General features: G+C 67.6%; 46 protein-coding genes, 1 other RNA gene, 1 pseudogene and 1 riboswitch. Of the genes and pseudogenes, 29 read left to right on the top strand and 19 right to left on the bottom strand.

The window, feature by feature from the left end:
• Nucleotides 1–260, top strand: a pseudogene (locus tag Q3A80_RS29410) (DUF4136 domain-containing protein); the annotation flags it as partial.
• A gap of 52 nt (nt 261–312) precedes the next feature.
• On the opposite strand, the gene Q3A80_RS29405 reads toward Q3A80_RS29410, so the two are convergent.
• The 7 genes from Q3A80_RS29405 to Q3A80_RS29375 all read right to left on the bottom strand — a co-directional run bounded on the left by Q3A80_RS29405 (nt 313) and on the right by Q3A80_RS29375 (nt 8517).
• A complete protein-coding gene (locus Q3A80_RS29405) occupies nt 313–885 on the bottom strand; it encodes a TMEM165/GDT1 family protein (protein WP_446332310.1) in 573 nt (190 codons plus the stop codon).
• Nucleotides 886–963: 78 nt separating this feature from the next.
• A riboswitch (yybP-ykoY riboswitch) is annotated at nt 964–1101 on the bottom strand.
• Nucleotides 1102–1191: 90 nt separating this feature from the next.
• Nucleotides 1192–2514: a guanine deaminase gene (guaD, locus tag Q3A80_RS29400; RefSeq protein ID WP_446332309.1), complete on the bottom strand. Its 1323-nt coding sequence runs from the start codon at nt 2512–2514 to the stop codon at nt 1192–1194.
• A gap of 611 nt (nt 2515–3125) precedes the next feature.
• Nucleotides 3126–4151, bottom strand: coding sequence for an adenosine deaminase (locus tag Q3A80_RS29395; protein WP_446332308.1), 1026 nt, complete (start codon nt 4149–4151; stop codon nt 3126–3128).
• 18 nt (nt 4152–4169) lie between these two features.
• On the bottom strand, nt 4170–5174 hold the full coding sequence (gene xdhC / locus Q3A80_RS29390) for a xanthine dehydrogenase accessory protein XdhC (protein ID WP_446332307.1): 1005 nt from the start codon (nt 5172–5174) through the stop codon (nt 4170–4172).
• A gap of 620 nt (nt 5175–5794) precedes the next feature.
• Nucleotides 5795–6307: a disulfide bond formation protein B gene (locus Q3A80_RS29385; RefSeq protein WP_446332306.1), complete on the bottom strand. Its 513-nt coding sequence runs from the start codon at nt 6305–6307 to the stop codon at nt 5795–5797.
• 145 nt (nt 6308–6452) lie between these two features.
• Nucleotides 6453–7829: an amidase gene (locus Q3A80_RS29380; protein ID WP_446332305.1), complete on the bottom strand. Its 1377-nt coding sequence runs from the start codon at nt 7827–7829 to the stop codon at nt 6453–6455.
• Between the two features lie 7 nt (nt 7830–7836).
• Nucleotides 7837–8517, bottom strand: coding sequence for a GntR family transcriptional regulator (locus Q3A80_RS29375; protein WP_446332304.1), 681 nt, complete (start codon nt 8515–8517; stop codon nt 7837–7839).
• A gap of 280 nt (nt 8518–8797) precedes the next feature.
• Here Q3A80_RS29375 and Q3A80_RS29370 point away from each other — a divergent pair, with 280 nt between their 5' ends.
• Both Q3A80_RS29370 and Q3A80_RS29365 read left to right on the top strand, forming a co-directional pair.
• The gene (locus Q3A80_RS29370; RefSeq protein WP_446332303.1) at nt 8798–10000 is read left to right on the top strand and encodes a gamma-glutamyl-gamma-aminobutyrate hydrolase family protein; all 1203 of its coding nucleotides are present in this window, start codon (nt 8798–8800) and stop codon (nt 9998–10000) included.
• A 164-nt stretch (nt 10001–10164) separates the two neighbouring features.
• The gene (locus Q3A80_RS29365) at nt 10165–10818 is read left to right on the top strand and encodes a DUF2968 domain-containing protein (RefSeq protein ID WP_446332302.1); all 654 of its coding nucleotides are present in this window, start codon (nt 10165–10167) and stop codon (nt 10816–10818) included.
• Nucleotides 10819–10896: 78 nt separating this feature from the next.
• On the opposite strand, the gene Q3A80_RS29360 is transcribed toward Q3A80_RS29365, so the two are convergent.
• On the bottom strand, nt 10897–11859 hold the full coding sequence (locus tag Q3A80_RS29360; protein WP_446332301.1) for a hypothetical protein: 963 nt from the start codon (nt 11857–11859) through the stop codon (nt 10897–10899).
• A gap of 367 nt (nt 11860–12226) precedes the next feature.
• Between Q3A80_RS29360 and tcuC the strand changes: the two genes are divergently transcribed.
• A complete protein-coding gene (gene tcuC / locus Q3A80_RS29355; RefSeq protein WP_446332300.1) occupies nt 12227–13522 on the top strand; it encodes a tricarballylate/proton symporter TcuC in 1296 nt (431 codons plus the stop codon).
• Between the two features lie 84 nt (nt 13523–13606).
• Here tcuC and Q3A80_RS29350 read toward each other — a convergent pair whose 3' ends face one another.
• The gene (locus tag Q3A80_RS29350; RefSeq protein WP_446332299.1) at nt 13607–15445 is read right to left on the bottom strand and encodes a tetratricopeptide repeat protein; all 1839 of its coding nucleotides are present in this window, start codon (nt 15443–15445) and stop codon (nt 13607–13609) included.
• A gap of 130 nt (nt 15446–15575) precedes the next feature.
• On the opposite strand from Q3A80_RS29350, the gene Q3A80_RS29345 reads away from it, so the two are divergent.
• Nucleotides 15576–17246 carry an FAD-dependent monooxygenase gene (locus tag Q3A80_RS29345; protein WP_446332298.1) on the top strand — a complete coding sequence of 557 codons (1671 nt, stop codon included), beginning with the start codon at nt 15576–15578 and terminating at the stop codon, nt 17244–17246.
• Nucleotides 17247–17252: 6 nt separating this feature from the next.
• Here the strand turns inward: Q3A80_RS29345 and Q3A80_RS29340 are convergent, their stop codons facing one another.
• From Q3A80_RS29340 to Q3A80_RS29325, 4 genes are read right to left on the bottom strand one after another with little or no spacing between them, the layout of a single operon-like run.
• The gene (locus tag Q3A80_RS29340; RefSeq protein WP_446332297.1) at nt 17253–17504 is read right to left on the bottom strand and encodes a formate dehydrogenase subunit delta; all 252 of its coding nucleotides are present in this window, start codon (nt 17502–17504) and stop codon (nt 17253–17255) included.
• Between the two features lie 7 nt (nt 17505–17511).
• Nucleotides 17512–20463 (bottom strand): formate dehydrogenase subunit alpha, encoded by a 2952-nt coding sequence (gene fdhF / locus Q3A80_RS29335; RefSeq protein ID WP_446332296.1) that lies wholly within the window; start codon nt 20461–20463, stop codon nt 17512–17514.
• Nucleotides 20464–20479: 16 nt separating this feature from the next.
• Complete coding sequence (locus Q3A80_RS29330) at nt 20480–22057, bottom strand: formate dehydrogenase beta subunit (RefSeq protein WP_446332295.1); 1578 nt, start codon at nt 22055–22057, stop codon at nt 20480–20482.
• Nucleotides 22054–22554: an NAD(P)H-dependent oxidoreductase subunit E gene (locus Q3A80_RS29325; RefSeq protein WP_446332294.1), complete on the bottom strand. Its 501-nt coding sequence runs from the start codon at nt 22552–22554 to the stop codon at nt 22054–22056. The genes Q3A80_RS29330 and Q3A80_RS29325 overlap by 4 nt, the downstream gene beginning before the upstream one ends.
• 131 nt (nt 22555–22685) lie before the next feature.
• Between Q3A80_RS29325 and Q3A80_RS29320 the strand changes: the two genes are divergently transcribed.
• The 3 genes from Q3A80_RS29320 (at nt 22686) to Q3A80_RS29310 (ending at nt 24817) form a co-directional block, all read left to right on the top strand.
• A complete protein-coding gene (locus Q3A80_RS29320; protein ID WP_446332293.1) occupies nt 22686–23792 on the top strand; it encodes a substrate-binding domain-containing protein in 1107 nt (368 codons plus the stop codon).
• Between the two features lie 101 nt (nt 23793–23893).
• Nucleotides 23894–24163: a hypothetical protein gene (locus Q3A80_RS29315; RefSeq protein WP_446332292.1), complete on the top strand. Its 270-nt coding sequence runs from the start codon at nt 23894–23896 to the stop codon at nt 24161–24163.
• 300 nt (nt 24164–24463) lie between these two features.
• Nucleotides 24464–24817, top strand: coding sequence for a DUF4148 domain-containing protein (locus Q3A80_RS29310; protein ID WP_446332291.1), 354 nt, complete (start codon nt 24464–24466; stop codon nt 24815–24817).
• A gap of 269 nt (nt 24818–25086) precedes the next feature.
• Here the strand turns inward: Q3A80_RS29310 and ssrA are convergent.
• From ssrA to ompA, 4 genes are all read right to left on the bottom strand, one after another.
• Nucleotides 25087–25456: a transfer-messenger RNA gene (gene ssrA / locus Q3A80_RS29305) on the bottom strand.
• Between the two features lie 17 nt (nt 25457–25473).
• Nucleotides 25474–26190 (bottom strand): phosphoglycolate phosphatase, encoded by a 717-nt coding sequence (gene gph / locus Q3A80_RS29300; RefSeq protein ID WP_446332290.1) that lies wholly within the window; start codon nt 26188–26190, stop codon nt 25474–25476.
• A gap of 13 nt (nt 26191–26203) precedes the next feature.
• A complete protein-coding gene (ubiG, locus tag Q3A80_RS29295; RefSeq protein WP_446332289.1) occupies nt 26204–26902 on the bottom strand; it encodes a bifunctional 2-polyprenyl-6-hydroxyphenol methylase/3-demethylubiquinol 3-O-methyltransferase UbiG in 699 nt (232 codons plus the stop codon).
• A 151-nt stretch (nt 26903–27053) separates the two neighbouring features.
• Nucleotides 27054–27722 (bottom strand): outer membrane protein OmpA, encoded by a 669-nt coding sequence (ompA, locus tag Q3A80_RS29290; RefSeq protein WP_446332288.1) that lies wholly within the window; start codon nt 27720–27722, stop codon nt 27054–27056.
• A 537-nt stretch (nt 27723–28259) separates the two neighbouring features.
• On the opposite strand from ompA, the gene gyrA reads away from it, so the two are divergent.
• From gyrA to cysM, 16 genes are all read left to right on the top strand, one after another.
• Entirely contained in the window at nt 28260–30863 is a 2604-nt protein-coding gene (gene gyrA, locus Q3A80_RS29285; RefSeq protein WP_151063690.1) for a DNA gyrase subunit A, read from the top strand.
• 82 nt (nt 30864–30945) lie between these two features.
• Nucleotides 30946–31542: a DUF2059 domain-containing protein gene (locus tag Q3A80_RS29280; RefSeq protein WP_446332311.1), complete on the top strand. Its 597-nt coding sequence runs from the start codon at nt 30946–30948 to the stop codon at nt 31540–31542.
• A 162-nt stretch (nt 31543–31704) separates the two neighbouring features.
• On the top strand, nt 31705–32787 hold the full coding sequence (gene serC, locus Q3A80_RS29275; RefSeq protein WP_446332287.1) for a 3-phosphoserine/phosphohydroxythreonine transaminase: 1083 nt from the start codon (nt 31705–31707) through the stop codon (nt 32785–32787).
• 33 nt (nt 32788–32820) lie between these two features.
• Nucleotides 32821–33903: a prephenate dehydratase gene (gene pheA, locus Q3A80_RS29270; protein WP_446332286.1), complete on the top strand. Its 1083-nt coding sequence runs from the start codon at nt 32821–32823 to the stop codon at nt 33901–33903.
• Nucleotides 33904–34090: 187 nt separating this feature from the next.
• On the top strand, nt 34091–35017 hold the full coding sequence (locus Q3A80_RS29265; protein WP_446332285.1) for a prephenate dehydrogenase/arogenate dehydrogenase family protein: 927 nt from the start codon (nt 34091–34093) through the stop codon (nt 35015–35017).
• 13 nt (nt 35018–35030) lie between these two features.
• Nucleotides 35031–36335: a 3-phosphoshikimate 1-carboxyvinyltransferase gene (gene aroA / locus Q3A80_RS29260; protein ID WP_446332284.1), complete on the top strand. Its 1305-nt coding sequence runs from the start codon at nt 35031–35033 to the stop codon at nt 36333–36335.
• Between the two features lie 14 nt (nt 36336–36349).
• Nucleotides 36350–37036 (top strand): (d)CMP kinase, encoded by a 687-nt coding sequence (gene cmk, locus Q3A80_RS29255; protein WP_040143695.1) that lies wholly within the window; start codon nt 36350–36352, stop codon nt 37034–37036.
• Nucleotides 37037–37176: 140 nt separating this feature from the next.
• Entirely contained in the window at nt 37177–38889 is a 1713-nt protein-coding gene (rpsA, locus tag Q3A80_RS29250) for a 30S ribosomal protein S1 (RefSeq protein WP_151063696.1), read from the top strand.
• A gap of 22 nt (nt 38890–38911) precedes the next feature.
• Nucleotides 38912–39235 (top strand): integration host factor subunit beta, encoded by a 324-nt coding sequence (locus Q3A80_RS29245; protein ID WP_006750752.1) that lies wholly within the window; start codon nt 38912–38914, stop codon nt 39233–39235.
• Nucleotides 39236–39443: 208 nt separating this feature from the next.
• On the top strand, nt 39444–39737 hold the full coding sequence (locus Q3A80_RS29240; RefSeq protein WP_446332283.1) for a lipopolysaccharide assembly protein LapA domain-containing protein: 294 nt from the start codon (nt 39444–39446) through the stop codon (nt 39735–39737).
• A gap of 53 nt (nt 39738–39790) precedes the next feature.
• Nucleotides 39791–40963, top strand: coding sequence for a lipopolysaccharide assembly protein LapB (lapB, locus tag Q3A80_RS29235; RefSeq protein WP_446332282.1), 1173 nt, complete (start codon nt 39791–39793; stop codon nt 40961–40963).
• Between the two features lie 90 nt (nt 40964–41053).
• Nucleotides 41054–42454 carry a UDP-glucose dehydrogenase family protein gene (locus Q3A80_RS29230; RefSeq protein WP_446332281.1) on the top strand — a complete coding sequence of 467 codons (1401 nt, stop codon included), beginning with the start codon at nt 41054–41056 and terminating at the stop codon, nt 42452–42454.
• 7 nt (nt 42455–42461) lie between these two features.
• Complete coding sequence (rfaE1, locus tag Q3A80_RS29225; protein ID WP_446332280.1) at nt 42462–43412, top strand: D-glycero-beta-D-manno-heptose-7-phosphate kinase; 951 nt, start codon at nt 42462–42464, stop codon at nt 43410–43412.
• Between the two features lie 53 nt (nt 43413–43465).
• Nucleotides 43466–44458: an ADP-glyceromanno-heptose 6-epimerase gene (rfaD, locus tag Q3A80_RS29220; protein ID WP_446332279.1), complete on the top strand. Its 993-nt coding sequence runs from the start codon at nt 43466–43468 to the stop codon at nt 44456–44458.
• 74 nt (nt 44459–44532) lie between these two features.
• Entirely contained in the window at nt 44533–44889 is a 357-nt protein-coding gene (locus tag Q3A80_RS29215; RefSeq protein WP_446332278.1) for a ComEA family DNA-binding protein, read from the top strand.
• A gap of 219 nt (nt 44890–45108) precedes the next feature.
• Nucleotides 45109–46011, top strand: a complete 903-nt coding sequence (gene cysM / locus Q3A80_RS29210; protein WP_446332277.1) for a cysteine synthase CysM — start codon at nt 45109–45111, stop codon at nt 46009–46011.
• A 90-nt stretch (nt 46012–46101) separates the two neighbouring features.
• On the opposite strand, the gene mltB is transcribed toward cysM, so the two are convergent.
• Nucleotides 46102–47451, bottom strand: coding sequence for a lytic murein transglycosylase B (gene mltB / locus Q3A80_RS29205; RefSeq protein ID WP_446332276.1), 1350 nt, complete (start codon nt 47449–47451; stop codon nt 46102–46104).
• A gap of 43 nt (nt 47452–47494) precedes the next feature.
• Between mltB and Q3A80_RS29200 the strand changes: the two genes are divergently transcribed.
• Nucleotides 47495–48418 (top strand): histone deacetylase family protein, encoded by a 924-nt coding sequence (locus tag Q3A80_RS29200; RefSeq protein WP_446332275.1) that lies wholly within the window; start codon nt 47495–47497, stop codon nt 48416–48418.
• A gap of 22 nt (nt 48419–48440) precedes the next feature.
• On the opposite strand, the gene Q3A80_RS29195 is transcribed toward Q3A80_RS29200, so the two are convergent.
• Nucleotides 48441–49367 (bottom strand): alpha/beta hydrolase, encoded by a 927-nt coding sequence (locus Q3A80_RS29195; RefSeq protein WP_446332274.1) that lies wholly within the window; start codon nt 49365–49367, stop codon nt 48441–48443.
• A 216-nt stretch (nt 49368–49583) separates the two neighbouring features.
• On the opposite strand from Q3A80_RS29195, the gene Q3A80_RS29190 reads away from it, so the two are divergent.
• The 4 genes from Q3A80_RS29190 to Q3A80_RS29175 form a co-directional block, all read left to right on the top strand.
• Nucleotides 49584–50618, top strand: a complete 1035-nt coding sequence (locus Q3A80_RS29190) for a methionine ABC transporter ATP-binding protein (protein ID WP_446332273.1) — start codon at nt 49584–49586, stop codon at nt 50616–50618.
• Nucleotides 50608–51261 carry a methionine ABC transporter permease gene (locus Q3A80_RS29185; RefSeq protein WP_040144905.1) on the top strand — a complete coding sequence of 218 codons (654 nt, stop codon included), beginning with the start codon at nt 50608–50610 and terminating at the stop codon, nt 51259–51261. Before Q3A80_RS29190 ends, Q3A80_RS29185 begins: the two co-directional genes overlap by 11 nt.
• Nucleotides 51262–51289: 28 nt before the next feature.
• Nucleotides 51290–52084 (top strand): MetQ/NlpA family ABC transporter substrate-binding protein, encoded by a 795-nt coding sequence (locus Q3A80_RS29180; RefSeq protein ID WP_446332272.1) that lies wholly within the window; start codon nt 51290–51292, stop codon nt 52082–52084.
• Nucleotides 52085–52315: 231 nt separating this feature from the next.
• A partial coding sequence (locus tag Q3A80_RS29175) for an electron transfer flavoprotein subunit beta/FixA family protein (RefSeq protein ID WP_446332271.1) occupies nt 52316–52721 on the top strand: 406 nt, incomplete at its 3' end.

Genomic DNA, 52721 nt, shown 5'->3' with positions numbered 1-52721 from the left:
CGCTCGGCATCCGGATCACCGAGCGCGCGACCGGCAAGGAGGTCTACAACGTGACCGCGCGCACCACCGGCGACAACGGCGCGCTGCTGTATGCGATGCCGTTCCTCGCGCGCAGCGCGCTCGCGGATTTCCCGTTGTCGAACGGCGCGATCCGCACCGTGCGGCTGCCGGTCGACAAGCGCGGCGGGCCGGCTGCGCCGGCCGCCAACGAGCGCGCGGTGCCGGCCGCCCCGGCATCGGGCGCGGCGGTCGCGAAGTAACGCGACAGCGATACCGGCGCGGCCGCCCGGCCGCGCCGCTGGCCCGCGTGCGTCACACCCCGACGCCGAACAGGGCCAGCGCGCCCAGCACGACGAACAGCACGGCCGCGATGCCGTGCACGAGCTTCGTCGGCAGGCGGTGCGCGAAACGGTCGCCCAGCACGATCGCCGGCACGTTCGCGAGCATCATCCCGAAGGTCGTGCCGGCCACCACGCCGATGTAGTCCTGGAAGCGCGCGGCCAGCGCGACGGTCGCGATCTGCGTCTTGTCGCCCATTTCCGCGAGGAAGAACGCGACCAGCGTCGCGCCGAACACGCCGAGCCGCGAACGCGTCGCATTGGCTTCGTCCTCGTCGAGCTTGTCCGGCACGAGAATCCACAACCCCATCGCGATGAACGAGAACGCGAGCGCCCAGCGCATGACCGACGGCGTGACGAGCACGCCCAGCCATTCGCCGAGCGCACCGGCGAACCCGTGATTCACGAGCGTCGCGACCAGCACGCCGAGAATGATCGGCACGGGCTTGCGATAGCGCGCGGCGAGGACGAGGGACAGCAGTTGGGTCTTGTCGCCGATTTCAGCGAGGGCGACGGCGCCGGTGGAGATCAGGAAGGCTTGAGACACGTACGGGGTTCCACGGGCCGATGTTGTGCGTGCGAGCGACGATCCGCCGCGCGCCGGGCCCTGTTGCGGCGCGCAGTGAACCATCGGTCTCGCCAGGCCCTGGTGGCTGCGTCCGCCATGGCCGAACGGCCAAGTCTGTTGACGGACGCCTCCGTCACGATGCGCGCCGGGAGCGCGGGACATCGAGCGGAGCGGCTACTCCCCAATGAGGGCCGAATTCTAGCACGACGCGCGCGGCGCGAATCCGGCGGCTCCGGCCTGCGCCGCGGCGCACGCCGGAGCGGCAGCGGGGCGAACGCGCGCGAGTTACGCTGCGGCCGCAGTGCGGCGTGCGGCACCGCGCTCGTGCACGAGCCGGCCGGCCGCGTACGTGCGGTACACGGCACGATCGTCGCCGAGCAGGGCAAACGCGAACAGCAGCTCCTCGAGCGAATCCGCGCGCTTCGTGCGGCGCGCGAGCAGCGGCGTCGCCTGCGGGTCGAGCACGACGAAGTCGGCCTCGGTGCGCGGCGCGAGCGTGCCGACCGTGTCGGCGAGATCGAGCGCCTGCGCGGCGCCGGCCGTCGCGAGCCAGAACATCCGCGTCGCGCTGAGATGGTGGCCCGACAGCCGCGCGACCTTGTGCGCCTCGTTCATCGTCTGCAACATCGAGAACGACGTGCCGCCGCCGACGTCGGTCGCGAGCGTGACGGGCACGTCGAATTCGCCGGCCTTGTCGAAGTCGAACAGCCCGCTGCCGAGGAAGAAGTTCGACGTCGGGCAGTGCGCGACGACGGTGCGCGTCTCGGCCATCCGGCGGCGGTCTTCGTCGTCGAGGTGGATGCAGTGGCCGTACACCGCGCGCGGCCGCAGCAGCCCGTAGCGATCGTAGATGTCGAGATAGCTGCGGTGGCCGGGGAACAGCTCGGCGACCCATTTCACCTCATCGACGTTTTCCGCGACGTGGCTCTGCACGAACACGTCCGGATGGCGGCGCGCGAGTTCGCCGCATGCCTCGAGCTGCGCCTCGGTCGACGTCGGTGCGAAGCGCGGCGTGAGCGCGTACAGCTGCCGGCCGTTGCCGTGCCAGCGGTCGATCAGCTCGGCACTGTCGTCGTAGCCCGATTGCGCGGTGTCGCGCAGGAACTTGGGGCAGTTGCGATCCATCAGCACCTTGCCCGCGATCATCCGCACGTCGCGCGCGTCGCTCGCCGCGAACAGCGCGTCGGCCGACTGCTTGTGCACGGTGCAGTAGACGAGCGCGCTCGTCGTTCCGCACGCGAGCAGTTCGTCGACGAAGAAGTCGGCCACTTCGCGCGCATGCTCCGGATCGCCGAACTGACGCTCGGTCGGGAACGTGTACTTGTCGAGCCACGGCAGCAGACCGGGCGCCGGCGACGCGATCATGTCCGTCTGCGGATAGTGGATGTGCGTGTCGATGAAGCCGGGCACGATCAGCTTGTCGCGCAGGTCGTGGACGAGCGCGTCGCGCGCGAGCGTCGCGGCGAGCCGCGCATACGGGCCGGCCGCGACGACCTTGCCGTCGTCGACGATCAGCAGGCCGTCGGTCTCGTAGTTCGCGGCCTGGCTCGACTGCGCCGGGTCGCCGTTGAAGGTCAGCAGCTGGGAACGGAAAGCGGTTTGCGTCATGACGAATGGTCCTGCATCAAGGTAAGGCGAACAGAAGAAAACGATCGGGGCTGCGCGGGCGCCGGCATGGAAAGCGCTGGTCGCGCGCACGTGCTGCCGCGATGTGCGAAGGCCGAGACGCCGCGCGCGGCGACCGTGCATGCGAGCGCGGCGGCGAGCGGTGCCTGCAGCGGGTGGCCGGCGGACATCGCTGCGATCGGTATCGCCTTCGCGACCGCGACCGCCAATGCCAATGCCAACGCCAACGCCAACGCCAACGCCAACGCCAACACCAACGCCAACACCAACGCCAACACCAACGCCAACACCAACGCCAACACCAACGCCAACACCAACGCCAACGCGAACGCGAACGCCAACGCAATCGCAATCGCAATCGCGACCGGCACGGCAGCGCGCTGCATGACGAGCTGCGACGAGCGGCTTCGCCGCGCGACCGCGCACAACGCGATCCACGCCCTCGCGCCGCGCGCGGCAGACGCCGCAGACGCGATTTCGGCATGCGTGCACGGTGCGCGCACACCGCTGGCGCGGCACGGCGCCGAACCGGTCGTCGCGAAGCGGATGTCGTGGCGGCGTTTCATCTGTCTAGCGAACCTCGATGCCGGCCGTCACGCGGCCTGCCAGTACGAATCGAGACGCGCGATCAGCGCGTCGCGCTGCGCGGCGTCGACGAACGACGCTTCGAAGCCGTTGCGGATCACCGCGTGTACTTCGGCGTCCGTCAATTGCAGCCCGTCGACCGTCGCGAAATAGTTGTCGTTGACGTAGCCGCCGAAGTAGGCCGGATCGTCGGAGTTGATCGTCACCGCGACGCCGCGATCGAGCAGCGCCTTCAGCGTGTGTTTCGCCATGTCGTCGAACACGCACAGCTTCAGGTTCGACAGCGGGCACACGGTCAGCGCCGTGCGCGTGCGTGCGAGGCGTTCGACGAGTGCCGCATCTTCGATGCTGCGCACGCCGTGATCGATCCGGTCGACCTTCAGCACGTCGAGCGCTTCGTAGATATACGCGGGCGGGCCTTCCTCGCCCGCATGCGCGACGAGCTTCAGCCCGAGCGCGCGCGCCTTCTCGAACACGCGCGCGAACTTCGTCGGCGGATGGCCGAGTTCGGACGAGTCGAGGCCGACGCCGATCAGCCGGTGGCGATAGCGCTCGAACAGCGGCAGCGCGGCTTCGAACGTCGCGAGCGCGTCGTCTTCGGACAGGTGGCGCAGGAAGCACAGGATCAGCTTGCTCGACAGCCCGCGCGGCTCGGCATCGGCGAGCGCGCGGTCGATGCCGGCCACGACCGTCTCGATCGGCACGCCGCGCTCGGTGTGCGTCTGCGGGTCGAAGAACAGCTCGGTGTGGACGACGTTGTCGGCGAGTGCGCGTTCGCAGTAGGCAGCCGTCATGTCGTAGAAATCCTGCTCGGTCAGCAGCACGCTCGCGCCTGCGTAGTAGATGTCGAGGAACGACTGCAGGTCGGTGAACGCGTACGCGGCGCGCAGCGCGTCGATCGAGTCGTACGCGAGCTTCACGCCGTTGCGCTGCGCGAGCGCGAAGATCAGTTCGGGCTCGAGCGAGCCTTCGATATGGATGTGCAGTTCCGCTTTCGGCGCGCGGGCAATCTTGTCCTTGAATGTCGGGGTCATGGCGTTGTTCTTGGTCGGTCAGAATGGTGAGGAAGCGTGCGCGGCTGCGTTTGCCTCGACGGCCTGCAGCAGCTGCGCGGCCACCGAGATCGCGATCACTTCGGGCGCCTTGTCGACGATGCCTTCGACGCCGATCGGACAGTGCATCCGCGCGACCTGGGCCGGGTCGATGCCGATCGCTGCCAGCCGGTGATCGAACTGCACGCGCTTCGTGTGCGAGCCGGTCATCCCGAAGTACGCATAGTCGCCGCGCCGCAGGATGCGCTCGGCCAGCATGAAATCGAGCGTGTGGTCGTGCGTCATCACGACGAAGTACGCATGCGGCGGCGCCGCGTCGACGGCATCGGCCGGGTTGGCCAGCGCGTCGATCGCGAGATTGCCGATTCCCGCGAGCGCGTCGGCCGGCGGGAACGCAGCCTCGGGCGCGTCGATCCAGCGCACGTGGCACGGCAGCGTCGCCAGCACCTTCACGAGCGCGGTGCCGATGTGCCCGGCGCCGAACAGCACGACGGGGAACGCATACGGCGCGATCGTTTCGGTCATCAGCGACACGCCGCCGGTTTCCCACAGCAGGCAATCGGCACGCGCGGCTTGCGATTCGGGCTCGCTCAAGAGCGGCGCGCCCGGCGAGGGGCCGAATGATACGCTACGCACGGTCGCGGTGCCGGCCGCGACGCGCTTCGCGAGCGACATGATCCAGCCGAGGTCGCCGACGTCGAGCCGCTCGAACGCGAGCACCACCGCGCCGCCGCAGCACTGGCCGAGGCTCGGGCCCAGCGCGAGCCGTTCGAGCCGGCGTGCGTGCGGCACGTGCGCGCCGTCCTTCAGCAGGTGCCGCGCGATCTCGATTGCCTTCCATTCCAGATGACCGCCGCCGATCGTATGGCGGGCCGTGTCGCGCGTGACGAGCATCTTGGTGCCGGCCTCGCGCGGCGCGGAGCCGTCGGTATGCGCGACCGTCACGAGCACGGCCGCTTCGCCGTGCGCGAGCAGTTGCTGCAGATCGCCGAGCCACGCTTCCATCAGCACGCTCCGTTCGGGACGTCGCGGCACGACGCACGGCGCGGGCCGGCGGGCGCGGCGGCAACGAGGGCAGGCGGGAGCGGGGCGATCCGGCCGCACGACGGAGCCGGTGCGGCGGCAGTGCGCCGAAGGCGCGCGCGAACGACGCCGCGGGACGTGCGGACGCCATGAGGGTGACGGATGCGGATGGTTTGCGTTGTCATGATGAATCCAGTCGACATTGCGGATCGGGCGCGCGTTACGCAGGAGGTGAGACCGCCTGGCCTCGCGCACGTAGATCGCCATCCAGTTGCGAAGATAGCACCGCCAGGCGGCGGGAACATTGCCGGGCGGTGATCCGCGCTATCAGGCGGCGATCATGTCGATCATAGGCCCGCCGCGCGGGATCGTGGCAGCGATGCTGCGGGCATCGGGCGAAATGCCTGTGCGCGCGGCGTGCGCGCGGATGGCGCGCGATGCGCGTACGCCCGGCACTCCGGGCAGCGGCGGGGTAGGTGTTTACGCGCGGCCGGCGCCACACGCGGCCGCGGCATGGTGCGGGGCCCGCCGGCCGAGCCGGCAGGGGCGCTGCTACGCGGCGACGCCCGACCGGTCGGGGCGCCCCCGCGCGGCGCGGCCGCTCAGCCCGCGAGCATGCGGCGATGGCGCCACAGGCTCGATGCGACGGCAACGAGGATCACGGCGAACGCGATCAGCGCCCAGCCGGGCAGCAGGATGCCGAAGATCGGCGGGTAGACCGTCTCGCACAGGCCCGCGACCTTGAACATGCCGGGGAACCATTGCGCGGGCGGCAGGCTGTCGACGATCGGCTGCAGCGTGTCGAAGCCGCAGCTGAAGCCCGGATTCATCTGGATCGACAGATGCCGAGCGGCAGTGCCGACGCCGCCGGCCGCGGCGATCGCGATCAGCAGCTCGAGCACCCAGATGCCGCGCCAGTTGCGCATCCCGGCCGCGAGGAACGCGAAGATGCCGATCGCCGCGAAGAAGTAGCGCTGGATGATGCACAGCGGACACGGATCCTCGTTCTTCACGTACTGAAGGTAGAGCGCGCCCGCCAGCAGGGCGATGCACACCCAGCCGAGCAGCATCAGCAGGCGGCGTTCACGGCGGAGTGCGAGCGTGGAGTCGTTCATGTCGGCGGGATTCCTGTCGTTGGTCGGTCCGATGATCAATCGCGCGATTTTAGCGCGAACGATCTGGCACGAAACTGACAGCGCGGGTGCGGCACCCGGCCGCACCCGCTACGTACGCGCGTCGCCGCGCCCGTTGCTGCAGCAATCACCGGATCGTGTTCAGCACCGCCTCGACCGCCTGGCCGATCGCGAGCAGCGCGTCGTCGCGATGCGGCGCGGCCGCGAGCATCAGGCCGACCGGCGCCGCGTCGCGCGGATGGCACGGCAGCGACAGCGCGCACGCATCGAGGAAGTTGAATGCGCTCGGATTGCGCAGGATCAGCGCGTTGGTACGCGTGAACGCGGCGTCGTCCGCTTCGAGTTCGGCGATGCGCGGCGGCACGACGGGCACCGTCGGTGCGACCAGCGCGTCGAAGCGCGCCCAGACCGTGTGCGCCGCTTCGTCCAGCATCGCCTGGCGGGCGGCGAGCAGGTCCAGATAGTCGGCCGCGCTCGCCGGCTCGCCCTTCAGGATGCGCGACAGCACGCGCGGATCGTATCGATCGCGGTGCTGCGCGAGCAGCGGGCGATGCCACGCATACGCCTCGATCGGCGAGAAGCCGAAGCGGTTGATCTCCGGCAACCGGTCGAGCGCCGAAAAGCGCACTTCCGTGACGATCGCGCCCGCCGCTTCCAGATGTTTCAGCGACGCGTCGAGCGCGGCGGCGACGTCCGCGTCGACGCCGTCCGTCACGTAGTTGGTCAGCACGCCGAGCCGCACGCCTTCGAGCGGCCGCGCGGCCGGCACGTGCGGCTCGAGGCCCGCGAGCATCCGGTCGACGAGCGCGCAGCACGCGACCGTCAGGCTGATCGGGCCGAACGAGTCGAGCGTCGTCGACAGCGGCACGCCGCCTTGCGTCGGGATCCGGCTCGCAGTCGGCTTGAAGCCCGTGAGCCCGCACAGCGCGGCCGGAATGCGGATCGAGCCGCCGGTGTCGGTGCCGAGCGCGACGGCCGCCATCCCGTCGGCGACGGACGCGGCCGCGCCGGACGACGAGCCGCCGGCGATCCGCGCATCGCCCGGCACGTCGCGCCGGTACGGCGAGCGCGGCGAGCCGAAGTGCGGGTTCAGCCCGAGCCCCGAGAACGCGAACTCGCTCATGTTGGTGCGGCCGACCAGCACGGCGCCCGCCCGCTTCAACCGCGCGACGGCGACCGCGTCGGCCTGCGCGGGCGGCGCGCCGTCGAGCACGCGCGAACCGGCGCGCGTCACCTGGCCAGCGACGTCGAACAGATCCTTCACCGACACGGGAATACCCGCGAGCGGTGACAGCACGGTGCCCGCCGCTCGCAGGCGATCGTGCGCGTCGGCGGCCGCGCGCGCGTTGTCGGCGTCGACTTCGGTGAAGACGGTCGCACCCTGGCCCGACGGATCGGCGATCCGTTCGAGCGCGACGTCGACGAGCGCGCGGCTCGTGGTCCGCCCGGCGGCGAGGTCGGCGGCGAGCTGGGCGAGCGGGGGGAAGGGCGTGAAGGTGGTCATGGGGGGCTCAGCGGCGAAAATGTTGGACAAGGGTGGCGCGAAACGAATCGATATGGCGTTCGACGGCCGCGCGCGCGCCGGCGGCGTCGCGCGCGGACAGCCGCTCGAACAGTTCGCGGTGTTCATGCTGGACGTCGGACAGATGGTGCGGCTCGGACAGCGTGACGAACCAGAAGCGCAGCGAGCGCTCATGCAGCGCGCGCAGGATTTCCGCGAGCACCGGGTTGCGCGCGGCCACGGCGATCGCGTGATGAAACGCGCGGTCGAGCGCCATCATTCCTTCGACGTCGTGCGTGCCGACGCAGGCCTCGCCATCGGCGAGCAGCGCGGCCATGCGCGCGAGGTCGTCGGGCGTCGCATGGCGTGCGGCGAGTTCGACGCAGTGGGCTTCGTTGATGCGCCGCACGTCGATCACCGCGACGATATCGTCGAGCGACAGCGGCTGCACCATCAGCCCCTTGCGCGGCATCACGGACAGCAGCCCTTCGAGCACCAGCCGGTGCACGGCCTGATGGACGGGCGTGCGGCCGATGCCGGTGCGCGCGACGAGGTCGGCTTCGTTCAGCGCCGCGCCCGGCTTCAGGCGCATCGTGATGATGTCGCGCTGGATCAGCGCGTACGCGCGGTCCGCGAGGCTGGGCGGCGATGCGGCAGGCCGGTCGTGGACGGCGTCGGGGAGGGCGTTCATGCGGGCGGCGGCGCGGTGGCCGGGCGGGGCGCGATCATGGCGCAGGCAGTCCGGCAGCGTGGGCGATGCGTGAATATTATTGTGATATATCACGGGTGTCCAGCGTGCCGGCGTGACGTTCGATCCCGCGGACGCGGGGACGCAGGTCGTGCCCGCACCGGATGCGACGACTTGCAACAATTATCGACAGGATGTTGCTGGTTTACCGCGCGATCGTGCACTGACGCATAATGAATCCTCGTCAATCCAATACGCGCGAGCGACGTACCAGACCATCGTCATGAGCGAAACCACGCCTTCCCCGGCCGGTCTGCCCGGCACCTCTTCCGCTTCTTCCGATTCCCCTCGTTCCGATCCGGTGAAAACGCCCGCCTCGCCTGCCGCGCAGGCAGCCGCTGCACATGACGTTGCCGAAGACGGCGCGTCGCCGGTCACGGCGGCGTCCGAGCCGGGCGCTGCCGGCACGACGGGCGCCGGCACCACGGGCACCGCCGCCGAAGCCAGTGCCGCGACGCCGAAACCCGGCGCGGCCCCGCCCGGTTTCGGTGCGCAGCCCGATTTCGACACGCCGCGGCCGCCGCCCGCGAACGCGCAGACCGCGCCACCGGCGTATCTCAAACAGAGCGACACGCCGTGGTCGGTATTCGGCCGGATCGTCGCCGCGCGTGCGCGCCGGCTGTTCGACCGCGCGGGCCAGCGGATCACGCAGCGCACGCTGCGCATCGGCGTGTCGGCGCGGATCTTCCATCCGGAACCCGGCGCGAAGGGGCTGCGCGGCAAGACGCTGCAGTACCTGGAAGAGTCGATCGCACACTGGGTCATGTCGCGCGACGTGCTCGTGTTCATGATCCCGACCGTCGGCCACCAGGGCATGCTGCATCCGAGCAACATCCGGCTGCGCGACTACGCGAAGCATCTCGACGGGCTGCTGCTGCAGGGCGGCGCCGACGTGTCGCCGCAAACCTACGCGGCGTCCGATGCGCGGCCCGAATGGCCGGGCGACCGCGTGCGCGACATGTACGAGCTCGAGCTGTTTCACGAATTCGTCGAATCCGGCAAGCCGGTGCTCGGCGTGTGCCGCGGCTGCCAGCTGATCAACGTCGCGTTCGGCGGATCGCTGTACCAGGACATCGCGACCGACGTGCCGACCGCGAATGCGCACGTGAGCGAGCATTACGACCAGCATCGCCACGCGATCCGCTTCCCCGATACGTCGACGCTCGCGAGCATGTTCCCCGGGCGCAGCGAAGCGATCGTCAACTCGATCCACCATCAGGCGATCCGCGATCTCGGCCGCGATCTGAACATCGAGGCCGTGTCGGCCGGCGACGGGATCATCGAGGGCATCCGCTACCGGCGCGCGCCGTTCGTCGTCGGCGTGCAGTGGCACCCGGAGTTTCACCGCGCGGGCGGCGCCGAGCTGCTCGACTGCACGCCGCTGCTCGATGCATTCCTGCGCGCGGCACGCGAAACGCGCCTGTAGCAAGCGTTCGCATCGCGTCGCAGGACGACGGCCGCATCGCGTTAAATTCGAGATGCGGCCGTTTCGTTTTGAACGATAATCGCGACTCCCGATTCGTTCGCCGGAGTCTGACGTTGGTCTTCCGAAGCTTTTTCCCTGCACGACGCGCAACGTGGATCGTTGCAATGGCTGCCTGCGCGCACGCAGGCGCGGCGTGGTCCGCCGATGCGACCGCACCCGTCGCGGGCACCCGCCCGGCGGTGACGAGCCTGAGCGGCGATGCCGCGCCGGTACCGGCGGCGTCGGCCGCGACCGCCGCCGATGCAGCCGCGCAAGGCAACGTCGCGGAACTGTCGCAGATGCTGCACGACGGGCGAATCGTCGAGATGCGCACGACCTACAACGGCAGCTACGGCGCGAGCGTGATGTTCGATCCGCGCGAGATGACGTACTACGTCGCGTTGTTCCAGGACAAGCGTCTGTGGCGCGTGATCAAGACGCAGGAGAAGAGCCGCGCGGAGATGGTCTACGCGAACTTCGTCCAGCAGACGGTGCAGCTCGCGGACGTCGAGATCCGCCGCACCGAACTGCAGGCGCAGAAGACGTTTCTCGAGCGTGTGATCGCGTTGCAGGCGACTCGCGCGCAGCAGCTGCAGGCCGATCTCGGCGTCGCGCGCAGCCAGCAGGCCGAGGTCGCGCAGCGGCAGAAGTCGGTGCAGGAGCAGACGCAGGCGCTGCAGGTCGAGAAGCGGGCCGCGCAGGTGCAGTTGCGCGATCTGCAGGAGCAGGTGCGGCAGCTCGAGCGGCAGGCTGAAACGGGGCTGTCCGCGCACAAGTGACGACAGGTCGTCCGATCGGGCGATGGACGAACGAAACCCGGCGAAGCGTGCTTCGCCGGGTTTTTTGTTGCACGCGCGTCAGCGGCGCAGCGTGTCGGAAGTGTCAGTCAGGCGACGATGCGACAGCTGTGCGGTCCAGTCGAAGCCGGCCGCCGGTACGTTCGCCGGCCGCGCGGGGCGCTCGGCGTCGAGCGCGTGCGCCATCGCGATCAGCGTGAGCGGATCGTCGAGCGGGCGCTGCGGAGCAAGCGAATGCGACGGCCGGTCGAAATGATCGTGCGACGATGCACGTGAGCCGTGCAGTGTGACAGATGATCCTGCGTCGAGCCGGGCCGCGACGTGTGCGGCAGCGTGCGCCGGCGTCGGGCGCTTGCCGGCCGGTTGGTGCGTCGACGACGACGGTCGTGGCGGCGATACGGTCGCGACGCGCCGTCCGTCCGATGCCGCGCCGGCACGCCGAGGCGGCGCCTTCGGTGCCGCGCCGCGTGCGGACTCCGAGGGCATGGCGGATATTGCGGCGGGACGCGCCGCGGCATGCTGCGCCGGCGCGCTGGCCGGCTTCGCGCGCTCGAGCGCGGCGACTTGCACCGTTCCTGTCGATTGCGCGACGTGCTGCGGCACCGGGACTGCGGGCTGAATCGTCGGCTTGGGTGCGAAATCCGGGAACGGCTCGTGCGCAGTAACGAGCCAGCCGATGATCGCGAGCGCGCCGATGCTCCAGCACGCGGCACGCAACGCTCGCCTGTCGTGCGTGCGGCCGGGCGCGCGCTCGATGTACCGGCGGGTCGCACCGGGCGCGGCAGCCGGCACGCCGGCTGACGACGGCGGCGCCACGGGCAGCGGTTGCCAGCGACACGTCCGGTGCGGCGCAACGATGTCGATGCAACACGTGGTCAGCGTCGCAAGACAGCGCTTGCCCGGCCGCGCGTCAGACATGCCGCGGAACGTCCACTCGCGACCGAACGGCGGCACGCCGTCGAGCGGGGCGGCACGAGGGCGGGCGAGCGTGCCCTCGACGGGCACCAGGGGCGATGAAGTCATGAGGGCGGTACGCCGTGCGGCAGCGGCGATCGTGCCGGCCGCAACGACATGGCGTTGCAAATCGTGACATTGTGGTCACGCGACCGCGTTCGGTCGATCGGACCAATCTGATTTTGACGTGCCGTTCGAGACGATTCGTACTAGCGGCATGCAGCGGCGCCAATGCTGCCGCGACACGAGGGCCATCGCGGCGCCCCAACGCAGTCGTCGGCTTCGCGTGGCATCATTTCCCGACCATGCCGGTGTGCGCGTCGTTGCGCGACGCGCCGCCGGTTCGCAGCGATGCCCGTGCGCGCCGGCAAGGCGCGGCACGCGTCGTCGGATTCACAGGGCGCGGCGCTCGCGCCGTCCGAGCCGAGGGAACGACATGTCCACAGCCACGCAAGCCATCGCGCAGGAATCGAAAGTCCGCACCGTGTTCCGCGTCGTCAGCGGCAACTTCCTCGAAATGTACGACTTCATGGTCTACGGGTATTACGCGTCGGCCATCGCGAAAACGTACTTTCCGAGCGGCAACGCGTTCGCGTCGCTGATGCTGTCGCTGTCGGTGTTCGGGGCGGGTTTCCTGATGCGCCCGGTCGGCGCGATCGTGCTCGGCGCGTACATCGATCATCACGGCCGCCGCAAGGGGCTGATCCTGACGCTGGGGCTGATGGCGCTCGGCACGCTGACGGTGGCCGCGATTCCGGGCTACGCGACGATCGGCGTGCTCGCGCCGGTGCTGGTGCTGCTCGGCCGGCTCCTGCAGGGCTTTTCCGCGGGCGTCGAGCTCGGCGGCGTGTCGGTCTATCTGTCGGAGATCGCGACGAAGGGCCGCAAGGGGTTCTACACGTCGTGGCAGTCGGGCAGCCAGCAGGTGGCGGTCGTGTTCGCCGCGTTCGTCGGCGTGCTGCTGAACCGCGCGCTGCCGGCCGACGAGATGACCGCGTGGGGCTGGCGCATTCCGTTCCTGATCGGCTGCCTGATCGTGCCGTTCCTGTTCCTGATCCGCCGTTCGCTGAAGGAAACCGACGAATTCCTCGCGAAGCGTCATCGTCCGACGATGGGCGAGATCATGCGGTCGATGCTCGCGAACTGGGGCGTCGTGATCGCCGGGATGGGCATGGTGATCATGACGACGGTGTCGTTCTACATGATCACCGCGTACACGCCGACGTTCGGCAAGGAAGTGCTGCACCTGTCGTCGCTTGACGCGCTGATCGTGACCGTCTGCGTCGGGCTGTCCAACCTCGTCTGGCTGCCGCTGTCCGGCGCGCTGTCGGATCGCATCGGCCGCCGTCCGGTGCTGATCGCGTTCACGGTGCTCACGCTGCTGTCGGCCTATCCGGCCGTGCTGTGGCTCGTCGCGCAGCCGTCGTTCCTGCGGCTGCTCGCGGTCGAGCTGTGGCTGTCGTTCCTGTACGGGTCGTACAACGGCGCGATGGTCGTCGCGCTGACCGAAGTGATGCCGGCCGACGTGCGCACCGCCGGCTTTTCGCTCGCGTACAGCCTCGCGACGACGATCGGCGGCTTCACGCCCGCGATCTCGACGCTGCTGATTCACCAGACGGGCAACAAGGCGGCGCCGGGGCTCTGGCTGAGCGTCGCGGCGATCTGCGGGCTGATCGCAACGCTCGTGCTCTATCGGACACCGCGGTCGCGCAACCAGTACAAATCGGCGTGATCCGCTCTGTATTGCATCGCATCGGATGAAGAAAGGGAGCGCGGGCGCGCTCCCTTTCCGGTTGGCGCTCAGACGTTCAGGCTTTCATGCGTCGCGCAGCGCGGCGGCGACCTTCGCGGTCACGTCGAGCCATTGCCCCGGCGAGGGCTGGCGGGCAAGCGTCGCATGCGGATACCACGGACAGTCGTCGCCGGTGAACCAGCGCCAGTCCGGCGCGAACGGCAGCATGATCCACAGCGGCTTGCCGAGCGCGCCGGCGAGGTGCGCGACCGCCGTATCGATCGTGACGACGCCGTCGAGCCGCTCGATCAGCGCGGCCGTGTCGGCGAAGTCGTTCAGCCGGCCGTCGAGGCGATGCACGCGCGGATGCGCGTCGACGCGTGCGCGTTCGTCGTCGTCGAGCGCCGGCTGCAGCACGATCCAGTCGATGTCCGGCAGCGCGAGCAGCGGCGCGAGCGCATCGAACGGCATCGAGCGGTTCTCCTGCGCCTGCCGGCGGCCCGACCACGCGAGCCCGAACTTGCGTTTCGACTGGCCGCCGAGCGAGCCGCGAAAGCGCCGGCGTGCGCTGTCCGGCGCATCGAGATAGCGCGCGCCCGCGACGATGTCGTCCGGCTGCAGGCCGAGCAGGAAAGGCAGGCTCATCAGCGTGCACGCGACGTCCGCCGCGGGCGGCTTCGCCGCGTGCTGCCCGACGAGCGTCACGCGCCAGCGCGCCGCAACCGGCGCGAGCAGCGCGACGAGTTCCGGCTGCACTTCGAGTACGACACGCGCGCAGCGCGCACGCGCCAGCGGCACGAAGCGGACGAACTGAAGCGTGTCCCCGAAGCCTTGTTCCGCGCGGATCAGCAGCGTGCGCGCCGCGATCGGTTCGCCTTGCCAGCGCGGCAGCGTGCCGAGCGGCGTCGCGCCCGGCGTGTCGTGGCGGGCTTCATAGGCGGGCAGGCCGCGCGTGAAGTCGCGCAGCGTGAGCAGCGTGACGGCGCGATGCAGTTGCGCGAGCTTCAGGTCGGGCGCGACGCGCAGCGCCTGGTCGAACGCGCGCAGCGCCATCTCGTGCGCGCCGAGCGCGTGATGCGCGTTGCCGAGGTTCAGCCACGCGAGGCCGAACGACGGATCCAGGCCGACCGCGCGTTCGTAGTAGGGCAGTGCTTCGCGGTGCCGGGCCTGTGCGCACAGCGCGTTCGCGAGCCCGAACAGCGCAAGCGGGAACGGCGGGTGCAGCGCGAGCGCGGCTTCGAACGCGGCAGCGGCCTCCGCATGGCGGCCGAGCGCCTCCAGCGTGTTGCCCAGATTGAAATGCGCGGCGACGAAACGCGGCTGCGCGGCGATCGCGGCCTGGAAGTGCGCGATCGCGTCGCCCGCCCGGCCCATCGCGTTCAGCGCCATCGCGAGATTGTTGTGCGCGCCGGCATGGCCGGGCCGCAGCTCGAGCGCACGGTGGAACGCGGCGAGTGCGTCGTCGTGGCGGCCGAGCGCGTTCAGGGCGTTGCCGAGGTTGTTGTGAATCGATGCGTCGTCGGGCGTGAGCCGCAGCGCGCGGCCGAACGCATCCACCGCGTCCTCGTGACGCTGCAGCGCCGCATACGCGTTGCCGAGGTTGTAGTGCGCGAGCGGAAATTCGGGTGCGAGCGTCAGCGCGTTGCGAAAGCGGTCGATCGCATCGCCGAGCCGGCCGAGCGCCTTCAGCGCGTTGCCGAGATTGAGCTGAAGCGCGGCATCGTCCGGGCGCAGCTCGACCGCACGCCCGACGAGATCGGCCGCCTCGGCATGCTGGCCCTGCTGATGCCGCAGCACGCCGAACAGATGCAGTGCGTCGGCGTCGGCGGGATTGGTGGCGAGCGCGGCGCGATAGCCGTGCTCGGCCTCGGCGAGGCGGCCCGCGCGGTGCGCGGCATACGCTCGGTCGAATGCGGAATCCATGACGCGAAAACTGACGGAAAGCGCGTATTTTCCCACACTGCGCGCCCGCGCCGCGGATCGGCCGTTCGGCATATGGCCCCGTCACGCGGAGCGGCGTAGACTGGCGGGATCGCGTGTCATCGAGGTTCTCATGGCTGACACCTTGCTCGATATCTCGCCCGTGCTGATCGTCGGCGCGGGCCCGACCGGTCTTGCTGCCGCGATGAGTCTCGCGCGGGCCCGCGTGCCGGTGCGCATCGTCGACCGGCTCGCCACGCCGGCGCCGTATTCTCGCGCGATCGGCATCCAGGCGCGCACGCTCGAGCTGCTGGAGCAGCATCGCGCGGTCGAACCGTTCCTCGCGCTCGGCCATCGCGTGCATGCGGCTGAGCTCCATGCCGACGGCCGCGTGATCGCGCGGCTCGATTTCGATCCGCTGCAAACGCGCTACCCGTACCTGCTGCTGCTCGACCAGAGCGTCACCGAGCGGTTGCTCACCGAGCATCTGGCCGGGCTCGGCGTGACGATCGAGCGCGGCGTCACGCTCGTCGCATGCGACGCCGGCGGCCCGTCGCTCGACGTGACGCTGCGCGGTGCCGACGGCCGCGACGAGCGCTGCGCGCCGTCGTACCTGATCGCCGCCGACGGCGCGCACAGCACGGTGCGGCATCTGCTTCGCGTGGGCTTCGCCGGCCGTGCGTTCGAACAGACGTTCCTGCTTGCCGATTTTGCGGCGATTCCCGACTGGCCCGACGAGGAAATCCGTCTGTTCACGACGCCCGACGGCATCGCCGGCCTGTTCCCGATGGGCAGCGGCCGCTACCGGCTCGTCGCCGATCGGCCGCCCGGCGGCACGCCGTCGCCGGACGCGCCGCCCCCGTCTCTCGAAGAATGCGACGCGCTCGTGCGCGCCCGCACGGGCGCATCGATCGCGCCGAGCGATCTCGCGTGGTCGTCGTATTTCCATCTGAACAGCCGGATGGTCGACCGGCTGCGCTACGGGCGCGTGTTTTTTGCCGGCGACGCCGCGCACATCCACAGCCCGGCCGGCGCACAGGGCATGAACACGGGGATCCAGGAAGCGCTCAATTTCGGCTGGAAGCTCGCACGCGTGCTCGGTGCGGGAACGTCCGAGCGGCTACTCGACACGTATCACGCAGAGCGCCATCCGATCGAGCGCGATGTGTTGCGGCAGACGAGTGTCGTCACGCAGATCGTCGAAGCCGATCACGGCGCGGTCAGGCTGCTGCGCGATCACGTGGTGCCGCTGTTGTCGTCGCTGGGCCCGGTGCGCGACGCGGTGCGGCGCACGTTCAGCGAGCTCGGCGTGCAGTACCGGAAGAGTCCGCTCACGCTCGAACGCGTGCTCGATGGCGGGCCACGTGCGGGCGAGCGTGCGCCGGATGCGCTGGTGCACGTGGTCGACGGCCCGCTCGGTCCGGCGCCGGGCACGGCGCGGCTATACGACCTGCACGATCCGGCGAGCTTCACGCTGCTGCTGCTCGAGGAGCCTGCGGGCGCCGACGGCGACGACACGGCCGACGTGCCGCCGATCTACGTGCCGCCGATGTCCGCGGATGCGCAGGCGCTCGTGCAAGGGGTCGAACGAATCATGCCGGGTGCCGTGCGGACATGGCGTGTCGCCGATGCCGAAGGCAACGGCGCGGAAGGGCTCGCGCAGGCATACGGCCGCTCGAGGCCGTCGTTCTATCTGCTGCGGCCGGACGGCTACATCGCGGCGCGCGGCCGAACCGCCACCGACGCGAACGCACTGCTGCGCCATTGCGAAAGCTGGTTCGCGGGCATGCCGCTGCCCGCGTAGGGGCGTTCAGGCCGGGGCCGCGGCCGGCACGAGCGACGCTCGATGCGCGGCGATCGCGTCGCGCACGATCGGCGTCGCGCGTTGCCCGGCTTCGCTCGACGGGTCGTCGAGCGCGGCGAGGAACGCGCGACGCATCCGCGGCTCCCAGAAGCGCCGGATATGCTCGGCGATTCCGGTCAGCGCTTCTTCGCGATCGGGCATCGATTCGAAGAAAGCGCCGATCTGGTTGGCCATGTCGATCAGGTGTCCGTTGTCCATCGCGTCCTCACTTGCCCGTCATCACGGCAGCCGGCGCGGCGGCGCGGCGCTCGAGCAGGTCGAGCTGTTCCGAGTTGAAGCGCGCGTATGCACGCTGCCAGTCGGACGGCTGCGCAACCGGCAGCACCTGCACGGCCGTGACCTTGTATTCGGGGCAGTTGGTCGCCCAGTCGGAGCTGTCCGTCGTGATCACGTTCGCGCCCGATTCCGGGAAGTGGAACGTCGTGTACACGACACCCGGCTGCATGCGGTCGGACACGAGCGCGCGCAGCACCGTCTGGCCCGCCCGCGACTCGATGCCGACCCAGTCGCCGGTACGGATCCCGCGATCCTCCGCATCGTGCGGATGAATCTCGAGGCGGTCCTCTTCATGCCACTGCACGTTCTCGGTGCGGCGCGTCTGCGCGCCGACGTTGTATTGCGACAGGATGCGGCCCGTGGTCAGGATCAGCGGATAGCGCTGCGTGACCTTTTCCGGCGTCGGGATGAACTGCGTGATCACGAACCGGCCCTTGCCGCGCACGAACGCGTCGATGTGCATCGTCGGCGTGCCGTCCGGCGCCTGTTCGTTGCACGGCCACTGGATGCTGCCGAGCGCGTCGAGCTTGTCGTACGACACGCCCGAGAAGGTCGGCGTGAGCCGCGCGATCTCGTCCATGATTTCCGACGGATGCGAGTAGTGCATGTCGTAGCCGAGCGCCTGCGACAGCAGCAGCGTCACTTCCCAGTCCGCGTAGCCCGCGAGCGGCGGCATCACCTTGCGCACGCGCGAGATGCGGCGCTCCGCGTTCGTGAACGTGCCGTCCTTCTCGAGGAAGGTCGAGCCGGGCAGCAGCACGTGCGCGTATTTGGCCGTCTCGTTGAGGAAGATGTCCTGCACGACGATGCATTCCATCGCGGACAGCGCGGCCGCGACGTGCTGCGTGTTCGGATCCGACTGGACGATGTCCTCGCCCTGGCAGTAGAGCCCCTTGAAGCTGCCGTCGAGCGCCGCGTCGAACATGTTCGGGATGCGCAAGCCGGGTTCGGGTTGCAGCGTGGCCGCCCACGCTTCTTCGAACTGCGTGCGCACGGTTGCGTCGCCGATGTGCCGGTAGCCGGGCAGCTCGTGCGGGAAGGAGCCCATGTCGCACGAGCCCTGCACGTTGTTCTGGCCGCGCAGCGGATTGACGCCGACGCCTTCGCGCCCGATGTTGCCGGTCGCCATCGCGAGGTTCGCGATGCCCATGACCGTCGTCGAGCCCTGCGCGTGTTCGGTCACGCCGAGGCCGTAGTAGATCGCGGCGTTGCCGCCCGTCGCATAGAGGCGTGCTGCTTCGCGCACCTGCTCGGCCGGCACGCCCGTCACGTCCGCGGTCGCTTCCGGCGAGTTCTCGGCACGCGACACGAAGTCGCGCCATTGCTCGAACGCGCGCGTGTCGCAGCGCTCGGCGACGAATGCGTCGGCGACGAGCCCCTCGGTGACGATCACGTGCGCGAGCGCATTGACCATCGCGACGTTGGTGCCGGGACGCAGCTGCAGGTGATGGGTGGCCTTCACGTGCGGGCCGTCGACGACGTCGATGCGCCGCGGATCGATCACGATCAACTTCGCGCCTTCACGGATGCGCCGCTTCAGGCGCGAGCCGAACACCGGGTGGCCGTCGGTCGGGTTCGCGCCCATCACGACGATCACGTCGGCCTCGCCGACCGACGCGAAGGTCTGCGTGCCGGCCGATTCGCCGAGCGTCGTCTTCAGCCCATAGCCGGTCGGCGAATGGCACACGCGTGCGCAGGTGTCGACGTTGTTGTTGCCGAACGCGGCGCGCACGAGTTTCTGCACGAGGTAGGTTTCCTCGTTCGTGCAGCGCGACGACGTGATGCCGCCGATCGAATCGCGGCCGTACTTCTGCTGCAGCTTGCGGAATTGCGTCGCCGCGTAGGTGAGCGCCTCTTCCCAGCTGACTTCGCGCCACGGATCGGTGATCTTCTCGCGGATCATCGGCTTCGTGATGCGGTCCTTGTGCGTGGCATAGCCCCACGCGAAGCGGCCCTTCACGCACGCGTGGCCTTCGTTCGCGAGGCCGTTCTTGTGCGGCGTCATCCGCACGACCTGCGTGCCCTTCATCTCGGCCTTGAACGAGCAGCCGACGCCGCAGTACGCGCACGTCGTGACGACCGAGTGTTCGGCCTGGCCGAGCTGGACGACGGTCTTTTCCTGCAGCGTGGCGGTCGGGCACGCGGCGACGCAGGCGCCGCACGACACGCATTCCGATGCCATGAACGATTCGCTTTCGCCGGCGGCCACACGCGATTCGAAACCGCGCGCGGCGATCGTCAGCGCGAACGTGCCCTGCGTCTCCTCGCAGGCGCGCACGCAGCGATTGCAGACGATGCACTTCGACGGATCGTACGTGAAGTACGGGTTCGATTCGTCCTTCCGGTCGCGCAGGTGGTTCGCGCCGTCGAAACCGTAGCGCACTTCGCGCAGCCCGACGACGCCCGCCATGTCCTGCAGCTCGCAGTCGCCGTTGGCGGGGCAGGTGAGGCAGTCGAGCGGGTGATCGGAGATGTACAGCTCCATCACGTTGCGGCGCAGCGACTGCAGCCGGTCCGATTGCGTGCGTACCTTCATCCCGGCCTCGGCGGGCGTCGTGCACGACGCCGGATAGCCGCGCCGGCCTTCGATTTCGACGAGGCACAGACGGCACGAACCGAACGGTTCGAGCGAATCGGTCGCGCACAGCTTCGGTACATTGACGCCGGCTTCGATCGCGGCGCGCATCACCGACGTGCCGGCCGGCACCGTCACCGGCTGGCCGTCGATTTCGAGCGTGACGTCGGTATCGGCATGCCGCTGCGGCGTGCCGTAGTCGGTTTCGTCGAACGGATCGAATGCGCGCGCCTGTGCGGCGCTCTTGCACGCGCATTGGCCTGAGCCGCAGCCGCCTTGGCGGACGTTGTTCGTGTCGAGGGACATGAGGGCTCCTTCTGGGTCAGGCCGCAGCCTTGACCGGACCCGACGCGGCTTGCTGGCCGGCGGCGAGCCCGAAATCTTCGGGGAAATGGTCGAGCGCGGACAGCACCGGGTACGGCGTCATCCCGCCCATCGCGCACAGCGAGCCGGCGAGCATCGTGTCGCACAGATCGCGCAGCAGCGTGATCTGCCGCTCCGACGTGTCGCCTTCGCGAATGCGTGCGATCGTCTCGACGCCGCGCGTCGAGCCGATCCGGCACGGCGTGCACTTGCCGCACGATTCGATCGCGCAGAACTTCATCGCGTATTCGGCGAGCTCTGCGAGGTTCGACGTGTCGTCGTGCAGCACGATGCCGCCGTGACCGACCACCGCGCCGATGGCCGTGTACGCCTCGTAATCGAGCGGCACGTCCCACTGGCGTTCGGGCAGATAGGTGCCGAGCGGGCCGCCGACCTGCGCCGCGCGTGCGGGCCGGCCGCTGGCCGTGCCGCCGCCGTAGTCGAACAGCAGCTCGCGCAGCGTGACGCCGAACGCGAGTTCGACGAGGCCGCCGTGGCGGATGTTGCCGGCGAGCTGGAACGGCAGCGTGCCGCGCGAGCGGCCCATCCCGTAGTCGCGATAGAACGCGGCGCCGCGCGCGAAGATCACCGGCGCGGTCGCGAGCGTGATCACGTTGTTGATCACCGTCGGCTGTCCGAACAGGCCGGCAAGCGCGGGCAGCGGCGGCTTCGCGCGGACCACGCCGCGCTTGCCTTCGAGCGATTCGAGCAGCGCCGTTTCCTCGCCGCACACGTACGAACCGGCGCCCTTCGCGACGTGCAGGTCGAACGCGTGCGCGGAGCCGAGCACGCGTTCGCCGAGCCAGCCGGCTTCGCGGGCGCGCCCGATCGCGGTCTCGAGTGCCGCGATCGCGTGCGGATACTCGCTGCGCACGTAGATGTAGCCGAGCGTCGCGCCCGTCGCGATGCCCGCAATGATCATCCCTTCGATCAGGCAGTACGGGTCGCTTTCCATGATCAGGCGATCGGAGAAGGTGCCCGAATCGCCTTCGTCCGCATTGCAGACGATGTACTTCTGCGTCGCGCTCGCCTGCCGGACCGTGCGCCACTTGATGCCGGCCGGGAAGGCCGCGCCGCCGCGGCCGCGCAGCCCCGATTCGATCAGCGTCTCGCATGCGGCATCGCCGTCGAGCGCGAGTGCATTCTTCAGGCCCGCGAGGCCGTCGTGCTTCAGGTAGTCGTCGATCGACAGCGGGTCGGTCAGGCCGATCCGCGCGAACGTGAGGCGTTGCTGGCGCGCCAGATACGGCAGCGCATCGACGAGGCCGACGCCGCTTGGATGCGCGCCGCCGTCGAGCCAGTTCGCGTCGAACAGGGCGGGCACGTCGGCGGCCGACAGGTTCGCATAGCCGACGCGCCCGGCCGCCGTGCCGACCTCGACGAGCGGCTCGAGCCACAGCAGCCCGCGCGAACCGTTGCGGACGAGTTCGATTGCGACGCCGCGCCGCTCGGCTTCCGCGACGATTGCGGCAGCGAGCGCATCGGCGCCGAGCGCCAGCGCGGACGAATCGCGCGGAACGTAGATGCGGGTCGTCATGCGGCCTCCGGCGTGTGGGCGGCGGCTTCCGCGAGGAGCGCGTCGAACTTTTCCGGCGTGACCTTCGCGTGCAGCACGCCATTGACCGTCATCGACGGCGATTGCGCGCACAGCCCGAGGCAGTAGACGGATTCGAGCGCGACGTCGCCCGCGGCGTGCGCGTGCGTGCCATCGCCATGCGACGCGTCGAACCGGCAACCCGTGCGCGCTTCCGCGTGCGCGGCGAGCGTTTCGCAACCCATGCTGCGGCACGCCTCGGCGCGGCACATCTGGATCGTCACGCGCGCGGGCGGCGCGGTGCGGAAGTGGTGGTAATAGGTGAGCACGCCGTGCACTTCCGCGCGCGACAGGTTCAGCGCCTTCGCGAGCGGCGCGACGCAGCCCGCCGGCACGTAGCCCGCGTCGTCCTGGATCGCATGCAGGATCGCGACGAGCGAGCGGCCGGCGCGCGCATGACGCTCGACGAGCGCATCGGGCGCAGGGGAATTCGGGGACATCGGTTATGCTCCTCCAAAGTCTCATATGCGCTATGAATGCATATAGTGCGCAACGAGGCTTCGTTCTGATTGATTTTGGTCAACGATAAGCGGAAGATTTCGCAGTCGCAATAGGAAATCGGAGTACATAATTGATTCGAATCGAATGCGACGCGTATCTGACCGTACGCGCCACCGGGGGTCGCACCGCGAGCCTGTCCGACGTGGCGCCATTGCTGGAACTCGTGGCCGATACGGGCAGCATCGCGCAGGCCGCGCACGCGAAGGGGCTGTCGTATCGGCATGCGTGGGGCATGCTGCGCGCGCTGGAGGCGTGCGTCGGCGGCGCGTTGATCGAGACCGCGCGCGGCAAGGGTTCGACGCTGTCGGAACTCGGGCAGGCGATCGTCGACGCGCAGCGCCTCGCGCGCAGCCGGCTCGACGGGAACCTGCGCGCGCTCGCGGCCGAAGTGGCGAGCGACCTGAACCGGCGGCTCGCGCAGCGCGACGGCGCCGTGCGCATCCATGCGTCGCACGGCTATGCGGTCGCGACGCTCGTTTCCGCGCTCGTCGATGCGCAGGCGGCCGTCGATATCAAGTATCGCGAGAGCATCGAGGCCGTGCAGGCGCTCGTGCGCGGCGAATGCGAACTGGCCGGCTTCCATCTGCCCCGCGGCGCGTTCCGCGAGCAGTGCGCGCAGATCTACCGGCCGTGGCTCGACGACACGCGCCACGTGCTGATTCATCTGACGCGTCGCCAGCAGGGGCTGTTCGTGCCGCGCGGCAACCCGAAGCAGGTCCGCGGGCTCGCCGATCTCGCGCGTAACGATATCCGCTTCGTCAACCGGCAGCCGGGGTCGGGCACGCGAATGCTGCTCGATCTGGCGTTGCGCGCGATCGGCATCGATCCCGAACGGATCGACGGCTATGCGTCGGCCGAACTCACGCACTCGGCGATCGCGGCGTTCGTCGCGAGCGGGATGGCCGATCTCGGCTTCGGCGTCGAGCCGGCCGCCCGTCACTTCGGGCTCGATTTCATCCCGGTCGTCGACGAGGACTACTACTTCGCTTGCGAACGCGCGCGGCTCGACTCGCGGCCGCTCGCCGGCGTGCTGGCCTTGCTGCGCGACGCGCGCTTCATCGAGCGCGTTGCGCATCTCGACGGCTACGATCCGGCCGCGTGCGGGACGCTGACCGGCATCGCCGCAGGGCTGGCCGGCAGCAGCGCGGCGGGGGCGCCGGACGGCAACGCGCGGTAACGCGAGCGCGCGCGAACTGCGCTGCAGCAGCGGGTGATTTGCGCTACGCTTGCCGCTTGATCAACGTTCCAACAAGCACGCCGTTCAGGCGTCATCCCGCCATGAAACTTTCCGTTCCCTTCTCCGCGGCAGCGTTGACCGCGGGGCTTCTGATCGCTGCTTCGCCGTTCGCGTTTGCGCAGAACTCGCCGGGCGTGCCCGGCGGGATCCTGAGTGAGCAGTTTCGCCTGAACGAGCATCCGCAGATGCCGTTCGCGGCGTCGGCGCCGTCGCAGAAATACCAGAGCGGCAAGAAGTCGGCGTTGCGGCGCAAGGGCGACATGGGCGATCCGAATGGCTGCAACCTGAAGTGCCCGATGGACACGCAATAACAGCATGCACACGCGCGCCGGGCAGTCGCCGGCAAGCGCCTGACCGATGACCGCGCGCGTGCCGTACGGTCCCGCCGAGCCCCGCGACGCTTGCCGCTTCGCGGGGCTCGTGCTTTGTAGCGCGGGCCGCCTGACGTCTTGAACACGCGCCGAACGCAGACCTAGGGTTAACCCTCGATCCAGGAAGAATGTCTTCCCGAAACCTGCCTTATTCTTAAGCACGCGCCTACATAAACTTCGGTTTGTCAGCGATGAACGGGTGTTCACCGCGAAATCAGACAAATCTGGAGGTAGGTCATCATGAAGTCGCTCGTTCAAGCCGTTGTCGTTGCTGCTGCTCTGGTCGTCCCGGTTGCATCGTTCGCGCAGCCGGGCTCGGCACTCACCCGCGCGCAGGTTCGCGCCGAACTGGTTCAGCTGCAGCAAGCCGGCTACAACACCGCCCGCGGCGAAGATCCGCACTATCCGGAAGCGATCCAGGCCGCCACCGCCCGCGTCGCGGAGCAGCAGCGCGCAGCGTTCGCGCAGGCGCAAGGCGCCGACGCCAGCGGCTACGGCGCGCAAGTGCAGGGCGCGTCGGCATCAGGCTCGCGTGCGATCGGCGTGCGTCCGGCGAGCGCCGAAGAAATGAAGTCGCTGTATCGCGGCAGCTAAGCCGCACATGGCCCGCTGACGCCGCGTGCCGGGTGCGACGACGCGTCGCGCCGCGGCTGCGGTGCCGGGCAGGGCGCCGTTCGGCGCGGGAACCACCGCGCGAGCGGCGCCGACTCTCCGTCACCTCCTGCCGCCGGCACACCGGCGGCATTCCGCCCGGCCCGCCCGGGCCCGGGCGCTTTTTCGGCAGGGCGGCACATGCGGTTTCACCGGCAACAAAAAACCCGCAGACTCGCGTCGTGCGGGGTTCGTGCGTCAAGCGCGGAATTTGGTGGAGGCGGCGGGAATCGAACCCGCGTCCAGAAGCGCTCCACGACTAGTTCTACATGTTTAGTTCAGTCATTTGATTTAACCGCAGCGACGCGGACGAACACGCTGCACTACGGCGATTCGCTAGATTTTCGACCCTGGCGTCGCGACGCCGACAGGGCTTAACTGACGTAAATGACCTCTGGCGGTATTGCTACCGGTCTTGCGACACTAGCCCGTCAGTGAACTAGGCAGAGGACGGCGGCCCTTAGGCTGCCAGTGCGAACGTATCGTCGTTTGCAGTTACGATTTTCCCATTGATTAACGAGGTGACGGGTCCTCGACATGCCCTAGCCGCTTCACAACCCCTGTCGAAACCAGGTCGCCCCCGCGGATCAGATCGATCATTATAGCCCAACATCGCGCAGCAGTTCGCGCAGTTCCTGCGTCGAGCCGACGAGGTGCTGCGCCTGCCAGTCGCCCGGCGCGGCGCCGTCGCCGCAGTAGCCGTAAGCAGCGGCGACCGTGGCCATCCCGGCCGCGCTCCCGGCCTGGATGTCGCGCAGATCGTCGCCGACGTAGACGATGCGCTCGGGCGCGAGCGTCATCTGCGCGGCCGCATGCAGCAGCGGGGCCGGGTGCGGCTTCGAGTGCGGCGTCGTGTCGCCCCCGACGATGCAGGCCGCCCGCGACGACAGGCCGAGCAGGTCCGCGAGCGGCGCGGTCAGGCGCATCGCCTTGTTCGTGACGATGCCCCAGCGCACGCCGCGCGCATCGAGTTCGTCGAGCACGTCGCCGATGCCGGGGAACAGCGTCGTGTGCACGCAGATATCGGTCGCGTAATTGATCAGGAACTCGTCGCGCATCGCGTCGTAGCCCGGCGATTGCGGATCGATGCCGAACGCGCCGCCGAGCAGGCCGCGCGCGCCGGCCGACGCGAGCGGCCGCAGCACGTCGAGCGGCGTTTCGGGCAGGCCGCGCACGCGCTGCATCTTGTGGACGGCGGCGGCGAGATCGGGCGCCGTGTCGGCGAGCGTGCCGTCGAGGTCGAACAGCACCGCATCGCAGTGCAGCAGGCGCGGCTCGTCGAATGCCGCCCGCTCGGTCGAAAGGGGAGTCGTCATGCCGGTCGGAAGGTCACGCGCCGCGGCGGCACGCGACGAGATAGTTGATGTCGGTGTCGTTCGACAGAGCGAAGCGCTTGCCGATCGGATGATAGGTGATGCCCTTGATCTCGACGATGTGCAGGTCGGTCCCGCGCACGAAGCTCGCCAGTTCCGACGGGCGGATGAAGCGCGCGTAGTCGTGGGTGCCCTTCGGCAGCATCTGCGCGATGTATTCGGCGCCGATCACCGCGAACAGGTAGGACTTCAGGTTGCGGTTCAGCGTCGAGAAGAACACCCAGCCGCCCGGCTTCACGAGCGTCGCGCACGCGGCGACGACGCCGGCCGGCGACGGCACGTGCTCGAGCATCTCCATGCACGTGACGACGTCGTAGGTGCCCGGCTCGCGTTCGGCAATCGCTTCGGCCGCGATCGCCTCGTAGTCGACCGTGATGCCGCTTTCGAGGCTGTGCAGGTCGGCCACGCCGAGCGCTTCGGTCGACAGGTCGATGCCTTTCACCTGCGCGCCGAGGCCGGCCATCGATTCGGACAGGATGCCGCCGCCGCAGCCGACGTCGAGCGCGCGCTTGCCGGCGAGGTGCGCATGCGAATCGATCCAGCCGAGCCGGACCGGGTTCAGGTCGTGCAGCGGCTTGAATTCGGCATTCGGATCCCACCACCGATGGGCGAGGTCGCTGAATTTCTGGAGTTCGTGCGGATCGGCGTTGGTCATGTCGCAAACGGGCTACGGAAGGAGGGCGGTGCATCGGTGCGTCAGCCCCGAGTATATAAGCGGGCGGACGACGAGGCCAGCGAGCGCCTGGACGGGCGTCAAAGAAAAAGCCCCGCCGGAGCGGGGCTTTGAAGCAGTCGAAAACCGCGGCTTACTGCGCCGGAACGGTCGTCTTCTGCACTTGCTGCGTACCGACCACTTCCACTTCCACGCGGCGATCCGGTGCGAGGCAGGCGATCAGTTGCTTGCGGTTCTTCTGGTTGCAGCCGGTCGTGACCGGGTTGCGCTTGCCCTTGCCTTCCGTGTAGATCTTGTTGGCCGGGACACCCTTGCTGACCAGGTACGACTTGACTGCTTGCGCACGGCGCAGCGACAGACGGTCGTTGTACTTGTCCGAACCGATGCGGTCCGTGTAGCCCGTTGCGACGACCACTTCCGTGTTCATGCCTTCGATCTTCGAAGCCAGTTCGTCCAGCTTTTGCTTGCCCAGCGGCTTGAGCGTTGCCTTGTCGAAGTCGAACAGTGCGTCGGCCTGGTACGTGATCTTCTGGCTGGTGATGGCCGGAGCAACCGGAGCGACCGGCGGCTGCGGTGCCTGGGCGACCAGTGCGCCATCGCACTTCGCGTTGGCGGTGGCCGGCGTCCAGAACGCGTCACGCCAGCAGAGCTCGTTCGTGCCGTTCATCCACACCCATTCGCCCGTGCCGTTCACCCAGTTGTCGTTGACGGCTTGACGCGACGCCGGCACCGACTGTGCCGAAGCGGATGCAGCCATAACTGCGGTAGCTGCAATGAACGCGAGCTTTGAAAGTTTATTCATATTTCTCCTCTCGAAATTGAGATTACCGCAGGTTTACTGCGAGCCTGTTGACGGTGACAAGTCATACATTGCTCGAAGTATAACATTGGTGCGGCACAAAAAACGCGGCACCGCTCTGTGTAGACTTCGAGCAGCGTCTAACTTTCAGTGCGTTGGCATTTTGCCATATCGTTCCCTTCCTACGAAAAAAAATCCTCCCCACCCCAAGATCGCTTCAACTTTGTGGTGCATGCGCAACACCGGCCTGCCGTAACTTTTAGAGATTGTCAAGAGCGGGTCTCCGAAATTGCGGCAAAGGCCGCCAATGTTTACCCGTGCGTGCGAAACGCATTCGCGCGGACCCCGCTGCCGCCTGAAAGGGCGCGATCACGGTCGATTCGCGCAGGCGACAAGGCAGCGCCGATTTTTGCTGTTTACATATAGTGGGGGTGGCGAATTGGCGGCCGATGGGCGCATGTTAGAATCTCACGTTGCGTTGCGCATGCAGCGCCCACGCGAAAGGCGTTCGCCGTCTTCGCTCCGAAACGATACGGATACATGGATCAATTCGCCAAAGAGACCCTGCCCACCTCCCTAGAGGAGGAAATGCGCCGTTCGTATCTCGATTACGCGATGAGCGTGATCGTCGGACGTGCCCTTCCGGATGTCCGCGATGGCCTGAAGCCCGTGCACCGGCGCGTACTGTTCGCGATGCACGAACTGAACAACGACTGGAACCGCGCGTACAAGAAATCGGCGCGTATCGTCGGTGACGTGATCGGTAAGTACCACCCTCACGGCGATACCGCGGTGTACGACACGATCGTGCGGATGGCGCAGGACTTCTCGCTGCGCTACATGCTGATCGACGGGCAGGGCAACTTCGGCTCGATCGACGGCGACAATGCCGCGGCGATGCGTTACACCGAAATTCGCATGGCGAAGATCGGTCACGAGCTGCTCGCCGACATCGACAAGGAAACGGTCGACTTCGAGCCGAACTACGACGGCAACGAAACGCAGCCGTCGGTCCTGCCGTCGCGCATCCCGAACCTGCTGATCAACGGCTCGTCGGGCATCGCGGTCGGCATGGCGACCAACATTCCGCCGCACAACCTGAACGAAGTCGTCGACGCGTGCCAGCACCTGCTGAGCAACCCGGAAGCGACGATTGACGAGCTGATCGAGATCATCCCGGCGCCGGACTTCCCGACGGCCGGCATCATCTACGGCGTCGCCGGCGTGCGCGACGGCTACCGCACCGGGCGCGGCCGCGTCGTGATGCGCGCGGCCACGCACTTCGAGGAGATCGACCGCGGCCAGCGGATGGCGATCATCGTCGACGAGCTGCCGTACCAGGTGAACAAGCGCTCGCTGCTCGAGCGCATCGCCGAGCTCGTCAACGAGAAGAAGCTCGAAGGCATCTCCGACATTCGCGACGAGTCCGACAAGAGCGGCATGCGCGTCGTGATCGAGCTGAAGCGCGGCGAAGTGCCCGAAGTGGTGCTGAACAACCTGTACAAGGCGACGCAGCTGCAGGACACGTTCGGCATGAACATGGTCGCGCTCGTCGACGGCCAGCCGAAGCTGCTGAACCTGAAGGAAATCCTGCAGTGCTTCCTGTCGCACCGGCGCGAAGTGCTGACGCGCCGCACGATCTACGAACTGCGCAAGGCCCGCGAACGCGGCCACGTGCTCGAAGGTCTCGCGGTCGCGCTCGCGAACATCGACGAGTTCATCGCGATCATCAAGGCCGCGCCGACGCCGCCGATCGCGAAGCAGGAACTGATGGCGAAGCCGTGGGATTCGTCGCTCGTGCGCGAGATGCTGACGCGCGCGGAAACCGACAATGCCGCCGCGGGCGGCCGCTCCGCGTACCGTCCGGAAGGCCTGAACCCGGCCTTCGGGATGCAGGGCGACGGGCTGTACAAGCTGTCCGACACGCAGGCGCAGGAAATCCTGCAGATGCGTCTGCAGCGCCTGACCGGTCTCGAGCAGGACAAGATCATCGGCGAGTACCGCGAAGTGATGGCGCAGATCGCCGACCTGCTCGACATCCTCGCGCGCCCCGAGCGGATCACGACGATGATCGGCGAAGAGCTGACGACGGTGAAGGCCGAGTTCGGCGACGCGCGCCGCTCGAAGATCGAGCTGAACGCGACCGAGCTGAACACCGAAGACCTGATCACGCCGCAGGACATGGTCGTCACGATGTCGCATGCGGGCTACGTGAAGTCGCAGCCGCTGTCCGAGTATCGCGCGCAGAAGCGCGGCGGCCGCGGCAAGCAGGCGACGCAGATGAAGGAAGACGACTGGATCGAGACGCTGTTCATCGCGAACACGCACGATTACATCCTGTGCTTCTCGAACCGCGGCCGCGTGTACTGGGTCAAGGTCTATGAAGTGCCGCAAGGCTCGCGCAACTCGCGCGGCCGTCCGATCGTGAACATGTTCCCGCTGCAGGACGGCGAGAAGATCAACGTCGTGCTGCCGGTCAAGGAATTCTCGGCCGACAAGTTCGTGTTCATGGCGACGTCGCTCGGCACCGTGAAGAAGACGCCGCTCGAGGCATTCAGCCGTCCGATGAAGAAGGGCATCATCGCGGTCGGCCTCGACGACGGCGACTACCTGATCGGCGCATCGATCACCGACGGCGCGCACGACGTGATGCTGTTCTCCGACGCCGGCAAGGCCGTGCGCTTCGACGAGAACGACGTGCGCCCGATGGGCCGCGAAGCGCGCGGCGTGCGCGGCATGCAGCTCGAGGACGGGCAGCAGGTCATCGCGCTGCTGGTCGCAGGCAGCGAGGAGCAGACCGTGCTCACCGCGACCGAGAACGGCTACGGCAAGCGCACGCCGATCACCGAGTACACGCGTCACGGCCGCGGCACGAAGGGGATGATCGCGATCCAGACGTCCGAGCGCAACGGCAAGGTGGTGGCCGCGACGCTCGTCGACGCCGAGGATCAGATCATGCTGATCACGACCGCGGGCGTGCTGATTCGTACCCGCGTGTCGGAGATTCGCGAGATGGGCCGGGCTACGCAAGGTGTTACACTCATCAGTCTCGATGAGGGTACCAAGCTCTCCGGCCTGCAGCAGATCGCGGAAGCCGAAGAGGGCGATGGCGAGGCCGACGAGGCGTCGGACGGCGAAGCCTGAGAACGGATGAGACTCGAGCCGCCGCGGGCGTAACGCACCGCGGTCGGCGAGCAACCATTCATATTTCCAAGAGGGAGTGATGATGCAAAAGCAATTCAAGCAACTGGTTCTGCTGGCTGCACTGGTGCCGACGTTCGCGATGGCGCAAGCGCTGTCGAATTCCGCACCGGCAACCGCAGCAGCTGCGCCGATCGACGCCGACAAGAAGGCAGCGATCAAGGATCTGCTCGACGCGATCGACGCGCCGAAGCTCGTGTCGGCAATCGGCAACAGCGCCGAAATGCAGGCTAAGCAGCTCGTGCCGGCGATCCTGTCGGACGCGCTGTCGGAAAACAAGTCGCTGAACGACAAGCAGAAGCAGGCTGCCGTGCCGACGCTGCAGAAGAACGCGGTGCCGAAGCTGGTCGACGGCGCGGGCAAGGTGTTCGGCACGCAGCAGTTCCAGAACGACGCGATGTCGGCTCAGTACGACGCATACGCGAAGTACTACAGCACGTCGGAGATCAAGGATCTGACGACGTTCTACAAGAGCCCGACGGGCCGCAAGTTCATCCAGGTGCAGGATCAGGTCGGCCGCGACGTGGTCAACGGCCTGATGCAGAAGTACATGCCGCAAGCGATCCAGGCAACCCGCGCGCAGGCTGACAAGGAAGTCGCGGCAGTCAAGCCGGGCAAGTAAGCCGTCCGGGCACGCCGCCCGGCCGTTCGGCCGGGTTTGGCGGGAGCCTGATGACAGTGCGATAATGGCCGTTTGCGCGCGAGCGCAAGCGGCCATTCCTTTTCTGGCGCGGTTCTTTCTGCCGGCGGCAAGCCGGTCGCGTCCCTCCCGAGGTTTTTCACGATGCGCGTCTTTAATTTCTCCGCCGGTCCTGCGGCGCTCCCCGAGGAAGTGCTGCGGCAGGCCGCCGACGAAATGCTCGACTGGCACGGCAGCGGCATGAGCGTGATGGAGATGAGCCATCGCGGCAAGGAATTCATGTCGATCCACGAGGTGGCGCTGGCCGACCTGCGCGAGCTGCTCGGCGTGCCGGCCAGCCACCGGATCCTGTTCCTGCAGGGCGGCGGCATCGCCGAGAACGCGATCGTGCCGATGAACCTGCTCGGTGCGCGCAAGACGGCCGACTTCGTCGTGACGGGCTCGTGGTCGCAGAAGTCGTTCAACGAAGCGAAGAAGTACGGCACGCCGCATCTGGCCGCGTCGGGCAAGACGGCCGACGGTTTCACGCGCGCACCCGCCCGCGACGAATGGCAGCTGTCGGACGATCCGGCCTACGTCCATCTGTGCACCAACGAGACGATCGACGGTGTCGAGACGTTCGAGATTCCCGACCTCGGCGACGTGCCGCTCGTCGCGGACGTGTCGTCGCACATCCTGTCGCGTCCGATGGACGTCGCGAAGTACGGCGTGCTGTTCGGCGGCGCGCAGAAGAACATCGGGATGGCCGGCGTGACGGTCGTGATCGTGCGCGAGGACCTGCTCGATCGCGCGCTGTCGATCTGCCCGTCCGCATTCGAATGGAAAACCGTTGCGGAGAACAACTCGCTGTACAACACGCCGCCCACCTATGCGATCTACATCGCGGGCCTCGTGTTCCAGTGGCTGAAGCGGCAGGGCGGTCTCGGCGCGATCGAGGCACGCAATATCGAGAAGGCGAAGCTGCTCTACGACACGATCGATGCGAGCAGCTTCTATCTGAACAAGGTCGAGCCGGCGGTGCGTTCGCGCATGAACGTGCCGTTTTTCCTGGCAGACGAAACGCGCAATGAAGACTTCCTTGCCGGCGCAAAGGCGCGCGGGCTGCTGCAGCTGAAGGGCCACAAGTCCGTCGGCGGCATGCGGGCGTCGATCTACAACGCGGTGCCGCTCGAGGGCGTGCAAGCGCTCGTCGAGTACATGAAGGACTTCGAGCAGCGCGGCGCCTGACGGCGGCGCTGTTCAAACAGCACGGCAAAACGCATGGACGACGAACTGAATTCCCGCCTGAAACCGCTGCGCGACCGCATCGATGCGATCGACGCGCAGCTGATCGCGCTCCTCAACCAGCGCGCCGCGGTGGCGCTCGAGGTGGGCGAGGTCAAGAAGCATTTCAATGCGCCGGTGTTCCGGCCGGAGCGCGAGCTGCAGGTGATCGCGCGGCTGCAGGACATGAGCGCGGGGCCGCTTGCGGGCGAGCACATCAGCGCGATCTGGCGTGAGATCATGGCCGCGAGCCGTGCGCTCGAGCAGACGATCCACGTCGCGTTCCTCGGGCCGGTCGGCACGTACAGCGAACAGGCGATGTTCGAGTATTTCGGCCAGTCGATCGAAGGGCTGCCGTGCCCGTCGATCGACGAGGTGTTCCGCTCGGTCGAGGCCGGCGCGTCCGCGTTCGGTATCGCGCCGGTCGAGAATTCGACCGAAGGCGCGGTGTCGCGCACGCTCGACCTGCTGCTGCAGACGCAGCTGCTGATCAGCGGCGAACTCGCGCTGCCGATCCATCACAACCTGCTCACGCAGAGCGGCACGCTCGACGGCGTGACGCGCGTGTGCGCGCATGCGCAGGCGCTCGCGCAATGCCAGCAGTGGCTCGCCGCGAACGCGCCGCAGCTCGAGCGGCAGGCGGTGGCAAGCAATGCCGAGGCCGCGCGCGTCGCGGCGGCGGATCCGACCGTGGCGGCGATCGCCGGCGATCGCGCGGCCGCCCACTACGGGCTGCAGATTGCTTTCTCGCTGATCCAGGACGATCCGCACAATCGCACGCGTTTCGTGATCGTCGGCAAGGATCCGGCCGGGCAGAGCGGTCACGACCAGACGTCGCTGATCGTATCGGTGAAGAACGAGCCGGGCGCCGTGTTCAAGCTGCTCGAACCGCTCGCGCGGCACGGCGTGTCGATGACGCGCTTCGAGTCGCGTCCGGCGCGGGTCGGCACGTGGGAGTATTACTTCTACATCGACATCGAAGGGCACCGGGACGAGCCGGCCGTGGCCGCCGCGCTCGCGGAGCTCGGCCAGAAGGCCGCGTTCCTGAAGATACTCGGATCGTATCCGCGCGCGCGCTGATGCGCGGCGGCCCGTCGCCTGCCGCGCGCAGGCGGCGCGGCCAAGCGGGCAGGGCAGGCCGGGCGGCACTGCCGAAGGCGGGTTCGGGCGGTATCCGGCGCGAGTCGCGCCGGGTGCGCACCCGTGGCCCGGAATCTGGACTTCCGTGCGCGGGGCATCGTCCCGCGCGCGTCACTTGGCTCATGTCGTGTCAGGCTTTGCATTCAACAAACTGGTCATCTTCGGCGTCGGCCTGATCGGCGGATCGCTGGCGCGCGCGCTGCGCGAGCGTGCGTCGGGCGGCGCCGGCGAAGTCGTCGGTGTCGGCCGTTCGCGCGCGTCGGTCGAGCGCGCGCTCGCGCTCGGCGTGATCGATCGCGCGGCGTCGCTCGACGACGATGCGCAGCTGCGCGACGCGCTGGCCGGTGCCGATCTCGTGCTGCTGGCCGCGCCCGTCGCGCAGACGGGCCCGCTGCTCGCGCGCATCGCGCCGTGGCTCGACGCCGCGACGATCGTCACCGACGCGGGCAGCACCAAGTCCGACGTCGTCGCGGCCGCGCGCGACGCGCTCGGTGCGCGGATCGCGCAGTTCGTGCCCGGGCACCCGATCGCCGGACGCGAGTCGAGCGGCGTCGAAGCCGCGCTGCCGGACCTGTACGTCGGCCGTAATGTCGTGCTGTGCCCGCTGCCGGAGAACGCGCCCGAAACGGTCGCGCGGATCGACGCGATGTGGCGGGCGACCGGCGCCGACGTGCGCACGATGAGCACGTCGCAGCACGATCGCGTGTTCGCGTCGATCAGCCATCTGCCGCACGTGCTGTCGTTCGCGCTCGTCGAGCAGATCCTCGGCGAGGCCGATGCCGAACTGAAATTCTCGTATGCGGCGGGCGGCTTCCGCGACTTCACGCGGATCGCGGCATCGAGCCCGGAAATGTGGCGCGACGTGTGCGTCGCGAATCGCGCAGCACTGCTCGACGAACTCGACGGCTACACGCGCGTGCTCGAACGGCTGCGCGCGGCGATCGACGCCGGCGACGGCGCGGCGCTCGAAGCCGTGTTCACGCGTTCGCGCGCGGCACGCAAGGCATGGCAGGAGCGCGGCGCGCAGCCCGCTGCCGAACCGGTCAAGAAATAACAGGACGATTCCCATGGACTATCTCGATCTCGGCCCGTATTCCAGTGCATCGGGCACCGTGCGCCTGCCCGGCTCGAAGAGCATCTCCAACCGCGTGCTGCTGCTCGCGGCGCTCGCCGAAGGCGACACCACGATCACGAACCTGCTCGATTCCGACGACACGCGGGTGATGCTCGATGCGCTCGGCAAGCTCGGCGTGAAGCTCGCACGCGACGGCGACACCTGCGTCGTCACCGGCACGCGCGGCGCGTTCACCGCAAAGACGGCCGATCTGTTCCTCGGCAACGCGGGCACCGCGGTGCGGCCGCTGACGGCGGCGCTGGCCGTGAACGGCGGCGACTATCGCGTGCACGGCGTGCCGCGCATGCACGAGCGGCCGATCGGCGACCTCGTCGACGGCCTGCGGCAGATCGGCGCGCAGATCGACTACGAGCAGAACGACGGTTTCCCGCCGCTGCGGATCAAGCCTGCGTCGATCGCGGTCGACGCGCCGATCCGCGTGCGCGGCGACGTGTCGAGCCAGTTCCTCACCGCACTGCTGATGACGCTGCCGCTCGTGAAGGCGAAGGACGGGAAGATCGTCGTCGAAGTCGACGGCGAACTGATCTCGAAGCCGTACATCGACATCACGATCCGGCTGATGGCGCGCTTCGGCGTGACCGTCGAGCGCGACGGCTGGCAGCGCTTCGTCGTGCCGGCCGGCGTTCGCTACAAGTCGCCGGGCCGGATCATGGTCGAGGGCGATGCGTCGTCGGCATCGTACTTCCTCGCGGCCGGCGCGCTCGGCGGCGGCCCGCTGCGCGTCGAGGGCGTGGGGCGCGCGAGCATCCAGGGCGACGTCGGCTTCGCGAACGCGCTGATGCAGATGGGCGCGAACGTGTCGATGGGCGACGACTGGATCGAGGTGCGCGGCATCGGCCACGACCACGGCAAGCTCGAGCCGATCGACATGGACTTCAACCTGATTCCCGATGCGGCGATGACGATCGCGGTCGCGGCGCTGTTCGCGAGCGGCACGAGCACGTTGCGCAACATCGCGAGCTGGCGCGTGAAGGAAACCGACCGCATCGCCGCGATGGCGACGGAACTGCGCAAGGTCGGCGCGATCGTCGAGGAAGGCCCCGACTATCTGGTCGTCACGCCGCCGCAACGGCTCACGCCGAACGCGGCGATCGACACGTACGACGATCACCGGATGGCGATGTGCTTCTCGCTGGTCAGCCTGGGCGGCGTGCCTGTGCGGATCAACGATCCGAAGTGCGTCGGCAAGACGTTCCCCGACTATTTCGACCGCTTCGCCGCGCTCGCCAAAGCCTGACCCGACCGTACCCGATGAAATCGACCCGACCCTTTCACCCGACTCCCGTCATCACGATCGACGGCCCGACCGCCTCCGGCAAGGGCACCGTCGCGGCCCTCGTCGCCGCGCATCTCGGCTTCCACTTGCTCGACAGCGGTGCGCTGTACCGGCTCGCGGCGCTCGCGAGCGTGCGCTACGGCATCGCGGCGGAGGACATCGATGCGCTCGTGAAGCTGATCGACGATCTTCACATCACGTTCCGCGAGGGCTGCGCGCAACTCGACGGCGTCGACGTGTCGAACGACATCCGCGCGGAAGCGGTCGGCAATCGCGCGTCGGCGATCGCCGTGCACGGGCCGGTGCGTGCCGCGCTGGTCGCGCGCCAGCGCGCGTTCCGCAAGACGCCGGGCCTCGTCGCCGACGGGCGCGACATGGGTACCGTGATCTTCCCGGATGCCGTGCTGAAGGTGTTCCTGACGGCCAGCGCCGAGGCGCGCGCGGCCAGGCGGCATAAGCAATTGATGCAAAAAGGTTTTTCTGCTAATATAGATGACTTGCTCCGGGATCTCCGTGAACGTGACGCGCGCGACAGCAATCGCGCGGCCGCGCCGCTGAAGCCCGCGGCAGATGCCAAGCTGCTCGATACGTCGGCGCTTTCGGTCGATGAAGCCGTCGACCAGGTGCTGCAGTGGTACCGCGCGCTCGGCCAGCCAGCCTGACAAGGCGGGCGGCAGTAGGTGCTCCGCGCGTGTGTGCGGAGCGTGTTTCGAACCCTTAACCCCGTGTGGCTTCGATCTGGCCCTTTCAGCCTGCCATTCCGGCCGGCGTGGCACAGCGAACCATGCACAATCAGATTTTTATGTCCGACCTGCAAACCTCCACCCCGAATACCGAATCCTTTGCGGCTCTGTTCGAAGAGTCGCTGACCCGCCAAGACATGCGCGCCGGCGAAGTGATCTCCGCCGAAGTCGTGCGCGTCGACCACAACTTCGTGGTCGTCAATGCAGGCCTGAAGTCCGAGGCTTACATTCCGATCGAGGAATTCCTGAACGATCAGGGCGAGGTTGAGGTGCAGGCGGGCGATTTCGTGTCCGTCGCGATCGACGCACTCGAAAACGGCTACGGCGACACGATCCTGTCGCGCGACAAGGCGAAGCGCCTTGCATCGTGGCTGTCGCTGGAAAAGGCCCTCGACAACAACGAACTCGTCACCGGCACGATCACCGGCAAGGTGAAGGGCGGCATGACCGTGATGGTCAACGGCATTCGCGCGTTCCTGCCCGGTTCGCTGGTCGACACGCGTCCGGTCAAGGACACGACCCCGTACGAAGGCAAGACGCTCGAGTTCCGCGTGATCAAGCTCGATCGCAAGCGTAACAACGTCGTGCTGTCGCGTCGTGCCGTGATCGAGGCAACGCAAGGCGAAGAGCGCGCGAAGCTGCTCGAGACGCTGAAGGAAGGCGCGATCGTCAACGGCGTGGTCAAGAACATCACCGACTACGGCGCGTTCGTCGACCTCGGCGGCATCGACGGCCTGCTGCACATCACCGACATCGCATGGCGTCGTGTGCGTCACCCGAGCGAAGTCCTGTCGGTTGGCCAGGAAGTCACCGCGAAGATCCTCAAGTTCGACCAGGAGAAGAACCGCGTCTCGCTGGGCATCAAGCAACTGGGCGACGATCCGTGGGAAGGCATCTCGCGCCGTTACCCGTCGGGCACGCGCCTGTTCGGCAAGGTCACGAACATCACCGACTACGGCGCATTCGTCGAAGTGGAATCGGGCATCGAAGGCCTCGTCCACGTGTCGGAAATGGATTGGACCAACAAGAACGTTGCGCCGTCGAAGGTTGTCCAGCTGGGCGACGAAGTCGAAGTCATGGTTCTCGAGATCGACGAAGACCGCCGTCGTATCAGCCTCGGCATGAAGCAGTGCAAGCCGAACCCGTGGGATGACTTCAGCCGCAACTTCAAGAAGGGCGACAAGATCACGGGCGCAATCAAGTCGATCACCGACTTCGGCGTGTTCATCGGTCTGCCGGGCGGCATCGACGGCCTGGTCCACCTGTCGGACCTGTCGTGGAGCGAAGCCGGCGAAGAAGCCGTTCGCAAGTACAAGAAGGGCGACGAAGTCGAAGCGATCGTGCTCGGCATCGACGTCGAGAAGGAGCGCATTTCGCTCGGCATCAAGCAGCTCGAAGGCGACCCGTTCAGCAACTACGTTGCAATGAACGACAAGGGTTCGATCGTCGACGGCGTGGTGAAGTCGGTCGATGCGAAGGGCGCTGTCATTACGCTGACGGGCGACGTCGAAGGCTACCTGCGTGCATCGGAAATCTCGCAGGATCGCGTCGAAGACGCACGCAACGTGCTGAAGGAAGGCGACAAGGTCAACGCGATGGTGATCAACATCGATCGCAAGTCGCGCGGCATCAACCTGTCGATCAAGGCGAAGGATTCGGCTGAACAACAGGAAGCGATCCGCGGCCTGCAGTCCGACACCAGCGCTGCTGCGACCGGTACGACCAACCTCGGCGCGCTGCTGAAGGCGAAGCTCGACGGCCAGAACCAGTAAGCCTCACGAGGTCTGCTGAAGTATGACCAAATCCGAGTTGGTCGCACAGCTGGCACTGCGATTTCCGCAACTTGTCCTCAAGGATGCGGATTTCGCGGTGAAAACGATGCTTGATGCGATGTCCGACGCTCTGTCGAAAGGGCATCGCATCGAAATTCGCGGTTTCGGCAGCTTCGGCCTCAACCGTCGCCCGGCGCGCGTCGGACGCAACCCGAAGTCGGGGGAGAAAGTGCAGGTGCCCGAGAAGTTCGTGCCGCACTTCAAGCCCGGCAAGGAATTGCGTGAACGCGTCGACGGCCGCGCCGGCGAGCCGCTGAAAGCTGATGATCCGGACGACGAGCGTTGAGCGTCGTTCGGTGTGCCCGGAATCCATCCGGCGAAGGCTGAAGAAAAAGCGCCCCTTGCGGGCGCTTTTTTCATTTCAGGCGGCCGTACGGCCACGCGCGCGCCCAGGATGTGCGGTGACCCGGAACGCTTCCTTTACAATACGGGTCGATTCGGCGCAGCGAAGGGGAGTCGCGCGCCACGGCAAACCTCAACAAAGAGAGGGCTACATGAAGTTTATCGTCTGGCTGATCCGGGTATTGGTGTTCGTGCTGTTGCTGGTGCTCGCGCTGGCCAATACGCAAACCGCGACGCTGAATTTCGTTGCCGGCTATGCATGGCAGGCGCCGCTGATCCTGATCGGTCTCGCGTTCTTCGTCGTCGGGCTGCTGGCCGGCCTGTTGTCCGCGCTGCCGGCGATCTTCCGGCTGCGTCTCGAGAACGGACGCCTGAAGCGCGATCTGCGCGCGGCCCGCGAAACGCCCGCCATCGTCGATCAGCCGCCGATGCCGCCCGTCATTTAACACGGACGCCGCGCGATCTTCGCGCGGTTTTCGTCTCTGCTTCGATATTTCGCATGGATCTGGATTTCTGGTGGTTGCTCGCGATTCCGGTGGCATTCGCGCTCGGCTGGGCGGCGTCACGTTATGACCTGAAGAACCTCCTGTCGGAGAGCGCCAACCTGCCGCGATCGTATTTCCGCGGCCTCAATTTTCTGTTGAACGAACAACCGGACAAGGCGATCGACGCGTTCATCGAGGTCGCGAAGCTCGATCCGGAGACGGTCGAGCTGCATTTCGCGCTCGGCAACCTGTTTCGCCGCCGCGGCGAAACGGACCGCGCGATCCGCGTGCACCAGAACCTGCTGAGCCGCACGGACCTGCCGGTCAACGAGCGCGATCACGCGCTGTACGAACTCGGCCAGGACTTCCTGAAGGCCGGCCTGCTCGATCGTGCCGAGGAGGCGTTCCATCGGCTCGCCGACGGCGACTATGCGCTGGGCGCGCAGCGCGCGCTGCTGACGATCTACGAAATCGAGAAGGACTGGAACAAGTCGATCGATACCGCGAAGCGCATCGAGTCGATGAGCGACAAGCCGCTCGGTACCGAAATTGCACAGTTCCACTGCGAACTCGCGCAGGACGCGCTGCAGCGCAAGAATGCCGCTGCCGCGGCCGAGCAACTGAAGCTTGCGCTCGCCGCGAACCCGCAGAATGTTCGCGCGACGATCCTGTCCGGCGACGCCGCGGAGGCCGCAGGCGATCACGCGGCCGCGATCGAACACTGGAAGCGCGTCGAAGCGCAGAATCCTGCCTATCTGCCGCTCGTCGCCGACAAGCTGATGAAGGCGCATGTCGCGCTCGGCAAGCCGGTCGACGGCGCCGAGCTGCTGATGGGGTACGTCGATCGCTATCCGTCGAACGACCTGCTCGACATCGCGTATCAACACATCGCCGGGCTGCGCGGCCAGGACGCCGCACATACGCTCGCGCGCACGCAGATGGAGAAGTCGCCGAACCTGTCGGGCATGCTGCATCTGCTCGATGCACAGATCGCGGCCGCCGACGAACCGCGCCGTAAGGAACTTGAAATGATGCGCGCGCTGATCAAGCAGCGCACCAAGAATCTGCCACGGTATACGTGCCAGAATTGCGGTTTCCGGGCACGGCTCTTCTACTGGCAGTGCCCCGGCTGCAGCGGCTGGGAAACCTATGCACCGCGTCGCGTCGAACCTGCGATGCCGGGCTGATCCCGGCACGCGGCAGCGACACGCGGCGGTCGCCGCCGGGCCCGGCCCGGCGGCCAAGTTAGTCAATTACCGGGAAGTACCGGAACATCTATGAAAATCACCATCATCGGCACCGGCTACGTCGGTCTCGTCACGGGCTCCTGTCTCGCCGAGATCGGCCACGACGTCTTCTGTCTCGACGTCGATCCGCGCAAGATCGACATCCTGAACAACGGCGGGATGCCGATTCACGAACCGGGGCTGCTGGACATCGTCGCGCGCAATCGCGCAGCCGGGCGCCTGCGTTTCTCGACCGACATCGAGGCCAGCGTCGCGCACGGCGAGATCCAGTTCATCGCGGTCGGCACGCCGCCCGACGAGGACGGCTCGGCCGACCTGCAATACGTGCTCGAGGCCGCGCGCAACATCGGCCGTCACATGACCGGATTCAAGGTGATCGTCGACAAGTCGACGGTGCCGGTCGGCACCGCGCAGCGCGTGCGCGGCGTGGTCGACGAGGCGCTCGGCGCGCGCGGGCTCGCCGGCAGCGTCGCGCACCGCTTCTCGGTCGTTTCGAATCCCGAATTCCTGAAGGAGGGCGCGGCCGTCGAGGACTTCATGCGTCCGGACCGCATCATCATCGGCGTCGACGACGACGAGACGGGCACGATCGCGCGCGAGAAGATGAAGAAGCTGTACGCGCCGTTCAACCGCAACCACGAACGCACGATCTACATGGACGTGCGCTCGGCGGAATTCGCGAAATACGCGGCGAACGCGATGCTCGCGACGCGTATCTCGTTCATGAACGAAATGTCGAATCTGGCGGACAAGGTCGGCGCCGACATCGAAGCCGTGCGCCGCGGGATCGGCTCCGATCCGCGCATCGGCTATCACTTCCTGTACGCGGGCGTCGGGTACGGCGGCTCGTGCTTCCCGAAGGACGTGCAGGCGCTGATCCGCACGGCCGGCGAGAACGGCCAGCCGCTGCGCATCCTGGAGGCCGTCGAAGCGGCCAACTCCGCGCAGAAGGACGTGCTGATCGGCAAGATCGAGCAGCGTTTCGGCGCGGACCTGACGGGCCGCGAATTCGCGGTCTGGGGCCTCGCGTTCAAGCCGAATACGGACGACATGCGCGAGGCGCCCAGCCGCCGGCTGATCGGCGCGCTGCTCGAGCGTGGCGCGACCGTGCGCGCGTACGACCCGGTCGCGATCGACGAGGCGCGCCGCGTGTTCGCGCTCGATCTCGGCGACGGCTCCGACGCGCTCGCGCGCCTGCAGTTCGTCGATTCGCAGGACGCGGCCGTGACGGCTGCGGACGCGCTCGTGATCGTCACCGAGTGGAAGGAATTCCGCAGCCCGGATTTCACGCGCCTGAAGGCGGAGCTGAAGGCGCCGGTGATCTTCGACGGACGCAACCTGTACGAGCCGGACGCGATGGCCGAGCTCGGCATCGACTACCACGCGATCGGCCGTCCGCATGTCGATCCCCAGTCCCTTTCCCGTGGATGAGCGCACGATGACTACCCTTCGCGAAGTGGTGCCGGTACCGCGAGCGCAGCTCGCGCGCTCGCGCGTGCTCGTCGTTGGCGACGTGATGCTCGACCGTTACTGGTTCGGTAACGTCGATCGCATTTCACCGGAAGCGCCGGTGCCCGTCGTCCACGTGCAGCGTCAGGAAGAGCGGCTCGGCGGCGCAGCCAACGTCGCGCGCAACGCGGTGACGCTCGGCGGCCAGGCCGGCCTGCTGTGCGTGGTCGGCTGCGACGAACCCGGCGAGCGGATCGTCGAGCTGCTCGGCAGCAGCGGCGTGACGCCTCATCTCGAGCGCGATGCGGCGCTGCCGACCACGATCAAGCTGCGCGTGCTCGCGCGCCAGCAGCAGCTGCTGCGCGTCGACTTCGAGGCGATGCCGACGCACGAGGTGCTGCTCGCCGGGCTCGCGCGTTTCGACGTGCTGCTGCCGGAGCACGACGTCGTGCTGATGTCGGATTACGCGAAAGGCGGCCTCACGCACGTGACGACGATGATCGAGAAGGCGCGCGCGGCCGGCAAGGCCGTGCTCGTCGATCCGAAGGGCGGCGACTGGGAGCGCTATCGCGGCGCATCGCTGATCACGCCGAATCGCGCGGAGCTGCGCGAAGTCATCGGTCACTGGCATTCGGAAGACGATCTGCGCGCGCGCGTCGCGAAGCTGCGCGCGGACCTCGATCTCGACGCGCTGCTGCTCACGCGTTCGGAAGAGGGGATGACGCTCTTCTCCGCGAACGGCGAGCTGCACGCGCCCGCACTGGCGCGCGAGGTGTACGACGTGTCGGGCGCGGGCGATACCGTGATCGCGACGGTCGCGACGATGCTCGGCGCCGGTGTGCCGCTCGTCGACGCCGTCGTGCTGGCGAACCGTGCGGCGGGCATCGTGGTGGGCAAGCTCGGCACGGCGACCGTCGACTACGACGAACTGTTTCACTGAGCGCATCGTGCGGCGCGCCGCACGAATGCCTCCCTATTTCAGGCAGGACGACCATGACCCTTATCGTCACCGGCGCAGCCGGTTTTATCGGCGCGAACATCGTCAAGGCGCTCAACGAGCGCGGCGAGTCGCGCATCATCGCGGTCGACAATCTGACGCGCGCGGACAAGTTCCGCAACCTGGTCGATTGCGAGATCGACGACTATCTCGACAAGACCGAATTCGTCGAGCGCTTCGCGCGCGGCGACTTCGGCAACGTACGTGCGGTGTTCCACGAGGGCGCCTGTTCGGACACGATGGAAACCGACGGCCGCTACATGATGGACAACAACTTCCGCTACAGCCGCGCGGTGCTCGACGCATGCCTCGCGCAGGGCGCGCAGTTCCTGTATGCATCGTCGGCCGCGATCTACGGCGGCTCGACGCGCTTCGTCGAAGAGCGCGAGGTCGAGGCGCCGCTGAACGTCTACGGCTATTCGAAGTTCCTGTTCGACCAGGTGATCCGCCGCGTGCTGCCCAGCGCGAAGAGCCAGATCGCCGGGTTCCGCTACTTCAACGTGTATGGCCCGCGCGAGACGCACAAGGGCCGCATGGCATCGGTCGCGTTCCACAACTTCAACCAGTTCCGCGCGGAAGGCAAGGTCAAGCTGTTCGGCGAGTACAACGGTTATGCGCCGGGCGAGCAGACGCGCGATTTCGTGTCGGTCGAGGACGTCGCGAAGGTGAACCTGTTCTTCTTCGATCATCCGGAGAAGTCGGGCATCTTCAATCTCGGCACCGGCCGTGCGCAGCCGTTCAACGACATTGCATCGACGGTCGTGAACACGCTGCGTGCGCTCGACAACCTGCCGCCGCTGACGCTCGCGCAACAGGTCGAGCAAGGGTTGATCGAATACGTGCCGTTCCCCGATGCGCTGCGCGGCAAGTACCAGTGCTTCACGCAGGCCGACCAGACCAAACTGCGCGCGGCCGGCTACGATGCGCCGTTCCTGACCGTGCAGGAAGGCGTCGACCGCTACGTGCGTTGGCTGTCCGGCCAGGTTTAAACACAGTCGCTGCGTCGCTAGACTGGGTCTCACGGTCGGCAGCCGCCGGCCGGTTTTTATCGGAGATCCAGCACATGATCAGGAAATGGTTTGCGGCCGCCGCGATGTTCGGCGCGATCGCCTCGGCCTGGGCGGCCGTCGACGTCAACACCGCGAACGAGGATGCGCTCGTCGGCATCAAGGGCATCGGCCCCGCGCGGGCCAAGGCGATTCTCGACGAGCGCGGTGCGCGCGGCCCGTTCAGGAGTGCGCAAGATCTCGCGTCGCGCGTGAAAGGCATGGGCGGCCACACGGTCGAGCGCCTCCAGCAGGAGGGCCTGACGATCGGCGCGACCGGTACCGGTACCGGTACCGGTGCGGCGGCGCCTGCCGCCGGCAAGCCCGCGACGGCGAAATCCGCAGCGGCGCCTGCCCGCACCGCGCAGAAGTAACGCACGCCCGACCACGGGCACCACGAAAGGCTCCTTCAGTCGCCGTCGTTGCGATGGCTTCCCGCGGCATGCCGCGGGTTTTTTGCGTGCACGTTGCGTGCGAACGATCGCAAATCGCGCGGCACCGGTATTCCATCGTCGCAATGGGGGTTGCCGGCGTGCGCGCCTGCGCTGGTTTACAATCAATCGATTGATCGCCCTCGCACTCACGGTATCCCCATGGCTTACAAAACTATCGAAGACACGATCGGCAACACGCCGCTCGTGCAACTGGTCCGCCTGCCGGACGACGAGATCCGCGCACGCAACAACGTGGTGCTTGCCAAGCTCGAGGGCAACAACCCGGCCGGTTCCGTGAAGGATCGCCCCGCGCTGTCGATGATCAGCAAGGCCGAGGCGCGCGGCCGCATCAAGCCGGGCGATACGCTGATCGAGGCGACGAGCGGCAACACGGGTATCGCACTCGCGATGGCCGCGGCGATCCGCGGCTACAAGATGGTGCTGATCATGCCGGAGGATCTGTCGGTCGAGCGCCGCCAGAGCATGGCCGCTTACGGCGCCGAAATCATCCTGACGCCGGTGAAGGGCGGGATGGAGCTCGCGCGCGACCTCGCGGAGCAGATGCAGCGCGAAGGCAAGGGCGTGATCCTCGATCAGTTCGGGAACCCCGACAATCCGGTCGCGCACTACGAGACGACGGGCCCGGAGATCTGGCGCGACACCGAAGGACGCATCACGCATTTCGTGTCGGCGATGGGCACGACGGGCACGATCATGGGCACGTCGCGCTATCTGAAGGAGCAGAACCAGGCGATCGAGATCGTCGGTGCGCAACCGGAAGACGGCTCGCGCATTCCGGGCATTCGCAAGTGGCCGGAAGCCTATATGCCGACGATCTTCGATCGCAGCCGCGTAGATCGCGTCGAGAACGTGAGCCAGGCCGCGGCGGAAACGATGGCGCGCCGGCTCGCGGCCGTCGAAGGCATTTTCGCCGGCATCTCGTCGGGCGGCGCATGCGAAGTCGCGATGCGCATCGCGCGCCAGGTCGAGAACGCGACGATCGTGTTCATCGTCTGCGATCGCGGCGACCGCTACCTGTCGACCGGCGTGTTCCCTGCGTAAACGCCAGCCCGCGGTCGGTCGGCATCGGCCGGGCCGCGCGATAAAAAAGCGCCGCAATGAGCGGCGCTTTTTCTTTGCGCGGGACCGGGCTTACTGCGCCGGCGCTTCCGTGTCGGCTGCGGGCAGCGGCAGGGCGCCGTTCGCTTCCATTTCGGCCTTCACCGCTTCGCCGAGCTGGTACACCGCAAGCGCATAGAAGAAGCTGCGGTTGTAGCGCGTGAGCACGTAGAAGTTTTTCAGGCCGAGCATGTACTCGGTCGCGCGCCCCGGCGACGGCAGGTCGACCACGGTGACCGGCGTGCTCGCTTCGGTCGTGATGTTGACCATCGGCTCGTTGAGCGTCATGCCGGCGCGCAGCAATTGCGACAGCGCCCAGTGCGGCTCCGGCTGACCGTCGGCCGCGGCTTGCGCGATGCCGAGACTGCCCGTGTCGGGCGTGATGCGCCACACCACCGGCCGATCGGTTTCCCAGCCGTGCTGCTTCAGGTAGTTCGCGACGCTGCCGATCGCATCGGCAGGACTGCTGCGCAGATCGACGTGGCCGGCTCCGTCGTAGTCGACCGCATACTCGCGGATGCTGCTCGGCAGGAACTGCGGAATGCCGATCGCGCCCGTGTACGAGCCGAGCACGGTGGTCGGGTCGAGCTGGTTGTCGCGCGTCCAGACCAGGAAATCCTCGAGGTTCTTGCGGAAGGTCGCCTGGCGGCTGTCGCGATTCGGCGTGTCCGGATAGTCGAACGTGAGCGTCGTCAGCGCATCGAGCACGCGGAAGTTGCCCATGTAGCGGCCATAGATCGTTTCGACGCCGATGATGCCGACGATGACCTCGGGCGGCACGCCGAATTCCGCGGATGCGCGCTGCAGCGTCGCCTGGTTCGCCTTCCAGAATTTCACGCCCGCGTTGATGCGGATCGGCTCGATGAAACGTGAGCGATACACGCGCCAGTTCTTCACCGACGGTGTCGGCGCGGGCTTCACGAGCTTCACGGCGGTGGCCGAATAGCTGATGCGCGAGAACAGCGCATGCAGGCTCGCGGCATCGAAGCCGTTGCGGCTCACCATCTCGTCGATGAATGCATCGACCTTCGCGTTGTTCGCGTAACGCTGCGGAACGATTTCCTCTTCGAAGGTCTGGCCTTGCGGTGCCGGCTGCTGCGGTTGCGCCTGCGCGACGAGCGTGCGCGAGGACTTCGCGGGCTGCGTCTGCGCGGCCGCGGGTGCGGCGGCCAGCATCGCGGCGACGGCAGCGGCAACGAGCGGAACGCGAACGCGGAACAGCATGGAGAGAAGGGCGGCAGGCTTGCTGGAATTCATGTCGAAGCGGGCGGACAGGGCGATGGGGTTCGGCGCAGTATACCCGACGCATCCTGCGTGCCGGGGCGTGGCAGCGCACCGTTGTGGTAAGTTAGCGGCGAATTCGCGGCAGACGATGGACATCATTGATGGAGACCTGCGGCGCACGCTGCGTCGCGGATGACAGCTTATGGCAACCGCCTTCTATACGCACCCCGACTGCATGCTGCACGAGATGGGGGAATGGCATCCGGAATGCCCGGCCCGACTGTCGGCGATCCAGGATCAGCTGATCGCGAGCCGCATCGACGACCTGATCGTGCACGAAACCGCGCCGTTCGCGAGCGAGGTGGCGCTCGGCCGCGTGCATACGCAGGCCCACATCGACTACATCCGCGGCATGACGCCCGTCGACGGCTACGTCGAGATCGATCCCGACACGCTGATGAATCGCGACACGTGGCGCGCGGCGCTGCGCGCGGCCGGCGCCGCGATCGCGGCGACCGACGCGGTGATCGAAGGGCGCTACGCGAATGCGTTCTGCAGCGTCCGGCCGCCCGGCCATCACGCGGAGCCGGCGCGGGCGATGGGCTTCTGTTTCTTCAACAACGTTGCAATTGCTGCACGCCATGCGCTCGACGTCCATGGCATCGAGCGCGTCGCGATCGTCGACTTCGACGTGCACCACGGCAACGGCACCGAAGCGGCGTTCGCGAACGACGAGCGCGTGCTGATGTGCAGCTTCTTCCAGCATCCGCTGTACCCGTTCTCCGGCGTCGACCATCAGGCCCCGAACATGGTCAACCTGCCGATGCCCGCGCGCAGCAACGGGATGGCGATCCGCGAAGCGGTCGACATGTTCTGGCTGCCGCGTCTCGACGCGTTCAAGCCGCAGATGCTGTTCGTGTCGGCCGGCTTCGATGCGCATCGCGAGGACGACATCGGCAACCTCGGTCTCGTCGAGGCCGATTTCGAATGGCTGACCGCGCAGATCGTCGATGTCGCGCGCCGGCATGCGCAGGGCCGCATCGTGAGCTGTCTCGAGGGCGGCTACAACCTGTCCGCGCTCGGACGCAGCGTCGTCGCGCACCTGCGCGTGCTGGCCGGCATCTGACCCGCAGCGGCGCGGTGCGGGCTCAGCGCGCCGGCGCGCGCGCGTGAATCCACGCGATCAGCGCATCGATCACGCGATCGCGCTCGAGATCGTTCATCGTTTCGTGGAACCCGCCTTCGTATAGCGTCAGCGTGCGATCGGGCGAGCCGACGCGCGCGCCGAACGCGCGGCTGCCGTCGGGCTCGGTGAGCTTGTCGTCGGTGCCGTGATAGACGAGCACCGGCACGCGCAGCGCACCGCGCCCGTGCTCGATGCGCGCCATCGCGTCGAGGATTTCCGCACCGGTGCGCGCCGGCACCGCGCCGTGGTGCACGAGCGGATCGGCGCGATTGGCCGCGACGACGGCCGGATCGCGCGACAGCAGCGCCGCATCGATCCTGATCGCGGGGAAGTTCGGCCACACGCGGCTGATGAAGCGGCTCATCGCGACCATCCAGCGCGGCACGTCGCGCCCCGGCGCAAGCGCGGGGCTCGACAGCACGAGACCGGCCAGCGCGTGACCGCGGGCCGGCACGCGTTCGATCGCATACAGCGCCGCGACGGCGCCGCCCATGCTGTGCCCCATCAGGAAGAGCGGCGTATTGTCGCGCGCGGCTTCGGCGACGAGCGCATCCGCATCGTTCAGGTAATCGTCGAACCGGTCGACCCACGCACGCTTGCCGGGCGACTGTCCGTGCCCGCGCAGATCGACCGCGAGCAGGTCGATGCCGGCCGCGTTCAGTCCGGCCGCGAGCGCCGCGTACCGGCCCGCATGCTCGGCGAGACCGTGCACGAGCGCGATCGTCGCGCGCGGCGGCGCCGTGCCGTCGCCGGCCGGCCAGCGGTACGACGCGAGTTCGCGACCGTCTGCGGTGCGCAGCCGGCCCATTCGCGGTGCGGGCGGCGCCAGCGGCGTCTTCGGGCCCGTGGTGGCGGCGGGCGCGGCGGCCGGCGCGGTCATGGCGGTCATCTGGCGTGTCCCCTGTTCATTGGCATGGTGATCGCGATCATAGTCGCCGCATTCCGGCGCGGGCCAGCGGGGGCCCTCTAATTTCGTCCGGTTATGAAAAGATCGAAATCGATTATTAAGGGGAATGAGGCGTTTGCGGTAAAATCGCCGGCTATTCCAGATGCATCGGCGGCCGATTGGCGGGCCTGCTCGCCAGCCGGCCGCCGTTTTGTTTACATGATCGAATTACGCAATCTGTCGCAGCGTTTCCCCGGGCCGACCGGCTGGGTCGACGCATTGCACAACGTCAACCTGACGATTCCCCAAGGCGAAGTGTTCGGCATCATCGGCCGAAGCGGCGCCGGCAAGAGCACGCTCGTGCGCACCATCAACCTGCTCACGCGGCCGACCGAAGGCAACGTCGTCGTCGGCGGGCGCGATCTCACGCTGCTGCCGGCCGGTGCGCTGCGCGAAGCACGCCGCGAGATCGGCATGATCTTCCAGCACTTCAACCTGCTGTCGTCGCGCACGGTGTTCGAGAACGTCGCGCTGCCGCTCGAACTCGCCGGCGCAAGCCGTGCCGACATCGAGGCGGCCGTGCTGCCGCTGCTCGATCTCGTCGGGTTGTCCGCGCAGAAGGATCGCTATCCGGCGCAGATCAGCGGCGGCCAGAAGCAGCGCGTCGGCATCGCGCGCGCGCTCGCGAGCAAGCCGAAAGTGCTGCTGTCGGACGAAGCGACGTCGGCGCTTGATCCCGAGACGACGCGCTCGATCCTCGACCTGCTGAAGCGCATCAACCGCGAACTCGGGCTGACGATCGTGCTGATCACGCACCAGATGGAAGTGATCAAGCAGGTATGCGATCGCGTGGCGGTGCTCGACGCGGGCCGCGTGGTCGAGGAAGGGCGCGTGATCGACGTGTTCCTGCAGCCGCATCACGAAGTGACGCGCGCGCTGATCGGCGACGTGATCGCTCAGGAGCTGCCGCCGGCGCTGAAGGCGCGCGTGGCCGAGCGGCTGAAGACGGGCAGCGGGCATCTGCTGCGGCTCGCATTTACCGGTTCCGGCGTCGATCAGCCGATCCTGTCGGAGACGATCCGCCGGTACGAACTCGATTTCAACATCCTGCACGGCCAGATCGACGAGATCCAGGGGCAGGCGTTCGGGTCGCTCGCAGTGCTCGCGGGCGGAGAGCCGGGCAAGGTCGGGCAGGCGCTCGCGTTCCTGCGCGAGCAAGGCGTGGTGGTAGAGGAGCTTTCGTATGTTGAGTGAGATGTTCGATATGTTCGTGCAGTCGTTCTGGGAGACGCTGATCATGGTCGGCATCTCGGGGGCGGTCGGCGCGCTCGTCGGGCTGCCGCTCGGCGTGCTGCTGTACCTGACCGACCGGCAGGGCGTGCTGCAGAACCTCGGCGTGAACCGCGTGCTCGGCGGCATCGTGAACGCGGTGCGCTCGACGCCGTTCATCATCCTGCTGGTCGCGGTCATTCCGTTCACGCGGCTCGTCACCGGTTCATCGATCGGCACGGCCGCGGCGGTCGTGCCGCTCACGCTCGCGGCCGCGCCGTTCATCGCGCGGCTGGTCGAGACGGCGCTGCGCGAGGTCGACCGCGGGCTGATCGAAGCCGCGCAGTCGATGGGCGCGACGACGTCGCAGATCGTGTTCAAGGTGCTGCTGCCCGAATCGCTGCCGGGCATCGTCGCCGGTCTGACGATCACGTTCGTGTCGCTGGTCGGCTATTCCGCGATGGCCGGTGCGATCGGCGGCGGCGGGCTCGGCGATCTCGGGATCCGCTACGGCTACCAGCGCTATCTGCCGGAAGTGATGTGGACGGTCGTCGCGATCCTGATCGTGTTCGTGCAGATCGTGCAATCGTTCGGCGACTGGCTCGTGCGCCGGCTGAGCCACAAGTAAAAACGACATTCATCCGTTGGGGGAGACGATGCAACGACGCTTCATGCTGAAGTTCGCGGCCGCACTGGGCGCGGCCGCGCTGTTCGCGACCGCGCACGCGCAGGCCGAAACCATCAAGGTGGGCGTGACGGGCGGCCCGCACGCGCAGATCATGGACGTGGTGAAGAAGGTCGCGGCGAAGAGCGGCCTCGACATTCGCGTCGTCGAATTCTCCGACTACGTGCAGCCGAACGCGGCGCTCGCGTCGGGCGATCTCGACGCGAACAGCTACCAGCACGATCCGTATCTGCAGGCGCAGGTGAAGGATCGCGGCTACAAGCTGATCAAGGTGGCCGACACCGTCACGTTCCCGATGGGCATCTATTCGAAGCGGGTGAAGTCGCTGGGCGAACTGAAGCCGGGCGCGCGCGTCGCGGTGCCGAACGATCCGACCAACGGCGGCCGTGCGCTGCTGTTGCTGCAGAAGCAGGGGCTGCTGAAGCTGCGTGCGGACGCGGGCCTGAAGGCGACGCCGCTCGACATCGTCGACAATCCGCGCAAGCTGAAGATCGTCGAGCTCGATGCCGCGCAGATTCCGCGTTCGCTCGGCGACGTCGACGCGGCGGCGATCAATACCAACTACGCAATGGAAGCGGGGTTGAAACCGAAGCAGGACGCGATCGCGATCGAGGGCGCGAACGGCCCGTACGCGAACATTCTCGCGATTCGCGACGCGGACCGCGGCAAGCCGTGGGTCGCGAAACTGGTCGCGGCCTACCATTCCGCGGAAGTAAAGCAGTTCATCGAACAGAAGTTCGGCGGCGCGGTCATCGCCGCCTGGTAAGCAACGCGACACAGGGCGCGCCCGGCGACGATTAGAGTCGATGATCGAAAACCCGGGCTTTGCGTCCGGGTTTTTTCTCTTTTAAAATAGAACGACCGTTCGCTATTGTCGGCGCGCCATCGAGGAGCGCTATCCTCGATAGCCATGAAGGATGGGTCCGCTTGGCCGCGCAGTCATGAGGCCTCGCTATAGAATGGCCTCTGGTCGTATTCGTAACTTTGGAGCGTGTGCATGAAAATCCTGGTGCCAGTGAAAAGAGTGGTCGATTACAACGTGAAGGTCCGCGTGAAGTCGGACAACACGGGCGTCGACATCGCGAACGTGAAGATGTCGATGAACCCGTTCGACGAAATCGCGGTGGAAGAAGCGGTGCGGCTGAAGGAAGCGGGCATCGCGACCGAAGTGATCGCGGTGTCGGTCGGCGTCACGCAAGCGCAGGAAACGCTGCGCACGGCGCTGGCGATCGGCGCGGATCGCGCGATCCTCGTCGAATCGAACGACAGCGTCGAGCCGCTGGCCGTCGCGAAGATCCTGAAGGCGCTGGTCGACAAGGAACAGCCGCAACTGGTGATCCTCGGCAAGCAGGCGATCGACGACGATTCGAACCAGACGGGCCAGATGCTGGCTGCGCTCGCAG

It is taken from the genome of Burkholderia sp. SR8 (assembly GCF_052851275.1).
Note: the sequence above shows the minus strand (reverse complement) of the source record. Positions and strands in the feature narration are given on the sequence as shown.

Bases quoted from the DNA above. Each gene is read 5' to 3' on its own strand.
- guaD (WP_446332309.1), bottom strand. From the start codon at position 2,514: ATGACGCAAACCGCTTTCCGTTCCCAGCTGCTGACCTTCAACGGCGAC.
- Q3A80_RS29395 (WP_446332308.1), bottom strand. From the start codon at position 4,151: ATGACCCCGACATTCAAGGACAAGATTGCCCGCGCGCCGAAAGCGGAA.
- xdhC (WP_446332307.1), bottom strand. From the start codon at position 5,174: ATGGAAGCGTGGCTCGGCGATCTGCAGCAACTGCTCGCGCACGGCGAA.
- Q3A80_RS29385 (WP_446332306.1), bottom strand. From the start codon at position 6,307: ATGAACGACTCCACGCTCGCACTCCGCCGTGAACGCCGCCTGCTGATG.
- Q3A80_RS29380 (WP_446332305.1), bottom strand. From the start codon at position 7,829: ATGACCACCTTCACGCCCTTCCCCCCGCTCGCCCAGCTCGCCGCCGAC.
- Q3A80_RS29375 (WP_446332304.1), bottom strand. From the start codon at position 8,517: ATGAACGCCCTCCCCGACGCCGTCCACGACCGGCCTGCCGCATCGCCG.
- Q3A80_RS29370 (WP_446332303.1), top strand. From the start codon at position 8,798: ATGAGCGAAACCACGCCTTCCCCGGCCGGTCTGCCCGGCACCTCTTCC.
- Q3A80_RS29365 (WP_446332302.1), top strand. From the start codon at position 10,165: ATGGCTGCCTGCGCGCACGCAGGCGCGGCGTGGTCCGCCGATGCGACC.
- Q3A80_RS29360 (WP_446332301.1), bottom strand. From the start codon at position 11,859: ATGACTTCATCGCCCCTGGTGCCCGTCGAGGGCACGCTCGCCCGCCCT.
- tcuC (WP_446332300.1), top strand. From the start codon at position 12,227: ATGTCCACAGCCACGCAAGCCATCGCGCAGGAATCGAAAGTCCGCACC.
- Q3A80_RS29350 (WP_446332299.1), bottom strand. From the start codon at position 15,445: ATGGATTCCGCATTCGACCGAGCGTATGCCGCGCACCGCGCGGGCCGC.
- Q3A80_RS29345 (WP_446332298.1), top strand. From the start codon at position 15,576: ATGGCTGACACCTTGCTCGATATCTCGCCCGTGCTGATCGTCGGCGCG.
- Q3A80_RS29340 (WP_446332297.1), bottom strand. From the start codon at position 17,504: ATGGACAACGGACACCTGATCGACATGGCCAACCAGATCGGCGCTTTC.
- fdhF (WP_446332296.1), bottom strand. From the start codon at position 20,463: ATGTCCCTCGACACGAACAACGTCCGCCAAGGCGGCTGCGGCTCAGGC.
- Q3A80_RS29330 (WP_446332295.1), bottom strand. From the start codon at position 22,057: ATGACGACCCGCATCTACGTTCCGCGCGATTCGTCCGCGCTGGCGCTC.
- Q3A80_RS29325 (WP_446332294.1), bottom strand. From the start codon at position 22,554: ATGTCCCCGAATTCCCCTGCGCCCGATGCGCTCGTCGAGCGTCATGCG.
- Q3A80_RS29315 (WP_446332292.1), top strand. From the start codon at position 23,894: ATGAAACTTTCCGTTCCCTTCTCCGCGGCAGCGTTGACCGCGGGGCTT.
- Q3A80_RS29310 (WP_446332291.1), top strand. From the start codon at position 24,464: ATGAAGTCGCTCGTTCAAGCCGTTGTCGTTGCTGCTGCTCTGGTCGTC.
- gph (WP_446332290.1), bottom strand. From the start codon at position 26,190: ATGACGACTCCCCTTTCGACCGAGCGGGCGGCATTCGACGAGCCGCGC.
- ubiG (WP_446332289.1), bottom strand. From the start codon at position 26,902: ATGACCAACGCCGATCCGCACGAACTCCAGAAATTCAGCGACCTCGCC.
- ompA (WP_446332288.1), bottom strand. From the start codon at position 27,722: ATGAATAAACTTTCAAAGCTCGCGTTCATTGCAGCTACCGCAGTTATG.
- gyrA (WP_151063690.1), top strand. From the start codon at position 28,260: ATGGATCAATTCGCCAAAGAGACCCTGCCCACCTCCCTAGAGGAGGAA.
- Q3A80_RS29280 (WP_446332311.1), top strand. From the start codon at position 30,946: ATGCAAAAGCAATTCAAGCAACTGGTTCTGCTGGCTGCACTGGTGCCG.
- serC (WP_446332287.1), top strand. From the start codon at position 31,705: ATGCGCGTCTTTAATTTCTCCGCCGGTCCTGCGGCGCTCCCCGAGGAA.
- pheA (WP_446332286.1), top strand. From the start codon at position 32,821: ATGGACGACGAACTGAATTCCCGCCTGAAACCGCTGCGCGACCGCATC.
- aroA (WP_446332284.1), top strand. From the start codon at position 35,031: ATGGACTATCTCGATCTCGGCCCGTATTCCAGTGCATCGGGCACCGTG.
- cmk (WP_040143695.1), top strand. From the start codon at position 36,350: ATGAAATCGACCCGACCCTTTCACCCGACTCCCGTCATCACGATCGAC.
- rpsA (WP_151063696.1), top strand. From the start codon at position 37,177: ATGTCCGACCTGCAAACCTCCACCCCGAATACCGAATCCTTTGCGGCT.
- Q3A80_RS29245 (WP_006750752.1), top strand. From the start codon at position 38,912: ATGACCAAATCCGAGTTGGTCGCACAGCTGGCACTGCGATTTCCGCAA.
- Q3A80_RS29240 (WP_446332283.1), top strand. From the start codon at position 39,444: ATGAAGTTTATCGTCTGGCTGATCCGGGTATTGGTGTTCGTGCTGTTG.
- lapB (WP_446332282.1), top strand. From the start codon at position 39,791: ATGGATCTGGATTTCTGGTGGTTGCTCGCGATTCCGGTGGCATTCGCG.
- Q3A80_RS29230 (WP_446332281.1), top strand. From the start codon at position 41,054: ATGAAAATCACCATCATCGGCACCGGCTACGTCGGTCTCGTCACGGGC.
- rfaE1 (WP_446332280.1), top strand. From the start codon at position 42,462: ATGACTACCCTTCGCGAAGTGGTGCCGGTACCGCGAGCGCAGCTCGCG.
- rfaD (WP_446332279.1), top strand. From the start codon at position 43,466: ATGACCCTTATCGTCACCGGCGCAGCCGGTTTTATCGGCGCGAACATC.
- Q3A80_RS29215 (WP_446332278.1), top strand. From the start codon at position 44,533: ATGATCAGGAAATGGTTTGCGGCCGCCGCGATGTTCGGCGCGATCGCC.
- cysM (WP_446332277.1), top strand. From the start codon at position 45,109: ATGGCTTACAAAACTATCGAAGACACGATCGGCAACACGCCGCTCGTG.
- mltB (WP_446332276.1), bottom strand. From the start codon at position 47,451: ATGATGTCCATCGTCTGCCGCGAATTCGCCGCTAACTTACCACAACGG.
- Q3A80_RS29200 (WP_446332275.1), top strand. From the start codon at position 47,495: ATGGCAACCGCCTTCTATACGCACCCCGACTGCATGCTGCACGAGATG.
- Q3A80_RS29195 (WP_446332274.1), bottom strand. From the start codon at position 49,367: ATGACCGCCATGACCGCGCCGGCCGCCGCGCCCGCCGCCACCACGGGC.
- Q3A80_RS29190 (WP_446332273.1), top strand. From the start codon at position 49,584: ATGATCGAATTACGCAATCTGTCGCAGCGTTTCCCCGGGCCGACCGGC.
- Q3A80_RS29185 (WP_040144905.1), top strand. From the start codon at position 50,608: ATGTTGAGTGAGATGTTCGATATGTTCGTGCAGTCGTTCTGGGAGACG.
- Q3A80_RS29180 (WP_446332272.1), top strand. From the start codon at position 51,290: ATGCAACGACGCTTCATGCTGAAGTTCGCGGCCGCACTGGGCGCGGCC.